The organism is Skermanella aerolata KACC 11604 (assembly GCF_000936425.1).
In the GTDB taxonomy this organism is placed as follows: Bacteria; Pseudomonadota; Alphaproteobacteria; order Azospirillales; family Azospirillaceae; genus Skermanella; species Skermanella aerolata.
This window is the reverse complement of the sequence record NZ_AVFK01000024.1, coordinates 55,525-112,198: the sequence shown is the minus strand read 5'-3', so window position 1 is coordinate 112,198 and position 56,674 is coordinate 55,525. Positions and strand designations below refer to the sequence as shown.

Sequence of the window (56,674 nt, the reverse complement as noted above, 5' to 3'; positions counted from 1 at the left end):
CCGGCCTTGTTGAGGAACAGGGCGACGGCCGCCTGATCGTTCGCGTTCAGCGTGACTTCGAAGCTGGTGCCGCTGGTGATCTCGACATTGGCCGAGGTCAGCGTGCGGGTCGCGGCGCCTTCGCCCTTCAGCGTGAGCTTGGTGACGTCGATGTCGTTGGTGGCGCCCGACAGCTTCAGGAACCCGGTGCCGGTCACCGTCAGGACGCCGGTCGAGACGTCGTAGGCGGAGCCGGTGATGGTGGGCACCGGCACGTTGCTGACGGTCACCGGGTTGGTGGCGTCGGCGATGCTGGTGTCGGCGATCACCGTGTTCCAGTCGTCCGCCGCCGCGAGGTTGAACGTCGTGCCGCCGGTCGAGGTGGTGCCGGCCTTGTTCAGGATCTGGTTGACCGCCGCCTTGTCGGTCGAATCCAGCGTGATCGAGAAGGACGTGGCGTCCGTGACCTCGACATTCCCCGTCGTGGTCAGGGTATGGGTCGCCCCGCCCTCGCCGGTCAACGTCAGGGTGTTGGCCGTGATGTCGTTGGTCACTCCCGACGCCGCCACCAGCCCGGTGCCGGTCACCGCCAGCACGCCCGACGTGGCGTCATAGGTGGCTGACGTGATGGTCGGGGCCGACACGTTGCTGACGGTCACGCCGTTGCCGGTGGCGTCGACGTCGGTGACGCCCGCGGCGGCGCCCGCCGCCCAGTTCTCCGCCGCCGCGAGGTTGTAGGCGGCGCCGCTGACGGGCGACGTGCCGGTCTTGTTCAGCAGCCCGTTGACGGCCAGCTTGTCCGCCGCGCTCAGCGTGACCGAGAACGAGGTGCCGCTGCCGAGCTCGACGCTCGATGTGGTCAGCGTATAGGTGCCGCCGCCCTGTCCGCTCAGCGTGAGCTTGGAAATGTCGATGTCGTTGGTGGCGCCGGACAGCTTGAGGAACCCGGTGCCGGTCACCGCCAGCACGCCGCTGGAGGCGTCGTAGGTGGCCGACGTGATTTCCGGTACCGGGACGTTGGTGACGTCCACGGCGTTGCCGGTCGTGTCGGCGTTGCCCGAGCCGTACCAATCCGCCAAACCGGCGATGTTATAGGTGGTGGCGCTGGTCGAACTGGTTCCGGCCTTGTTCAGGATCTGGTTGACCGCCGCCTTGTCGGTGGCGTTGAGCGTGACGCTGAAGCCGGTGGTGCCGCTGGCGGTGATCGTGTTGACCGAGCCCGGATCGGTCAGGGTATAGGTGCCGCCACCTTCGCCGGTCAGCGTCAGCCTGGTCTCGTCTACGGCATTGCCATTGGTCAGGCCGGTGCCCGTCACCGCCAGCACGCCTGATGTGGCGTTGTACGTCGCGCTGGTGATCGTCGGGCCGGCGGCATCGTCGTTGGTGATCGTGCCGGTGGCGGTGGACGTGCCCAGCGTGGCGCCGTTGGGACCGGACAAGGTCACGGTGAAGGTCTCATCCGATTCGACCGTCGCGTCGCCCGCGATGGTGACGTCGAAGGTCTTGGACGTCTGGCCGGGGGTGAAGGTCAGGAAGCTGCTGACGGTGGTATAATCGACGCCGGCTGTGGCCGTGCCGTTCGTCGTCGCGTAGTCCACCATCACATTCTTGCCCGATGCGGCGCTCAGCGTGACCGTGAAGGTCATGTTGCTGGTGCCGCTGTTGCCTTCGGTCAGGCTGGCATTGGCGATCGAGACGGTCGGGGCCGCGTCGTCGTCGGTGATCGTCACCGTGGACTGCTGGGTGCCGCTTTCGGTGGCGCCGCCGCCGCCGGTGACGTTGGTGATGTCGAGGATTACGGTTTCGTTGTTTTCATTCAGGGTGTCCTGTACCGCCGTGACCGTGGCGGTGCCGGTGAGCTGCCCGGCGGTGATGGTGATGGTGGTCGAGGACAGGGTATAGTCGGTGCCGCTGCCGGTCGCCGTACCGGTCGGGGTGAGGGTGACCACGGTATCGACCGAGGCCGCCGCACTCAGCGTCGCGGTGATGGTGGAGGTGCCGGCGGCCTCGGCGATGGTGGTCGGGCTGGCCGACAGCGTCACGGTCGCGGCCGATGTGGTGACGTCCACCTTGGTCGCCGTGGCCATCGTGTTGCCGGCGGTGTCCTTGCCGACCATGTAGAGGTCGTAGGCGGTGCCGGACTTCAGGCCCGTGATGGCGGAACTGCTGTCGAAGGCACCGGAGCCGGCCGATCCGCTGCCGCTCGCCAAAGCGCCGCCCCCACCCGACGCGGTCCCGGCCACCACTTCCGCCGCCGACGGCGCGGTGGCGTTGTCAGCGACGACGACGTAGTAGACCGTCCCCGACTCGTTGAGGCTGGACGTGGCGGTGAAGCCGGTGGTGGTGACGCTGGTGGTGGCCGGGGCGACATCGAAGGTGGGGGCGGTGGAGTCGCCGGCGGGAGCCTTGACGTCGGTTACCGACAATGAATCTACGCGATAACTCGGATTGGCGTCACCATTTGCGGTGGTTCCAGGAGTCGGAGTGCCATTGTCAGTAAAATCGCGGGCCGTCAGACGAATACCGTAAATGTCATTGAAGCTAGTATTTGATCCGACACTTATGGTAACATACGCCGTATTGGCACTATTGGTTTTTTGAACTTCAACTACAGTTCCGGTAACATTAAAATTTGAATCTAGCGCATAGACTTGTAAATATCCAACGCCACTTGCCGATAAAACTAGCTGAGAAAAATCGAAAGTGTGTCCGCTGAGATTAGTTCGAAACTCAACCGAGCCACCTCTGCCAGTCATGAGCAGGCTGGTGCTACCTGTCGCTCCTGTCGCGTTGGTAATCAGGCGAAGCTGAGCCGCGGCGCCGTTGTTCGTTGCCGTATTGATGACATCCCATCCGGAACCACCAAGATCCGCCTGGGTTTGGACCAATGGCGCCGTGAATCCTAAAGACGCGGTTTGATACGTCGTCGCGGTACCAGTCCAATCCGTTGCATCCGCAGGCTTGACGGCGGCTACCAGCAATCCGTCCCAAATATCTATTGCTTTTTCAGTAAGTATAGAGCCATCGTCCTGAACATTAACTTTAGATTCCAAGATCCAGTTGCCCTTGAGCGAACTTGAACCCGTCAAATCGGTTGACGCAGCAACATCTGCTTCCGTAAGTCTGGCAATTTCCCCGATGAAGACTTCACCCGTACCCGACGCCACAGAGCATCCGTAGAAAAGCAAATCGCCTTCGGCGGTCAGAGCGGCGCCGATCGCCGCGAGATCGGTGGTCCGGGCGCCGGTGGTCGCGGTATCGAGCGTGAGCGTTCCGAGTCGTACTTGCCCCTCTGTACCATGGCTAAGGATGTGGATGGCATCGTAGCCGCTCTTGCCTTCGGCCCAAGCCGCCATCTGGGCGAGCCCGTCGCTGGAGCCATCCAGCAGAACCACTTCCATCCCGGACTTCACACCGTCCGCCAGTGTTTGCCAGTCCTCGATCGACGTGTCGATGAACACGACCTCGCTTCGGCCATCGTTGAGGCTGCCATCCGCCGCGCGGATCACTTGGTACGTCGGCGTGTCAAGAGTTACAGCGGAAGCGTCAGAAGCAATCTCTACCCGTTCTGTTGCAGGAAGTTCTGCAACCTCCCCGGTATGGACAGCAATGGCGGCCTGTGCCGCCGCTGCCAGAAGCGCTTGGTCCACCGAATGGTCGGCGGTATCGAAGAGAGCATCGGCGGCTGGGTCATGCACGACCGCATCGACCGCCGTCGCAACGCCGGCCGCGTCGAACATGAAGCGTTGTTCCAGCGCTATGGCGGATGTGGACATGTGCAGATGATCGCGCATACCCGTCAGGCCATTGCGCTTGTCCCGCCGACCACGTCCCATCACACCCATGATATCCCCCACATACACAAACGAATCCGACCCATGTTTCCGACAAAATGGGTAATCCTTTGGGATGATACCCGAGTTGGAAATTTGTGTATAGGGACGCAATTGTTAGTATCGGTTACAAAGTGAAAATTGAGCTACCGTGCGCATATCAGGATTTTCGGTTTCTGCAACTTTGAAGCTTAATTATTTTTAGTTCTCAATCTCTAGGAGATTTGATCTTTTGGTCAGGGGCACGGAGATTCGGCCGACTGGCGGGGGTGTTGGGCTGCGGTCCAACCTGTGAATTCGCTTCAACACGTTTAGATTGTAGATGAGGATGGGTTCGAAACCGCGATGGGATGGGTGACTGCTGAAATTCGCGGGTATGTCAAAAAAAGAGGTATGAATTAGGGTGAACTGAGTTATTACTGAAGGCGTATGACGCACCCTCGGCAAGCAGGATGCTTTGCTCAAACGGTATCCTGGGCGGCGGAAGGGACATCATATAAGGAAGACGTGATTGGGAAATTACCGTATCCGGCCCAGTCGCCATTCCGGTGGGCCTGTCGCACAGAGTATCGGGTGACAGGTTTGCTCCCGTTGAAAGCACGTGTAGCATTCGGGCGACGCCGCAGAAACCATTTCAGGATTCTGCGGCGTCGTTCGTTTTGGGTGGGCGGCGATGCCGGGATGCGAAAGCAGGGTGGCGTAGGTCGGGCCTCTTCAGCCCGACATCTGACGTTCCGGGCCGGATGAGACGGGCGGTGTCGATGCATCGAAGGTGTCGGGCTGAAGAGGCCCGACCTACAAACGGATGAGATTCAAGGCGTGCGGTGGTATGACGCCCTTGCTTGGGGAACGGCAGCATGCATGATCGCGGGGGTATGCAACTCTTGAAAGCTTGCGTTATGTATTACCGTCGTGATTTTACACCCGGCGGTACATATTTCTTCACTGTCGTCACCTCCGAACGGCGTCCGCTGCTTGCGGGGCCGGGTGCCGTGGAAATCCTGCGTGGATCGTTCCGGACGGTCATGGCGGATTATCCTTTCCGGATCGACGCAATCGTGGTGCTGCCCGATCATCTCCATACGATTTGGACGTTGCCGGAAGGGGATGCCGATTATCCGTTCCGGTGGAACCGGATCAAGGGTCGGTTCACGGAGGTGCTTTCCGCCCGCATTCGGCCAATTTGGCAAAATCGGTATTGGGAGCATCGTATTCGTGACGATGCCGATTTCAACCATCATGTGTCGTACATTCATTGGAACCCGGTGAAGCACGGGCTCGCCCAAACTCCTGAGGAGTGGGCGTATTCCAGTTACCGCTTTCGTTAGCAGGCGGCGATGCCGGGATGCGACAGCACGGTCGCATTGGTGTGGGCGGCGTCGATGCATGGCGGATTTCCCGATTCGCGGGTTGATTTTCGTGGGGCTCCTTCGTTGGTGCCGCTGCGGGGGCGGCCTGCATACCACTGTGCCCGGAATTGTCGGCCAAACCGCTTATGAGTCCTGCTGCGCGCATAAAGCGATATCGAATCTCCTTATCGTGCATTTTATCAATTCAATCCCAACGGGTTTTCGAGTACGCATGGTTTTGGTACTAAGCCTTTCGTATGAGGTGACTTGTTCAGGTCATATGAAATGGCGCTGGGCCAGCGGAGCAAGCGCACGCGATGAGTCTGCCAGGCATCAATCGCATGTGCCCGTTCCGGCGCCGGGTGCCATGGCCGAAGCGGGGACGAACGGTGGATACCCCGCTCCAGTCGGTTTCCGAAAAGATCCTCCAACGCACCAGGAAGAAAGATTAAGAAATGTCCGATCCGTATATGGGTACAGTGATGCCGGTCGCCTTCCAGTTCGCTCCGCAGGATTGGCAGACCTGCCAGGGACAGAACCTTCCGGTCAATCAGAACAGCGCGCTGTATTCGCTGCTTGGGACCACCTTCGGCGGCTCCAACGGCCAGAATTTCAATCTGCCCGACCTTCAGGGTCGCACCATCGTCGGCCAGGGCATCCTGAACCTCAATGGCACGGTATCCCAGTACGTTGCCGGCGCAAAGGGCGGCGCCACTTCCGCGACGCTGTCCACCGCCAACGTTCCGCTGGCTGCGCACGTCCACCCGCTGAGCGGGGCGGGCACCGCCACTGTGAACATCCAGGGGACGACCGGTGCGGCGGACTCGACTGCACCGACCGGTTCGAATGTCCTGGCCTCGGCGGTTGCTGTACCCGACGGCGCCGACGCCGTGACCGTCAAGATCTACGGCCCCCCCGCCCCGGCCAACAGCGGCGTTGCCAAGACGATCGGCAGCGCCTCGGTCGCGCTGACCGGCCTGACCGTCGGCGCCAACACCCCGACCGGCGCGACCCCGTTCAGCATCCGCGAGCCGTACCTCACCATGTATTACATCATCGCGACCAACGGCATCTACCCGACCCGTCCGTGATCCGCGCCGGCGGCGCCGCCGTCCCCTTCCGGGGGCGGCGGTGCTGTCTTCGCGTCAGTTGATGCAGATGTGGTAGCCCATGCCGTTCTCTTCCCGGTCCGGCGTCTGCGTCGGGACGATATGCAGTCTTACCGGCCCGAAACCCTCGGTCTGGATGTCGTAAGCGCCTTCCAGCAGCAGCGGCTCGGCCGGGCCACGAAACAGCAGGGTCAGGGGCTTGCGGAATTTCGGGTGCGATGCGCCCTTGCTGGGGTCGTAGGTGGAGGTCAGCCGCAACGTGAATTCGGCAGGTACCTCCGGGTGGATGATCGAGAATTGCTGGCCGATCAGCGGCGTGAAATTTTCCGTGACGAGTAAATCTGGCGATGCGTCTGTCATGGCCGTAATCCTTCCGGAAGGTCAATGTTCGGGTTGATTATACCAAAAAAGGTTTATGACTTCAGTACATCTTATATCTATTCCGCAAGGTTTTTCGATGATTCGCGACGGTGATCGAATTCTGACGACGAAACCCGGTCTTACACTGCGCCTGGAGCGGCCGGATGACGAGGCGCTGATCTTCCGCATCTTCGTCGCGTCGAAGGCGCTGGAATTCGACGGCATGCCGCTGCCGCAGTTCCAAAAGGATTTCCTGCTGAAGCAGCAGCACGTCTCCCAGCTCTACAACTGGCGGCACACATATCCCAGCCTGGAGCAGTGGATCATCGAGAGCGGCGGAGAACCGGTCGGCCGCCTGATCTTCTCCAACCTGCCGGACCAGATCATCGCCCACGACTTGGCCATGCTGCCCGGACGCCTGGGTGTGGGCGGCGGGAAGACCGTCATCAAGGACGTGATCTTCGCGGAAGCCATCCGCTGCGGCAAGATCGCCCGCGCCTCGGTCACGCCGTACAACCCGGCGCGCCGGCTCTATGCCCGTTTGGGCGTTTCCGAAGTGTTGCTGGAGAATTCACCGATGGTCGGGCTGGAATGGCTTCCGCCGGCGCTGCGGTAGGCCGGGCGCAAGGCAAGCGTGGCCGTCGGACCTGGGCCACGACCGAGCCTGCGATTCTCACGCAATCCCGGTGTATTCAAAAAACGATTGTCGCGCAGGTCTTATTACATTAGTATTATGCTTGCTCGGCCTACCCCTATCGCGCGGTGCTGAATTCAAACCCCGGCTTTGTGTGTTGGACGGTAGGTCAAACACGGAGGGGTAGGCGTGGGAAATTACCGTGTCCTGCCCAAGCCTCTGCGGATCGTGCCGCCGGTGTATCGGCGGTCCGGTTCGCTTCTACAGAGTGTCGTGTAACATTCGGGCGCCCGCCGCGCCATTCCTTAGGGATTGGTGCGGCGGCGTTCGCGCGTGCCGCTCACGGATCGGGCTAGTAGCCCGGCATCCAATACCGACGGCGTTCAGCATTGGCTGGTTTGGAGCGTTAGATGTCGGGCTGAAGAGGCCCGACCTACGTCAGCGTGCTCTTGCCCATGTTACGCCGGCACGCTCTTGCCCGCATTGCGCCAGCGTGCTCTTGCCGAGGCTTGATTTTGTAGGTCGGGCCTCTTCAGCCCGACACCTTTGCCGGAACTTACCGGTCAAGCTTCAATGCCGTTGGTATTATTCACGGGGCTCGCACATCTCCGGAAATCAAATTTTCCAGTCCGGCATTTTACCAGTTCCGCTTTGAAAAAATTCGAGTATATATGTCTCTGGTACTAAGCCTTTCGTGTTGCCGGATCTTTTCAGGTCGTGCGAAAAAATGCTGGGCCAGCGGAACGGGCGTGTGTGATGAGCCTGCCCGGCGTCATATGCATACGTCCGTTCCGTCATCAAGCCTGACGACCGAGCCAGCGGCGAACACGGATAGCTGCACCGGTCGTGGAGCGCCAGCCATAACTTCAATCTGCCCGACCTTCAGGGCCGGACCGCCGCCTTGACCGAGGGCGGGCGGCCCGGAAGCGCCGCCCGCCATATGCCGCCGCTACTTCTTGCCGGCCGCCGAACCCGCTGCCTTCGCGTCCTTCTGCTCCGTCGACACCACGTCGGCGATGGACCACAGGAAGTCGGTCTGGACCGTGCCGTCGAACATCGGATCGTCGAGGGAAACGTAGAAGGTGGCCCCGTAGCCGGTGCCGGCGCCGGTCCCGAACTTGACCGAGGCCATGGAATGGCAGGTCATGCAGTTGGTCTCGACCCCGACCTGTCCGGTCCAGGCGACGCCGGTGTTGGGGTCGGTCACCGCCCGCGAAACGCTGAAGGTGCTGGCGGAGAAGTCCGACTCCAGATACGGGTTGTAGGCGATCATGGGCTTGCCGGTATTGCTGCCTCCCGTTACCGGCTGGTTCGGGCTGATCATCTGGTAGGCGATCGACATGGCGTAATGCGCCGCCGGCTTGCCCAGCTGCTTGGGCTGTGCGCCGGCGATCGCGACGCTGCTGGGCGTCGGCGGGTTCATCGGGGCGGGCGTCCAGAAGAAGGTCTGCCACGTCCATTCCCGGATCTCGCGGCTGGTGACGTGCATCGCCATCAGCAGCAGGTAATCGCCGACCGCGACCTTGTAGCCGTTGGTGGAATCGATGGCGTTGAAAGCCGCGACATTGGCGGCCGTCACGGGATAGGAGATGAAGTCGCCCAGGCCGTAGGTCGACGCCGCCGTCTGCCCGCCGCATGCCCCGTCGATCCCGGTGGCGGTCGAAGCACCCTTGTTGGTCACGTCGACATAGACGCAGCCCGGCCATACCGTTTCCGGGAAACCATCGGCCACGATCGTGTCGTTGGTGACCGGAGTTCCCGGCCAGGCCGGCATGGCGTAGTACTTGCCGTCGATCAGGTCGGCGGCGGAGATGATCTTGTAGACCGGCTTGATAGCGACGGAGGGAGCCGGGAAGTCGGGAACCGCCTTTTTCCCGGATTTGTACAGGCCAGCGATCGTGGTCAGGTCGAACAGCTTGTTCTCGTTGATGAACTTCGCGGCCTCCGGGTCGTAGGCGACGACCTCGAAGATGTTGGTGTCCGGCGATACCCCGGTGGCCGAGGCCGTCGCGGTCCGCGCGGTCCGGGGCTGCGTCTTCGATGCGGTGCTGTCGATGCCGAACTTCTCGAGCTGGGTTACCGGCTTGAGGCTCATCGAGCGGCTGCGGGCCGGAGCCGTGGCGGCGCCCGAGACCTTGGCGCCGGCATCGGCGGACGGCGACTTGCTGAGGGCGACCAGTTCCTGCTTGGTCAGCCAGGTGAGATAGACCGGCGCGTTGGGGATGGCGAAGGCGGTTTCTTGGCTGGGCGTGGTCAGGGAGGTCCAGAGACCCCAGCCATGGAGGGAAATCCCGCTGGCATCGGCCGTATCGACCGCCGCGATGATGATCGGCTCCGGCGTGGGGAACATGTACCCCGGAATCTTCGGGTCCGGCAGTTCGACGCCGTAATCGACGGTATCCGCCGCCGCCGGCGGAGCGGAGAGCACCGAGGCGGAGAGGACGGCGGTGGATGCCAGCAGACAAGCACTCAGATTGTTTAGAAAACGCATGATGACAAATCCCATTGTTAAAGATTTGAAATAAACAGGGGTCAGGTGTTTACAGTTTAAGTGTTCAATCAGTACATAAATAGTAAAAGTGATTTATTTGATTTATGCAAGCCGAGCATACGCGTGTACTCGCATTTATTGCGACATTGAAATGTAACGTCAGTGGCATTGAAGATTGACCGGTGAGGTCCGACAGAGAAGTTCAATATTTTGCCGCTTTCCCATAGCGCCGATGCCGGGAGATACCAGGGTCAAGCCCTGGCAGGACGGACTTTTCAAGCAGGCGCAGGCCAAGCGGGCACAGGTCGGTCCAAGACCGAGAGCCGAAGAAGTGTTGGGCCACGGCCCAACCTACGAAGCAGGAGCCTGTAGGTTGGGCCATTGCCCAACAAACCACTTCGGCCCGACACCCGACTTTCCCAGTACGGCTCCGCCTCAGCTCAGGGCGGCCGCTATCGCGTCGTCCACCCGTTCCAGCCAGACGAAGTTCAGCGCTTCGCGGGCCGCTTCAGGGATGTCCTCGTAGTCGCGGCGGTTGCGGGCGGGGAGCATGACGGTGGTGATGCCGGCGCGCTGGGCCGCCAGCACCTTTTCCTTGATGCCGCCGACCGGCAGCACCAGCCCGCGCAGGCTGATCTCGCCCGTCATCGCCAGATCGCTGCGGATCGTCCGTCCGGTCAGCAGCGACACCAGCGCCATGAACATGGCGACGCCGGCGCTCGGGCCGTCCTTCGGAATCGCTCCGGCGGGGACGTGGACGTGGATGTCGAACTTGTCGAACTCCACCGGGTCGGTCCCCAGCACTTCCGGCCGCGACTTCACCAAACTCAGCGCCGCCTGCGCGCTCTCCTTCATGACATCGCCCAACTGGCCGGTCAGGATCAGCCGGCCGTTGCCTGGCGTGCGCGTCGCCTCGATGAACAGGATGTCGCCGCCGACCGGGGTCCAGGCCAGCCCGGTCGCGACACCGGGGACGCTGGTCCGCATCGCCGTCTCGCTCTCGAACCGGCGGCCTCCCAGGATCTCGGTAACCTCCTCGGGGCCGATCGCCAGATGCTCGATCGTGCCTTCCGCGATCCGCATCGCGACGTTGCGGAAGACGCCGCCGATCAGGCGCTCCAGGTTCCGGTTGCCGGCTTCCCGCGTGTAGTAGCGGATGATTTCCCGGATCGCGTCGTCGGTGATGGCGGCCTGTTCGGGCTTCAGCCCGTTGGCCGTCAACTGGCGGCGGACCAGGTAGCGCTTGGCGATCTCAACCTTTTCCTCCTCGGTGTAGCCGGGCAGGTCGATCACTTCCATGCGGTCGCGCAAGGGGCCGGGGATGTTCTCCAGCACGTTGGCGGTCGCGATGAACATGACCTTGCTGAGATCGAACGGCACGCCCAGGTAGTTGTCCCGGAAGGTGCCGTTCTGCTCCGGGTCGAGCACTTCCAGCAGCGCCGCCGAAGGATCGCCGTGGAAGCCTTGGCCCAGCTTGTCCATCTCGTCCAGCATCATCACCGGGTTGCCGGTGCCCGCCTTGCGCAGCGACTGGATCACCGTGCCGGGCAGGGCGCCGACATAGGTCCGGCGGTGGCCCCGGATCTCCGCCTCGTCATGCAGGCCACCGAGGCTGACGCGGACGAACTTCCGCTCGGTCGCCCGCGCGATGCTCTGGCCGAGCGAGGTCTTGCCGACGCCGGGCGGACCGACGAAGCACAGGATCGGGCTGCGGCCTTCCGGGTTCAGCTTGCGGACCGCCAGGAACTCCAGGATGCGGCGCTTGATCTTCTCCAGGCCATAATGGTCCTCGTCCAGGATGCGCCGGGCCGCCGCGATGTCGATGCTGGTCTCGCTGAAAGCCGACCACGGCAGTTCGATCAGCCAGTCCAGGTAGGTCCGGATCATCGAGTATTCGCCGGCACCCTCCGGCATCCGCTCCAGCCGGCGAAGCTCCTTCAGCGCCTGGGTCTCGACCTCCGGCGGCATCCTGGCCTTGGCGATCGCTTCGGTCAGCTCCTGGATCTCGACTTGGCGTGAGTCGGTCTCCCCCAGTTCCTTCTGGATCGTGCGGAGCTGTTCGCGCAGCACGTATTCGCGCTGGCGTTCGTCCATGGTCTCCTTGGTCTGCTCGCTGATCCGGCGCGACAGGCGCAGCACTTCCAGCCGGTGGCCCAGCAGGTTGCCGACCTTCTCCAGGCGGCGGGTCAGGTCGAAGGTCTCCAAAACCTCCTGCTTCTCGTCCGGCTTGAGGTCCATGTAGCTGGCGACCATGTCGGCCAGCGCCGATGCGGTCGGGATGTTCTGGACGGCGGCCAGCAACTCCTGCGGGGCCTGGGGCAGAAGCTGGACGGCCTCGACCGCCTGCTGGCGCAGGTTGAAGAAACGGGCCTGGATCTCGGTGTCCATCCCTTCCGGTTCCTGCGCCACCTGGATGCGCGCGACCAGGAAGGGATAGCCGTCGATGTATTCCAGGATCCGGAAACGCTGCTGGCCCTGGGTGACGACATGGTGCGTGCCGTCGGGGGCGGTCAGGTAGCGCAGCACGGTACCGACTGTGCCGACCCGGTGAAGGTCCAGCCCGGTCGGTTCTTCGGTGGTTTCGTCGCGCTGGAGGACGAAGCCCAGCGGCTTTTCCGTCCGGATCGCGTTCTGCGCCGCCGCGATCGACTGCTGGCGGCCGACGGTGACGGGGGCGACGACGCCCGGAAACAGGACCATGTTGCGCACTGGCACGATGGCGATGGCGTCGTCCGGCAGGGGCAGGTTGTATTCGGACTGGGTGGGGGAGGCGGTAGTCGTGACCATGTCAGCTCCTTAGCCTACCTTGCGCAGGGCCAGCACAAGGCATCCGTCGGCAAGCTCGCGCCGGCCGAGTTCGAGCGGGCCGGGCGGCAGCTGGATCTGCCGTTCGAACCGGCCGTGGGGGATTTCCATCCGGTGGATCAGGCCCGTCTTGTCGCCGACGGGCAGGGCACGCTCGCCGACCACGATCAGCACGCCGCCGTCGATGACGACCTGCACCTGATCGGGCCGGACGCCGGGCAGCGCCACGACGACCAGATACTCGTCGGCCGTTTCGATCAAATCGACCGGCGGCTGCCACGTCGGACGCCTGCCCTGGGCCGGCGTCGCGGCGGGCTGGAAGAACTGGCGGTGCATGCGCTCCGCCTTGTCCATCATGTCGAGTGCTTCGGCCCACATCCAGATGCGGGGATCACGCGAGGGCATTTTGCCTCTCCCTGCTAAACGTCGGTTCGTCTCTCAAGTGGTCTGTTCTCAAGTGGTCTGCTCAACAGATAAATTCGAGAGTGGGCACGCGGCGTCTCGGATCAAAGCAGACAGCGTGGTATACCCGCCATACGGGGATCAGCTCCCGCAGTGACTTGAAGATTTAAGAACACGCGCCAACGCGCCTGGAGGAACCTGAGTGAAAAGCCTGCTAACGCCTGAAAACACCTTGCCCGAGGATGGCTGCGCCGGAACCCTGGTCGGGCGCGTCCAACTGCCGGAAGGCCCCGCCGTCGTCGCGATCCGGGGAGACGGCGTCTACGACGTGACGGCCGAAGCTCCGACCATGAGCACCCTGCTGGATGCCGCCGATCCGGTGGCCGTGGTCCGCACTGGGCTCGCGACGGCGAACCGGATCGGCGACCTTGCCGACATCCTCGCCAACAGCGCGCACGACGCCAACGACCCGTCGAAGCCGTGGTTCTTGTGTCCCGTCGATTTGCAGGCGGTCAAGGCGAGCGGCGTCACCTTCGTCGCCAGCCTGCTCGAGCGCGTGATCGAGGAACAGGCGCGCGGCGACGCCGGCAAGGCCGAAGCCGTCCGCCAGACCATGATCGACGCGATCGGCACCGACCTGTCGGAGATCGAGCCCGGCTCGGAAAGCTCGGCCCGGCTGAAGGACCTGCTGATCGAGAAAGGCGTCTGGTCGCAGTACCTGGAAGTCGGCATCGGCCCCGACGCCGAGATCTTCACCAAGGGCCAGCCGATGTCGTCGCTGGGAACGGGGGCCGAGATCGGCATCCTGGCGGCATCGACCTGGAACAACCCGGAGCCGGAAATCGTGCTGGCCGTCTCGTCCGAAGGCAAGACCGTCGGCGCCACGCTGGGCAACGACGTCAACCTGCGCGACATGGAAGGCCGCAGCGCCCTGCTTCTGGGCAAGGCCAAGGACAACAACGCGTCCTGCTCGATCGGCCCGTTCATCCGCCTGTTCGACGATACCTTCGGCATCGAGGACGTGCGGAAGGCCGAACTGGCGATGAGCGTCGAAGGCGCCGACGGCTACCGCCTGACCGGCAGCAGCTCCATGTCGAAGATCAGCCGCGACCCGCTGGATCTGGTATCCCAGGCGATCGGCAAGAACCACCAGTATCCCGACGGGCTGGTGCTGTTCCTCGGCACGATGTTCGCACCCGTCGAGGACCGCGAGGAACCCGGCGCCGGCTTCACCCACAAGGTCGGCGACGTGGTGCGGATCGAGACGCCGAAGCTGGGAGCCCTGGTCAACCGGGTGACCACCAGCGACAAGGCGCCGCCCTGGACCTTCGGCACCCGCGCCCTGATCCGCAATCTGGCCGAGCGCGGGCTGGTCAGCAAGATCTGAGGCCGGGGGCCGAAGGGATCGGCCCATGGGGACGGTATTCGTCGGGCCACGGCCCCAACCTACAGGCTCCTGCTTCGTAGGTTGGGGCCGTGGCCCAACGGCGGCCGGCGGGGAGGTATCAGCTTGCGTCGCTGGCCGCAAGACCGTCTAATTTATCGGCTTCGATGCCGATATCTTCACATGGCTATCGAAAACTTCGCGGAGGGTCGGCAGCTTTTCCCTGGCCACGTGCTTTTCGGGGTTCCAGATGTCGCCCAGCACGATGGCGCGCGGACAGTGGACGAAGACTTCCCGCACGGCGATCACGATGACCGAGCGCGGAAGCTTGCCGTCGTCCGCGGCGAAGCGCCGGAGCAGGTCCGGGTGGACGGACAGCCCAGCGTCGCCGTTGACGCGCAGGATGTCGCCGAGGCCCGGGAACAGGAAGATCAGGCCGACCGCCGGGTTGGCCAGGATGTTGCGCAGGCTATCCAGCCGGTTGTTGCCCGGCCAGTCCGGCAGCAGCAGCGTCTTTTCGTCGGCCACCTGGACGAAGCCCGGCGGTCCGCCGCGCGGCGAGCAGTCCGTACCATTGGGGCCGGTGGTCCCCATCACCAGGAAGGGCGACGCCTCGACCAGGGTGCGCGCGTGGGCGTCGAGCAGGTCGATCTGCTTCCTGATGACCAGTTCGTGGGGTGTGGGATAGCGGGCGGTCAGGTCTTCGACGCTGCGGATACCGTGGGTGTCGTCGAACCAGTCCATCGGTTCAGCCATCAATTCGGTCTTTCCTTGTGCTTGCGCTCCAGCAGGGGACAGTAGGAGCAGAGTTTCCGGCCCGGAACGCGGTAGAGCAGGCAGCAGACCTTGCGCCGGGCCTGCCTGGCGTCCGGGCAGTCGGTATAGCGCATCGGCTCGTCCAGCGCGTTCTTCCAGCCGCCGGGCCAGGATGGGCTGTGGATCAGCGCGTCCGCCTCCGTTCCGGCCGGCGTGTCGAGCTGTTCGACCACCCAGTGCAGGTAGCCGGCGGCATTGCCCCACAGCACGCGGGGCGACAGCCGCGCCTGGGCGGCCAGCCCGTCGATCAGCGGTTCCAGGTGGTCGCGGGCGAGGGGGATCAGGCGGTCCGGCACGGGAGTTCCGGGATCGACGGCGCCTTCATGGGGCAGGGCGACGGCGGCGGGCACGCCGTCGCCGTTCAGCACGACGGCGGTTTCGGAAAGCCGGAGCGGCAGGACGCGGGCCTCGTCCAGTCCGCTCAGCACGACCGACGGGATCAGCGAATAGAAGTAGTGGCGCGACCAGAGCGAGAGCAGGGCGCGCCGTTCCGCGTCCGGGTGCCGCCGGATCAGTTCCGCAAGGGCGGTTTCCAGCCCGCCGGCCTCGATCAGGCTGCCGCAGGGGATCGCGCCGGGCGCATCGCCGCGCGGGACGAGCCGGGCGCCGAAGCGGCCGCTGGGACCGTCGAGGAAGGGGAATGCCCGCGGAACCGTCATCGGCCTTGCCGCCCGCCGGGCGGACGCGCCAGCAGCCACATCAGATAGGGACCGCCGATCAGCGTGGCGAACAGCCCGACCGGCAGCTGGTAGGGGAACGCGATGCTGCGCGACAGCCAGTCCGACAGCCCCATCAGCAAGGCGCCGATCAGGACGGCGCCGGCCAGTTGGGGCAGCGGCCGGTGCAGCCCGATCAGCCGCGCCAGATGGGGCGCCATCAGGCCCGCGAAGCTCAAGGGGCCGACGATCAGCGTCGCCGCCGCACTCAGCACGGCGGCCAGCAGGATCAGGCACAGCCGCACCGGCGCTATCGCGATGCCAAGGCCGCGCGCCGCCGTTTCGCCCAGGGGCAGGATCTCCAGCCAGCGGGCCGCCAGCGGCGCCACCAGCAGCAGCGGTATGACCGCGAACCCCGCCGCCAGCAGGGCGTCGGGCGCTTCGACCGAATAGGTCGAGCCGGTCAGCCAGCCCAGCAGCTGGAAGGCGCGCGGGTTGCCGCTGGACATGATGACGGTCAGCGCCGCACCGCAGGTCGCCGCCAGCGCGACGCCGGCCAGCAGCATCCGTTCCGGGGCGAAGCCGCCGCGCCGGGCCAGCAGCAGCATGACGGCCAGCGCCAGCGCCGCACCCAAGGTCGTGGCGCCGAGCTGTTCCAGCCGTCCGGGCGCCGCTACGCTTAGGACCAGCACCGCCAACCCCAGGCCGGCGCCGGAGCTGATGCCCAGCACCTCCGGGCTTGCCATCGGGTTGCCGGTCAGGCGCTGGAGCACCGTTCCCGATGCTCCAAGCATGGCGCCGGCGGCCAGGGCCGCGACCAGACGCGGCCACCGCCACGGCAGCAGTTCCCGGAAATCGTCGCCCGCGCCGGCGGCCAGCACAACCCAGCACAGCAGCGGCAGCACCGCGGCCAGGGCCGCAATCAGCAGCCAGGGACGCGCCGAACGCCTGCCGCCGGCTCCCGAGCCCGTCCCCCGGTCCGCCGGTCCCGACAGCGCGTGCAGGCGCGGCAGCATCCACAGCAGCATCGGGCCGCCGAGCAGGGCCGTCATGGCGCCGGTGGGAACAAGGTCGTCGCCCAGGATCGGCACCGTTCCGGTCAGCGTGTCGGCCAGGAGCAGCAGCGCCGCCCCCATGACCGGCGACCACAGCGGCGAGCGGGCGCCGGCCAGACGGACGAAGGCGGGGGCCGCGAGCCCGACGAAGCCGATGATCCCCACGAGCGACACGACGGACGCCGCCAGCCAGACCGACAGCAGCAGGATGCCCAGCCGCGTCGCGTGCAGCGCCACGCCGAGGCTCCGCGCGGCGGTGTCGTCCAGCCCCAGCACCGTCAGCGGCCGAAGCAGGAGGGCCGCCGCCAGGATGCCCAGGGCCAGACGCGGCGCCAGGGCCAGCACGCTGCCCCAGCCCTGCTGGCTCAGCGATCCGCCGCCCCAAATGAACAGCGAGATCAGGTACTCGCCGTTCAACTGGATCAGCGTGGCGCTCAACGCGCCGCAGGTCAGCCCGACCACCAGCCCCGCCAGCACGACGGAGACGGGGCGAAGCCCCTGCCGCCACGACAGCGCCAGCACCAGCAGCATGGCCGCCAGCCCGCCCGCCAGCGCGACACCCTCACGCGACAGGTCGAGCAGGCCGGGCGCGTAGATCGTCGTGGCCCCCAGAGCCAGCTGCGCGCCGGCGGAAATCCCGAGCGTCGAGGGTTCCGCGATCGGGTTGCGCAGGACCCGCTGGAGCAGCGCGCCGGACAGTCCCAAGGCCGCCCCGCACAGGCACGCCATCGCGATGCGCGGCAGGGTGCTGTAGTAGAACAGCACCTGACTCATGGAATCGGCTTCAGGCACGGGCCAGCAACTCCGCGAAGCGGCGCGCCGCCGGCAAGCCGCCGAACGGGTTGACGGCGTCCAGCCGGACCACCCTGCCGTCGCGCACGCTGGGCAGGGCCTGCCAGATCGCGCTGTCCGCCAATGCCGGCCAGACACCGGGAGGGACGGGATCGAGCACGACAAGAGTCGCGTCGGGCATCTCGGCCAGACGTTCCAGCCCGACGGTGGCCGTGGCGCGGAACCGTGTCGCCGTCCGCCAAGCGTTGACCAGCCCCAGCCGCTCCAGCACCGAGCCGAACAGGCTGTCGCCGCCGAAGGTCCGCACATGGCGCGCGTCGCCCAGGCTGACCAGCAGCACGGACCGGGGACCGAACCGCCCGGCCAGCGCGTCCATCGCGTCCTCGGTCCGCCCGATCAGCTCGCGCGCCGTGTCGGGGGTTCCCAGCCGCTCGCCCAGTTCGGCGGTTTCCTCGAGCGCCCGGCGGTAGGGGTTGCCGCCCGGCATGTTGATGGTCGAATCGACCACCGGCGCTATCCGCGCCAGCCGGTGCCGGATGCCGGCGTAGAAATGCGAACTCAGGATCAGGCCGGGGGCCGACCTTACCAGGACTTCCAGGTTGGGAGCGCCGCGCAGACCCAGGTCGGCGACGCCGTCCGGCATCTCCGGCGTGACGACCCAGCGCCGGTAATGCACAAGCTCCGTCGCGGCGACCGGCACGATCCCCAGCGCCAGCGCGGTTTCCAGCATGGCCCAGTCGACCGCCGCGATCCGGAGCGGAGAGGCCGAAGCGGAAGCGGAAGCCGAAGCCGCGAGCGGCATCGCCGCCAGCGCCGAGGCTCCGGCCAGGAATGCGCGTCGCGAGATCGCGGTCACTGGACGTATCCGATCGGCTCGCCGGTCGTTGGATGGGCGATCACGCCCATCTCGACGCCGTAGATCGCTTCCAGCATCTCCGGCCGCATGATCTGCGCCGGGGTGCCGCGCGCGACCAGCCGCCCGCCGCCCAGTGCCAGCAGCTCGTCGCAGTACCGTGCCGCCATGTTGACGTCGTGCAGCACGACGACGACGCCGAGGTCGCGTTCCCGGCTGAGCTGGCGGACCAGCGCCAGCACCTCGACCTGATGCGCGACATCCAGCGCCGAGGTCGGCTCGTCCAGCAGCAGGCATTCCGTGCCCTGGGCCAGCATCATGGCGAGCCACGCCCGCTGCCGCTCGCCGCCGGACAGGCTGTCGACCAGCCGGCCCGCCATCGGCTCCATGCCGGTGCGGGTAATCGCCTCGTCCACCATCGCGCGGTCGGTGGCGGTCACCCGGCCCAGCGTGCCGTGCCAGGGGAAGCGGCCCAATGCCACCAGTTCCCGCACGGTCATGCCGTCGGCGGCCGGGGTGAACTGCGGCAGATAGGCGACCTTGCGGGCGAAGGCCCGGCTGCCCCAGCCGCCGACCGGTTTCCCCCCGAACCGGACCGTTCCGGTCGACGCCGCCTGCTGGCCGGCCAGCATCTTGATCAGCGTGCTCTTGCCCGACCCGTTGGGGCCGATCAGGCCATGGATGCGGCGCCCGGTCAAGCTCAGGCTCAGCGGATGAAGCAGGTCCCGTCCCGGGACCCTGAACCCCACTTCCTCCAGCTCGAACAGTGCCGGCTCCAACAAAAGGCTACCCTCCAAGACGTCCTACCAGCGGTATGTCAGCGTCGAGATCACGGCCAGCCGGTTGCCGTAGTAGCAGCCGCCGACGCTGCCGCACGAGGTCACGTATTTCTTGTCGAACAGGTTGTTGGCGTTCAGCCCGATCCGGAACTGGTCGATGTCGTAATGGACCGCCGCGTCGAACAGAGTGACGCTGGGCACCTTGATGTCGTTGGCATCGTTGCCGAACCGCGACCCGATATGCCGCACGCCGGCGCCGAAGCCGAAGCCTTCCAGCATGCTGCCTTCCGGGAACGAGTAATCGCCCCACAGGCTCGCCAGATGCTCCGGCACGGTCGCCAGCCGGTTCCCCTCGGTCCCGGAGTTGCTCTCGGTGATCTCCGAGTCCAGGTAGGTGTAGGAGGCGATCAGGTTGAGGCCCTGCATCAGGCTTGCGGTCGCCTCAAGCTCGACGCCGCGCACCCGCGCCTCGCCGGTCTGGAGCTGGAAGGTCGGGAAGTCCGGGTCGGTCGTCGTGACGTTGGTCCGCCTCAGGTCGAACAGCGCCGCCGTGATGAAGCTGTTTGACCCCGGCGGCTGGTACTTGACGCCGACCTCGTACTGCTCGCCCTCGGTCGGATCGAACGTCCCGCCGCCGCGCTGCGGCGCCTGCGACCCGACGACGGGATCGAACGACGTGGTGTAGCTTACATACGGGGCGAACCCGGCGTCGAACAGGTACATCAGCGCCGCCCGGCCGGTGAACGCGCTGTCGTCCTGGCTGGTCTCCGCCCCGGTGACGCGGTTGCGCTGCTCCGTCTCGACCCAGTCGTGCCGCCCGCCGAGCGTCAGCAGCCACTTGTCCAGCTTCACCTGGTCCTGGACATAGACGCCGATCTGGCTGAGGTCGTCGTCGCGGTCGGTCCCGATCGCCGGCAGGGCGATCTGCTGCCCGTAGGAGGGGTTGAACAGGTCGAGCGACGGCGCCGTACCGAACCCCGTCCGGGTATCTCCCCAGAAGCGCCGGTAGTCGATGCCGAACAAGGCGGTATGGCTGAGCGGTCCGGTGCCGAACTTGGCCTGCGCCGTGGTGTCGACGTTGACGGTGTCGGAGCTTTCCCGCTGGACCAGCGAGCCGCGCTGAAGCGTTCGCTGGTCGGCCGCCAGCCCTGACGTGAAGAGGCTGTCGTAGTCGAAGCTCAAGTGCAGGTAGCGGGCGTTCTGCCGGATCGTGAAGGTGTCGTTGAAGCGGTGCTCGAAGTCGTAGCCGATGCTCGACAGCTCCAGTTCCGAGTCCCGGAAGGTCGGCTCGCCCGGATAGAAGCTGGTGGAGATCTCGCCCAGCGGATTGCCGTAGAGGGTGCCGATGGCGGGCAGCCCCGGCGGCGACTGCGCCTCGTCGTGCTGGAAGCGGCCCAGCAGCGTCAGCCGCGTGTCGGAATTGGGTTTCCAGGTCAGGGCGGGCGCAACGAAGATGCGGTCGTCCTCGACATAGTCCATCTGCGTGTCGCTCTTCCGCCCCAGGGCGGTCAGGCGGTAGGTGAACTGCTTCTCCGCGTCGAGCGCGCCGCCCAGATCGAACGAGCCCTGGTAGCGGTCGTGGCTGCCGGCCTGAAGGTTCACCTCGCCGAAGCTCTGGTCGGTCGGGCGCTTGCTGACCAGGTTGACCAGCCCGCCCGGCACCGACTGGCCGTACAGCACGGAAGACGGCCCGCGCAGCACCTCCACCCGCTCGAGGCCGTATTGCTCGATGGCCGGCGCCCCGAATGTCCGCAGGATGCGCAGCCCGTCCAGGTACTGGTTCGGCCCGGCGCTGAAGCCCCGGATGTTGGGATCGTCGAAGCGCGGATCGGCGATGGTGCCGGAGAAGGTGCCGGCGGTGTATCCCAGCGCGTCGGTGATGCTCTGCACCGCGCGGTCATTGAGCTGGTCGCGGGTGATGACGCTGATGGACTGCGGCGTCTCGATCAGCGGAGTATCGGTCTTGGTCGCCGTGCCGGTAACGGGAGCCACGTATCCCTGGACCGAGCTGGTCGCCGTCGGCGCCGCCCCCTCCACCGAGATCGGCGGCAGCACGACGGAGCCGTCTTCGGCAGGCTGCGCATAGGCCGTCGTGCTCATCAGCAGGACGAGGAGGGAGGTCAACCGGGCTTGGGAATGCATGACTGGGAGATTTCCTGGATGGGCAGGCGGTGCGCGTTCGTGTCGGCGCAAGCTACTGATAATGCGAGTCACTTGCAAAATATTTAGTTGGGCTAACCAATCAGTGTGAGTATGCCGGTCGATACCGGGTGCCGGCCCCCGCGTATCCCGCCGCCAACTTCCGTTTCCAGGTGTTACCCCAGGGTCAACGAACCTTCAGAAGAGGGCGCACCATGAGCGATCATATCTACAAGATCATCCAACTCGTCGGCTCATCCCCCACCAGCGTCGAGGACGCCGTCCAGAACGCGGTCGAGCGGGCCTCCAAGAAGCTGAAGCATCTGCGCTGGTTCGAAGTCATAGAAACGCGCGGCCATATCGAGAACGGCAAGGTCTCGCACTATCAGGTTACCCTCAAGGTCGGCTTCACGCTGGACGACACGATCGACGCGTCCGATTGAGGCCGCCACCGGAGGGCGGCCGGGGCATTCCGGCCTTCCCTCCGGCCTGGAAATCATGGGACCCTGATGGCCTGAACATTGCACTCAGCACAGCCTCGACGGCAACCGAGGCGCGCGACGCAAAGCAGAGGCATCAGAAACCATGGCGACAACCATCCATCCCGTAGACGAGCGTCTCCCGCTACCAAGACTGCTTCCCCTGGCCCTGCAACACGTACTGGTGATGTATGCCGGCGCGGTGGCTGTCCCGTTGATCATCGGCCGCGCCCTTGGCTTGCCGCCGGAAGACGTCGCTTTCCTGATCAGCGCCGACCTGTTCGCCTGCGGTCTGGCGACGCTGGTGCAGTGCTTCGGCTTCCCCGGCGTCGGCATCCGGCTTCCGGTCATGATGGGAGTCACCTTCGCCTCGGTCGGTCCGATGCTCTCGATGGCCGCCTCGCCCGAAGTGGGGCTGCTCGGAATCTACGGTTCGGTCATTGCCGCCGGCATTTTCGGCGTAATCGTTGCACCTTTCGTCAGCAGGCTGTTGCCTCTTTTTCCGCCTGTCGTCACCGGGACGATCATCCTCGTGATCGGCATCTCGCTGATGCGGGTCGGCATCAACTGGGCCGGCGGCGGGTTGCCGACGCTGACCAAGATGGTCGACGGCGTTCCGGCGGCCTTCCCCAACCCCAATTACGGTCAGGTCACCGGCCTCGGCATCGCCCTGTTCGTGCTGCTTTTCATCCTGGCGCTGATCAAGTGGGGCAAGGGCTTCCTCGCCAACATCGCGGTGCTGCTCGGCATCGTCGCCGGTTCGGTCCTGGCGGCGGCGCTGGGCCTGATGAGCTTCCACAAGGTCGGGACGGCTCCCTGGGTCGATGTCATCCTGCCGTTCCACTTCGGCATGCCTCAGTTCCATCTGGTCCCGATCGTGACGATGTGCATCGTGATGATGGTCGTCATGATCGAATCGCTGGGCATGTTCCTGGCGCTGGGCGACATCACCGGCAAGCGGGTCGATCAGGATGCCCTGACGCGGGGCCTCCGCGCCGACGGCGTCGGCACGCTGCTGGGCGGCATCTTCAACACCTTCCCCTACACCTCGTTCTCGCAGAATGTCGGGCTGGTCGGCGTCACCGGCGTCCGGTCGCGCTGGGTCACGGTGGCGGGCGGCGTCATCATGCTGGCGCTGGGCCTGATCCCCAAGATGGCGGCGCTGGTCGAGGCCGTTCCCCAGGTGGTCCTAGGGGGAGCCGGCCTTGTGATGTTCGGCATGGTCGCTGCCACGGGTGCCCGCATCCTGACAGCGGTGGACTTCCGCAACAACGCCAACAACCTGTTCATCGTGGCGATCTCGATCGGCTTCGGCATGATCCCGCTGGTCTCGCCGAACTTCTTCAAGAACCTGCCGCACGCGCTTCACCCGCTGCTGGAATCCGGCATCCTGCTCGCCGCCATCGTCTCGGTGGCGCTCAACGCCTTCTTCAACGGCATGAAGAGCGCCGAGCACGCCCGCACCGAAGCCTCGGCCTCGGCCGCCGCTTCCGAGCATGTCTGAGACTGGTACGGCGGTTCAGGGGCTTTGCCGCAAGGGCCGCCGCGCGTCGGTGAAGGCCGCTTTCAAACCGACGGCGGTGACGGTCAGGAGATCGTCGTCGGACCAGCCGAAATGCCGTTTCGCCACGCCGTACTCGTGCCCGATGGAGGTTCCGAAATAGGGCGGATCGTCGCTGTTGAGGGTGACGGCGCAGCCGGCGGCGCGCAGCCGGTCGAGCGGGTGGGCGGCGTAGTCGGGATAGACCGCCGTGCGGATATTGCTGGTCGGGCAGACCTCCAGCACGATGCCTTCCTCGGCGATGCGGCTGACGAGGCCGGCGTCCTCGATGGCGCGGACGCCATGGCCGATCCGGCGGACCGGCAGGTTGTCGAGCGCGTCGCGGATGCTTTCCGGTCCGGCGGTTTCTCCGGCGTGGACGGTGCAAGCCAAACCCGCCTCCTGGTGAGCGATGGCGAAGACTCCGGCGAAGTCAGCGGCGCGCAGGTGGTTTTCGTCGCCGCCCATGCCGAAGCCGGTCAGGACAGGATGACGGTGGCGGGTGCAGGCCCTGGCGACTTCCAGCCCGCGCTCGACGCCGAAATGACGGACGCAGGTGACGATCAGGCGGGCCTGGATGCCGAAATCGGCCTCGGCGTCCTCAATTCCCTGGACGATCCCGTCGAGATGTCCCTGGAAGGACAAGCCGCCCTGTGCCGCGTGGTCGGGAGACGACATGACCTCGACGTAGACGGCGCCCTCGGCGGCGCAGCGGCGGAGATAGTCGTAGGTGACGTCGCGGTAGTCCCGGTCGGTCCGGATGACGGCGGCGGCATCGTCGTAGACCTTCAGGAAATGCAGGAAATCGCTCCAGGCGAACTCGCCCTGCCGGTCGAACAGATCGGGCGGCAGCGACATCCCGTGCCGGGCCGCCAGCGAGCGCACCAGTTCCGGCGTGGCGGTGCCTTCCAGGTGGACGTGCAGTTCGACCTTCGGGATACCAGCGGGAATCTCGGCTGGAGCAGCGGCGGTCAGGGTCATGGCATCGTGGCCTTTGCGGTCGCATCCGTGACGGGCCGAGGCGGCCGGCGCGTCTCCCGGTGGAGAATATAGAGGCCGCTGGCCGACACTATCAGGGCGCCGGTGACGATCGGCGCGGTGGGCAAGTCGGCAAAGACCAGATAGCCGAACAGGACGGCCCAGATCATGGCCGTATACTCGAACGGCGCCAGGGTCGCGGCGGGCGCCGAGCGGAAGGCCTGCGTCATCAGGATCTGGGCGCAGCCGCCCAGCAGGCCGACGGAGACCAGCAGGGCGAGACCCGCCAGGTCGGGCGTCTTCCAGTCCGGCAGCATGCCGATGAAGCCTACTCCCAGTCCGGTCAGGGTGAAGTAGAAGACGATTGCGGCGTTCGTCTCCGTCCGGCTCAGCTTGCGCACGAAGATCATGGCGAAGGCGTAGAACACGGCGCCGACCAGCGGGATCAGCGCTATCGGGGAGAACACCCCCGCACCCGGCTGGATCATGACGACGACGCCGATAAATCCGACGCCGACGGCGCTCCAGCGCCGCCAGCCGACCGGTTCGCCCAGCATCGGGCCGGACAGGGCCGTCAGGAATAGCGGACCGGCGAAGTGGATCGCATAGACGTCGGCCAGCGGCATGTACTTGTAGGAATAGAAGAAGCACAGCAGCGCCGCCGTTCCGATCAGGGAGCGCAGGACATGGCCGCCGGGGCGGGCGGTCCGGATCGCCATGAGTCCGCCGGAGCGCATGACCAGAACGCCGATCGGCAGCAAGGCCAGGGCCGAGCGGAAGAAGACGATCTGGAAGGTCCCGTAGTCGGCGGACAGCAGCTTTATCAACACGTCCATGACCGAGAATAGGACCAGGGCGGACACCAGGAAACCGATGCCGCGAAGACTTTCCGATTGAGGAGGCACTATGACAACTGGAACTCAGTGAGCGAGGCGACGAGCCACGGGGGAGGTGGGGACCGGCGCGGGAGCGCCGATGGTGAAGGCGGCACGGACCGCGTCGGCGGCGGCTTCCGCCTCGTCCTCGCTGCGGGCGTGGACGATGGCCAGGGGTCCGGACTGCGGACTGCCCTGGGGGCCGGCGGCGGCGCCCAGGCCGGCGACGGCGGACAGGCCTACCGCCGGGTCGATCGGGTCCTGGACGCGGGAGCGCCCGCCGCCCAGCGCCACCACGGCGACGCCGAGCGCGCGGGTGTCGATGGCGGCGATGGAGCCGGACGCGTCAGCGTGGACTTCGCGCACGACCGGAGCGGATGCTAGGTAGCGATCAGGGTTCTCCATCAGGTCGGCCGGACCGCCAAGCGCCGACACCATGCGGCCGAAACGTTCGGCTGCGGCTCCGCTGGAGATAACGTCGTCGAAGCGGGTTCGGGCGGCTGCCGTGTCGGGGCAGAGTCCACCGAGGACCAGCAGTTCGGCACTAAGGGCGGCGGTGACCTCATAAAGGCGCGGATCGTGGCCGGCGCCGGTCAGCAGGTCGATCGATTCGCGGACTTCCAGCGCGTTGCCGGCGGTGCGGCCCAGCACCTCGTTCATATCGGTCAGCAGGGCCACGGTCGGCATGCCGGCTCCGGTAGCGACGGTGACGATGCTCTCTGCCAGGGCCACCGCGTCATCGAACTCGGCCATGAACGCGCCTGAGCCGAACTTGACGTCCATGACCAAGGCGTCCAGGCCGGCGGCCAGCTTCTTGGACAGGATCGAGGCCGTAATCAGGTCGAGCGACTCGACCGTGGCGGTGATGTCGCGGACGGCGTAGACGCGCTTGTCGGCGGGAGCGAAGGCGTCGGTGGCGCCGATGATGGCGCAGCCGGCGTCGCGGATCACCCGTTCCAGGGTGGTGCGGTCGGGGAGGGAGACGTAGCCGGGAATGCTGTCGAGCTTGTCCAGCGTACCGCCGGTATGGCCGAGCCCCCGCCCCGAGATCATCGGCACGAAGCCGCCGCAGGCGGCGATGGCGGGGGCCAGGATCAGGCTGACCTTGTCGCCGACGCCCCCGGTCGAGTGCTTGTCGAGAATCGGGCCGGGGAGGTTGAGCGGCTTCCAGTCCAGAACGGTGCCGGAACGGGTCATGGCGAGTGTCAGGGCAACCCGCTCGTCCAGGTCCATGCCGCGAAAGAGCACCGCCATGCAGAAGGCGGCGATCTGGCCTTCGGTCACGGCGCCCGATGTGACGCCCTGGATGAAGCGCTGAATCTGCGCCTCGTTCAAACGGCCGCCGTCGCGTTTGACGCGGATGATTTCCTGGGGGAGCATGGTTCTGGTCGCTCTTCTTGATTGGTTGGCAGGTCTTGATTGGTTAGCGGTCGGTCGGTCCAATACCAGCGGCATTCGCTCGATCGGAAACGTTAGATGTCGGGCTGAAGAGGCCCGACCTACGTCAGCGTGCTTTTGCCAGCATATTTTTTGTAGGTCGGGCCTCTTCAGCCCGACATCTCTGCTAATACCCGCCGGACGGCTTACGGCCTGTCGTAGTCTGGCCCAGATCGGCGAGCAGCGCATCCAGCAAACCGCTGGCGCCGAAGCGGAAAGTTGACGGCGTCGCCCAGCCGGGGCCGAGGAGGACGTTGGAGAGGTAGAGGTACCCGGCGGCTCCCGCCGTGTCGCGGATGCCTCCGGCCGCCTTGAAGCCTACTGGGCGGCCGCAGTCGCGGATCACCGCCATCATGATCGCGGCGGCTTCCAGGGTCGCCGCCGGGTTGAGCTTGCCGGTGGAGGTCTTGATGAAGTCGGCCCCGGCGGAGATGGCGTCGCGGCTCGCCTGCTCGATCAGGCCGGCATCGTCCAGGCCGCCGGTCTCCAGGATCACCTTCATCAGGACGCCGTCGCCGCAAGCGTCGCGGCAGGCGCGGAGGACGTCGTGCGGGATCGTGCGCTCGCCCGACTGGAAGGTGCGCCAGGGCAGGACGACGTCGATCTCGTCGGCGCCGGCCCTGACGGCGGCTTTGGTGTCGGCGGAAACGGCGGCGGCATCGGTACCGCCGGCGGGGAAGTTGATCACCGTAGCGATGGCGACGCCCTTGTTGGAAAGGCGCTGCTTCGCCAGCGGAACGAAGCGGGGGTAGATGCAGACGGCGGCGACGCCGCCCGCTTCCGTGACCGCGCGGTCGCACAGGGCCGCGATCCGCTCGTCCGTGTCGTCGTCGTTGAGGCTTGTCAGGTCGAGCAGGGGCAGGGCGCGGGCGGCGATTTCCGCACTGGCCGGCGCGGTGCGGGCCTCCTCGACGAGGCGGTTCAGGGTCGCGTCCAGTTTGGTCAACGGTCCAGTCCTTCCAGGAATCCTACGATCAGCCTTTCCAGGTCGGCTGCCGCCGCGTTGGCGGCGCGGAGCGTCTGGTCATGGCTGACCTCGCCGTCGCCAAGGCCGACGCCGAGATTGGTGATGACGGCGCAGCCGACGACGTCCAGGCCGCAGTGGCGGGCGACGATGCATTCCGGCACCGTGGACATGCCGACGGCATCGGCGCCCAGAAGCTTCAACATGCGGACTTCGGCGGGAGTTTCAAATGTCGGGCCGAGCCATGCTGCGTAGACGCCGGTCGCAAGGGCGATTCCTAATCCTTCGGCGGTCCAGGCCAGATGCCCGGTCAGGTCGGGATGCCAGGCGTCGGTCAGGCTGGGGAAGCGCGGGCCGAAGGCGTCGTCGTTGGGGCCGACCAGCGGGTTGGTGCCCTGCATGTTGATGTGGTCGGTGATCGCCATCAGGCGGCCGGGACCGACCTCCGTCCGGAGCGAACCGGCGGCGCAGGTCAGGAACAGCGTCTCGCAGCCGACCAGCTTGAGGGTGCGGATGGGGAGCTTGATGGCGGCAGGCCCCGTCCCCTCGTACAGGTGGACGCGGCCCTGCATGCAGGCGACGGGTTCGCCGCCGAGCTTGCCGAGCACCAGCTGTCCGGCGTGACCGTGGACTCCCGGACGCGGGAAGCCGGGCAGGTCGGCGTAGGAAATCGTGACGGCGTCCTCGATCCGGTCCGCCAGCCCGCCGAGGCCGGACCCCAGTACGATGCCGACGCGGGGCTTGAAGCCGGGCGCGCGCTCGGCGATGACTTTGGCGGCGTCTGCCGGGGTGGCGGCTGGGCTGGACATGCGGGTTGGCTCCTCAGAAGCTCAGGTTTTCGGGGCCGAAGGAGAACGGCAGCAGCTCGTCCAGCGTCACGGTCTTGCGCACCCCTTCGGGACCGCAGACGTGGACCTGGACATCGGGCGCGCAGAACTCGCGCAGGCGCTGACGGCAGCCGCCGCAAGGCGTGCAGAGCATGCCGTCGCCCGGCTTGCCGCCCATCACGACGACCTCGACGATCCGGCGGTCTCCCCCTGCGATCATCATGCCGATGGCGCTGGCCTCGGCGCACTGGCCCTGGGGATAGGCCGCGTTCTCCACGTTGGCGGCGGCGTAGAGCGCGCCGCTGTCGGTCCGGAGGCAGGCGCCGACGGGGAAGTTGGAATAGGGCGCGTAGGCGTTCTTCATCGCCGCCGCCGCGTGGCGGATCATGGTGTCGAGTTCGCTGCTCATCGCTCTTTCACATAAGGGATGCCGATGGCCCTGGGGGGTACCGCCCGGCCGACGAAGCCCGCCAGCAGGAACACGGTCAGCACGTAGGGCAGCATCTGGATGAACTGGACGGGAATGATCCCGATACCGGGGATGTCGACGCCCTGGAGCCGGATCTGCACCGCGTCGGCGAAGGCGAACAGCAGGCAGGCCGCCAGCGTCGGGCCGGGCCGCCATTTGCCGAAGATCAGGGCCGCCAGCGCCAGATAGCCCATGCCGGCGGTCATGTCGCGGACGAATCCCGCTCCCTGTGCGGTCGAGAGGTAGGCGCCCGCGGCACCGGTCAGGGCGCCGCAGATCGTCAGCGCCTGATAGCGGAGCTTGGCGACGGAGATGCCGGCGGTGTCGACGGCGCTCGGGTTCTCGCCGACCGCCCGCAGGCGCAGGCCTAAGCGGGAGCGGAAGACGATCCAGCCGGTCAGCGGGACCGCCAGGGCTGCCGCATAGACCAGGATGTTATGGCCGCTGATCACCTCGCGGTAGAGCGGGCCGAGGATCGGCACGGCGTCGCCGATGGCACTCGCGAAGGGCAGGGTGATCGGATCGAAGCGCTCGCCCTGCTGGAGCAGGGGCGTCTGTCCGCCTTGCTGGAACCACGCGAAGGCAAGCGTCGGCGTCAGGCCGGAAACCAGGATGTTGATCGCCATGCCGCTGACCACCTGGTTGCCGTGATGAGTGACCGAGGCATAGGCATGGACCATCGACAGCGCGAAGCCGGCTGCGATGCCGGCGGCAAGGCCGAGCCAGGGGCTCCCGGTGACCGATGCGACGGCAGCGGCGGCGAAGGCACCCGCCAGCATCTTGCCTTCCAGGCCAATGTCGACCACGCCGGAGCGCTCGGCGAACAGGCCGGCCAATGCTGCCAGGACCAGGGGTGCCGCGGTGCGCAGCGTGCCGTCGAGGACCGAGAGGAGGGTCAGGTAATCCATGGGTCGTCTGGCTCCGGAGGTCAGGCGGCCGGGGCCGGTTGGGAGGCGGTGCGGCGGAACAGCGCTTCGATCCGGGGGCGGAACAGGTTTTCCAGGGCGCCGGCGAACAGGATCACGAGGCCCTGGATCACCACGACCATCTCCCGGTTGATCGACGGGAAGTCGAACGCCAGTTCGGAGCCGCCCTGGTAGAGGGCACCGAAGAGCAATGCCGCCAGGACGATGCCGATGGGATGGTTGCGGCCCATCAGGGCGACCGCGATGCCGACGAAGCCGACACCGCCGGTGAAGCCCAGGATCAGGCGGTGATGCACGCCCAGCACCTCGTTCAGCCCGACGAAGGCGGCGAGCGCCCCGGACAGCGCCATGGCGAGGACGATGTTGCCGGCCGGCGAGATGCCGGCATAGACGGCGGCGCGCTCGTTCTGGCCGACGGTGCGGATCTCGTAGCCCCAGCGGGTGTGCCAGACGAAGACCCAGAACAGGACGCAGCAGACCAGCGCCCAGACGAAGGACAGGTTGAGCGGGGAAGCCGGAATCCGGAGCCCTACCCAGCCCAGCGCCTGATGCATGAAGGGCAGCCAGGCCGTTTCGGCGAACTGGCGGCTTTCCGGCGATTGCTGACCCGGTGCTATCAGCACGTCCACCAGCAGCCAGGTCATGATCGAGGCCGCGATGAAGTTGAACATGATCGTCGTGATGACGATGTGGCTGCCCCGGCTCGCCTGGAGGTATGCCGGGATGAAGGCCCAGGCGGCCCCGCCGGCGGCGCCCGCGACGATGCCGAGCAGCGCCACGACCGGCCAGGGCAGCCAGCCTAGATAAAGGGCGACCAGCCCGATGGCGAGGCCGCCGATATAGGCCTGTCCTTCGCCGCCGATGTTGAACAGCCCGCAGTGGAACGCCACGGCGACCGCCAGACCGGTGAAGATGAAGTTGGTCGCATAGTAGAGCGTGAAACCGATGGCCTCGGGATAGCCGAACGAGCCGTAGAGCAGGACCTGCATCGCGGCGATCGGGTTTTCGCCGATGACGAGGATGACGAGGCTGGACACCAGCAGCGCCGCTACGAGGTTGAGCAGCGGCAGCAGGGCGTAGTTCACCCATCCCGGCACCTCCCCCGGCTGCCCGAACCCTTTAACCTTGCCTGCGGCTGTCGTTCCGGATGTCATGCCGAGCGCCTGTCCCCGATCGTGATCTCTTCAGCGAACTTGTCCGGTTGGAACTTGCCCGGTTGCCGGTGCGGAGGCAAGGCGGATGGGCCGGGCCTCGTGAGTGATTTCTAAACTACTCCTTATGGTATAGAAGTTCCTCGCGGTTGCACGGGGACAAGGAGAGGGCCGATGCCGTCCGATACGGGTTTTGTTCCCAAGGGGCTCGCCGGCCCCGGCGCCGCCACCTTGTTGGAGACCGACATGTTCCGGCCGGTCTACCGGCCGATGCAGGGCGAGCGGTGGCGGCTCGACGTCGTGCCGATGTGCATGGCGCCGGGATACTGGAGCGGACCACGGCTGGTCACCGACATGGCGGCGCTGCTGCGGGTCGAGGACGAGGGCCGAAGCGTTCGGACTTGGATGTCGATGACTCCCATGGAGATCGAGAGCCAGGAACTGGGCTGCCGCGCCGCCGCCGGCCACACCGTGGTGATGGGGCTGGGAATGGGCTGGGCCGCCGCCAACGCGGCTTTACAGCCCGAGGTCACTGCCGTGACTGTGGTCGAGTTCGACCCCGAAGTCATCTCGATGATCGGCGAGATCGGCGTCTTCGGGCAACTGCCGGAGGACGCCCGGTCGAAGATAACCATCGTGCGGGGCGACGCGCTGGCCTATGTGCCGGATACTTCGGCAGATACCCTGCTGGCCGATATCTGGCTGTCGATCAACGGCCCTGGGCGGGCGGGGCAGGTGCAGTCGATGCGCGCGAATACGAGAGCTGCCAGGGTCTATTTCTGGGGCCAGGAGATGGTCATCGCCGGAAGGGCGCGGGCACTTGGGCTGCCGCTGGAACCCGACGATGCGGGACGGGCCAGCGTGGAGCGGATCATCGCGGAACTGGGCTTGCCGCTGATCGGGCCGGAACTGCCGGACTATCCGGAACGGGTGGTGCTGGCCGCCGCCCAGTGGCTGCGTGAAGCCTGAGAGCGCGTTGCGGCGATATCTATGAAGAAATCAGGAGCGTTAAATGTCGGGCTGAAGAGGCCCGACCTACAGGGGCGTGCTTGTGTACGATGGCAGGAGCGCAGGTCAAAAGAATCGTGTGCTTTGTAGGTTGAGCCTCTTCAGCCCGACATCCCGGCCGGAACTCACCGATCAAGCTTCAGCGCCGTTGGTGGAATTCCAAAACGGCCTTAACCGCCGTTTAACGGCATCATGATATCCATATGACCTTGCCAGAGTAATAATCTTCCCGAGGGTGGCGGGCCGACATCAGGACGACGTGTGGGAGATGAGTGAAGAATCGGCGCCGGGAAAGCCCTGGAAGAAAAAGCTCCTTGCGTGGTGGGAAGGCTACGACCTGCCGGAGAACAAGGACGACAAGCATGAGCAGGAACCGCCGGTCGCGGCGGCCCCTGCGGGCACCAAGCCGGTCCTGACCGGTGTCACGTCCCGGTTCGGAAAGCCGCTGTGGTCGGCGACCCGCATCGAGGTGGTCGAGAAGCTTTGGGGCGAGGGTTTCACCACGCCCGGCGGTGACGACTACATCCCCCAGTTGGTCAAGCCGCTTGGGCTGAACCCCGCGATGAGCGTGCTGGATCTGGCGGCGGGTCTTGGGGGCGCCGGGCGCAAGATGGCGGCCCAGTACGGCTGCTGGGTTACCGGGATGGAGGCGTCGCCCGTTCTCGCCAAGGAGGGCATGGAGCGGTCGGTCAAGTCGGGCATGGCCAAGCAGGCGACGATCGTCCATTACGATCCGGAGAACTTCAAGCATCCCAAGCGCTTCGACTGCATCTTCGCCAAGGAATTCTTCTGCTTCGTCAAGAACCGTGAAGGGCTGCATGACGGCATCGAGCTGAGCCTGAAGCCGCGCGGGCAGCTGCTGTTCACCGATTACGTCTTCGACAAGGAGGAGCCGCGCTCGGCGGCGGTCAAGGACTGGATCGCGAAGGAACCGGTCGAGCCGTTCCCGCTGACCATGCAGCAGACTGTCAGTTCGCTCCAGCAGCGCAACCTGGATATCCGGATCAACGAGGACATCACCGACGCCCATCGCACGCTTATACTGGCGGCCATCCAGTCGCTGACCGAGTTCCTGGCGAGCAGGAGCCTGGACCACGATACCAAGCTGGCCGTTGTCGAGGAGGTCGAGCAGTGGGCAAGGCGGGTCGCCGCACTCCAGAGCGGGTTGCGGGCCTACCGGTTCTTCGCGTTGAAGCTGGCCGATGGTTCGGAGGGCTGAGTCCGGAATTCGCTTCGCTCTACACGCCGAAATACAGGCGCTTATTGACATTAGGTGTCCGTATCCATATTTTCCGCCGCTCTTGTGACTTAGCCTCCGACCTAGCCTCTTTAGGACTTGAAACGATGAAGATCGTCAACTCGCTGAAATCCATGAAGACCCGGCACAAAGCCTGCCGCGTGATCCGCCGCAAGGGCCGCGTCTACGTCATCAACAAGCAGAACCCCCGCTTCAAGGCACGCCAGGGCTGAGCGTGCGAAACGGGAGAGCCCGTATCTCCGGGAGGTGACCGCGCCGATGCTTTCGGCGCGGTTTTGCTTTTTGCGGCCGGGGTTTTTCGAGGCAGTTTTTCGACCCGCTTTTTCGAATCGGGGAGCTGCCGGCTTCTCTCCTCCGACAGTGCACTTGTTCCTTAAAGTGGTGATACCACTTTACTTGACGGCCATAATTTTCCACATTGGCTATCGCTTAAGAACAAGAGACGTGACGGCGTCGATTCCGGTTATCGGAATCATGAGCTGTCCGCTGGAGGAGGAACCACGGCATGAAGATGCCCACGCCAGACGCTTCGGTGCTCGCCCGCCGGGTCGAGATCGCAAACGCGCTCAGGGCCATCGTGCCGGGTGAAGGCGTCATCGTCGAACAGGACGAGATGCGCGTCTACGAAACCGACGCCCTGACCGCCTACCGGCAATTGCCGATGATCGTCGTTCTGCCGAAGACGACCGAGCAGGTTTCCCAAGTCCTCAAATATTGCAACGAGATCGGGATCAAGGTCGTCCCGCGCGGAGCCGGCACGTCGCTGTCCGGTGGAGCGCTGCCGCTGGCTGACGGCATCATCCTGGGACTCGGCAAGTTCAACAAGATCATGGACATCGACTACGGCAACCGGACCGTCACGGTCCAGCCGGGCGTCACCAACCTGGGCATCACCAACGCGGTGGCGCATGAGGGCTTCTATTACGCGCCGGACCCCAGCAGCCAGATCGCCTGCACGATCGGCGGCAACATCGCCGAGAACTCCGGCGGGGTCCACTGCCTCAAATACGGGTTGACCACCAACAACGTCCTCGGCATCGAGATGGTGCTGATGAACGGCGACGTCGTGCGGCTGGGCGGCAAGCACCTGGACAGCGACGGCTACGACCTGCTCGGCATCATGACGGGATCGGAAGGGTTGCTGGGCGTCGTCACCGAGGTGACGGTGCGCATCCTGAAGAAGCCAGAGACGCTTCGGGCCGTGCTTATCGGCTTTCCCAGCAGCGAGACCGGCGGGGACTGCGTCGCCGCCATCATCGCGGCCGGCATCATCCCCGGCGGCATGGAGATGATGGACAAGCCGGCGATCCACGCGGCGGAGGAGTTCGTCCACGCCGGCTATCCGCTGGACGTCGAAGCGATCCTGATCGTCGAGTTGGACGGGCCGGAGGCGGAGGTCGACCACTTGATCGGCGAGGTCGAGACGATCGCCCGCAAATGCGGGGCGGTGTCGATCCGCGTCAGTTCGTCAGAGGACGAACGGATGGTGTTCTGGGCCGGGCGCAAGGCGGCTTTCCCCGCCGTCGGGCGGATCAGTCCGGACTACCTGTGCATGGACGGCACGATCCCGCGCAAGGAACTGCCGCTGGTGCTGAACCGGATGGCGGAGATGTCGGAGCGCCACGGATTGCGGGTCGCCAACGTCTTCCACGCGGGCGACGGCAACCTGCACCCGCTGATCCTCTACGATGCCAACAAGCCGGGCGAGTTGCAGGCTGCGGAGGACTTCGGCGCGGATATCCTGAAGCTGTGCGTCGAGGTCGGCGGCGTGCTGACCGGTGAGCACGGAGTCGGTGTCGAGAAACGCGACCTGATGATCCATCAGTTCACTGAAACCGACATGAACCAGCAGCAGCGGGTCAAGTGCGCCTTCGACCCCGACGGCCTGCTGAACCCCGGCAAGGTGTTCCCGCAGCTTCACCGGTGCGCCGAACTGGGCCGCATGCATATCCACCGCGGCCAGTTGCCGTTCCCCGATCTTCCGCGCTTTTAAGGGCTGGCATGACGACTCATTTGAAGCCGGCGGACGCGGCGCAGGCGCTGGAAGCCGTCCGCTGGGCCATTTCCGAGGAAACCCCGCTGGAACTGGTCGGCCATGGCACCAAGCGGACGCTGGGCCGGCCGTTCCAGGCGACCCACACGCTGGACGTATCGGACCTGTCGGGCCTGAAGTTCTATGAACCGGCGGAACTGGTGCTGTCGGCACAGGCCGCGACGCCTTTGGCCGAACTGGAGGCGCTGCTGGACGAGAACCGCCAGCAATTCGCCTTCGAGCCGCCCGACTTCGGGCCACTGCTCGGTGGCGAGGCCGGCAAGCAGACGATCGGCGGCGTGGTGTCGTGCAATCTGGCCGGTCCCCGGCGGGTCAAGGCCGGGGCGGCGCGCGACCACTTCCTAGGGTGCAAGGCGGTCAGCGGTCGCGGCGAGGCCTTCAAGGCCGGTGGTCGCGTCGTGAAGAACGTCACCGGCTATGACCTGCCGAAGCTGCTCGCCGGGTCATACGGCACGCTAGCGCTGCTGACGGAAGTCACGCTGAAGGTGCTGCCGGCGCCGGAGAATACCAGGACGGTCCTGATCCGGGGGCTGGACGATGCGACGGCGATCCGGGTCATGGCGCTGGCGCTTCAGAGTCCCTATGAGGTGGCGGCGGCGGCCCACATTCCGGCAGCCCTGGCGGGCGGCGTCGGGGTCGAGGAGCTTGGCAGCGGTGTTGCGGCGACGGCGATCCGGCTGGAAGGCTTCGGACCGTCGATCGAGTACCGGGCCGGCAAGTTCCGCGACCTGTTCCGGGGCTTCGGCAGCGTCGAGTTCCTGGAGCTAGAACCGTCGCTGGCGTTCTGGGCGGCGGTCAGGGACGTAAAGCCGTTCGTCGCCAACCCGGAACGTCTGGTCTGGCGCCTGTCGGTGCCGCCGGCGGATGGCGCGCGAGTGGCGGCCGACATCGCCTCCAGGCTTCCGGCGGAGGCTTATTTCGACTGGGGCGGCGGGCTGATCTGGCTGGCGGTCGATCCTACGGTCGAGCGCGCGGGTCAGGACGTGATCCGTGAAGCCGTTGGTCTCGGCGGCGGCCACGCGACGCTGATCCGGGCGCCCGATACGGTGCGGGCCTCGGCGGACGTCTTCCATCCCCAGGCAGCGACGCTGGCGGCCTTGTCGGCACGCGTCAAGGAATCCCAGGACCCCAAGCGCATCTTCAATCCCGGCCGTATGTACGCCGGAGTCTGACGCGGAGAACCGCCTTGCAGACCAATTTCTCTCTGGCCCAGCTTGCCGACGCCGATACGCGCGAATCCGAAAAGATCCTGCGCGCCTGCGTCCACTGCGGCTTCTGTACCGCGACTTGTCCGACCTATGCCCTGCTGGGCGACGAGCTGGACAGCCCGCGTGGCCGCATCTACCTGATCAAGGACATGCTGGAGAACGACAAGCCGGCGACCGATCAGGTGGTCAAGCATATCGACCGCTGCCTGTCGTGCCTGTCCTGTATGACCACGTGTCCGTCCGGCGTGCATTACATGCACTTGGTCGACCATGGCCGTGCGCATATCGAGAAGACCTACCGCCGTCCCGCCTCGGAGCGGCTGATGCGCAAGATGCTGGCGACGGTGCTGCCGCGACCGGCTCTGTTCCGGATGGCCCTGATGGCGGCCAAGGCCGGGCGGCCCGTGGCAGGCGTATTGCCGTCCAAGCTCAAGGGCATGCTGGCGCTGGCGCCGAAGAAGATCCCCGGTCCCAGTCCGGTGGACAAGCCGCAGGTGATCCCGGCGGAGGGGACGCGGCGGAAGCGGGTTGCGATCCTGAACGGCTGCGCCCAGCAGGTGCTGAACACGGCGATCAACGAGTCGACGGTGCGGCTGCTGACCCGCCACGGGGTCGAAGTGGTGGTCGCCAAAGGCGCCGGGTGCTGTGGCGCGCTGACCCATCACATGGGACTGACCGACAACGCCCACGGCTATGCCCGCGCCAATATCCTGGCGTGGACCAAGGAGATCGAGAAGGGCGGGCTGGACGCCGTCGTCGTCAACACGTCCGGCTGCGGAACGACCGTCAAGGACTATGGCTTCATGTTCCGCGAGGACAAGGATCTGGCGGACAAGGCGGCCCGCATCTCGGCGTTGGCCAAGGACGTGACCGAGTTCATGGCGGAACTTGGCTTGGGCGAGCCGGTGGTCGAGACGGGGCAGGTGGTGGCCTACCACTCCGCCTGTTCGATGCAGCACGGCCAGAAGATCAAGACGCCGCCGCGCGCGCTGCTGGGCAAGGCCGGCTTCCAGATCCGCGAGGTTCCGGAAGGGCATCTGTGCTGCGGTTCGGCCGGTATCTACAACCTGGTCCAGCCGGAGATCGCGGGGGAGCTGCGCGAGCGCAAGGTCCGCAACATCGAGAGCACCAAGCCGCAGGTGATCGCTGCGGGCAATATCGGCTGCATGACCCAGATCGGCTCGGGCACGTCGATCCCGATCGTCCACACGGTCGAGCTGCTGGACTGGGCGACAGGCGGTCCGCTGCCGGAGGCGTTGAGGGGAAACCCCGACTTCGCCGCCCGCCCGAAGACGGATGCGGCGGAGGTGCAGGCGGCGGAGTAGGATAGGGCTGGTGATCGACTGCTGGAGGGATCAAATCGCCGGTACGCGGAGCAGTCGTTCATCGAAAACGAATGTGCTTGTGCCAATTACTTCAATCTTGTGAGCGTCAGGATGGTCTGGATTGATCAGCACGTTGGTTTCGACCGGTACGATGATCGATGGCACCAGAAGGAGTGCCGAACGTCGTTCCTTGAGCCAGCGCGTGTCGAACTCGCGCGATGAATGTTCATCCGTCAGGATGAGGTCCCTTGCCCGGACCTTTTCAGCCGACAAGGCTATTTCATCAGGGATAGCGATTTCGATCAGTTTGAAGCTGTCGGGAATATCGGCCTGATCGATATCGAGGTGGACCAGGATTTCCAGCAGTGCCGTGGACGCGCTGGCAGCGGCATAGACGATGGAATGCCCTTTACTGTGCCAGCGACCTGCCACATGCAAGCCGCCGATCCCTTGAAGATCGGTGAAGCGACTGAGGCGCCAGACGATCAATTTCAGGCGGCCATGCCATGCTCGATGCGGGTCAGCATGTTTTCGACCTCCCTGCCGCCGTATTCGGTGATGAGCATTTCGACGCAGGTCTTGCCATTGAATGCCTTCTTCGGCTTTCTCAGCCAGCGCCAAGCTTTTTCAGGGTTGCCGAAAACTTCCTTGGCACGGACAGCGGTACGGATCAGCCGAATCGCACGATCGCTTTCATCAAGGCTTAGATTACGGGATGAGGGAAATCCGCAGAGAAAGATAAGATCGAACGTTTCCTCGGTCGTGTAGCCGGTTTCCTTGACTTGGTTAAGCGTACCTATCGGTAAGCCGATGGCTGCGGCGTCAGCCAGATCCAGGCCATCCATCTTGACGATACATGGCGCAGCGCGGTCAGAAACTTCATGGATGGAGGAGCTTTCAATTTGCTCCTGGGTGTCTTGAACGGCCTCGCAGTCCCTGATTTTTGCCTCGACGATAGCTTGAATGAAGGCTGATTGTCTCAGCATTAAACAGACGAAGTCCTTAAAACCTTTATCTAAGGTTCCATTGAGTTTTTCAACAGAAAATTTTTTGGAATTGTTTGATGCTTTTCTGCAATATCTTTTCTTCTAACTCTCTTTCTACGAGAGTGTGTTCGGCGAATATTTCTGTGTCCGTCGTTATTTGACGGGACGCACGTCCCATCACGCCGTAGCGCTTACGCTCGGCGGCTTGTCATGAGCGAAGTTGAGCCATGGGTTATCAAGTCCAGCCGAGCAAGGTGCTTGGGTATCAAATGGCTCGCCTATGACTTTTGAGCAATGAACTTTAACCTATGAAAGTCTCGCTCAAAAATTGAGAAACTTCTAAGGTTAATAAAACTCAGCCAGGGTGGCGGTCACCATGCACAAATACAGATTGCTTTTGGCCGGCTTTACCATGGTTTCGATGGTGACCCTCGACGGGCGGGAACTGAAAGCGGAGGAACCGGTAGGTCAAATTAAGACTATTGCCGGAGTGGGAGCGGTTATTCGGGGCGCACAGTCCGTCCCTGCCGAGGTCGGGCAGGAAATCTACCGGAACGACCGTATACAGACCGGCGCGAACGACAGTCTGGGTATTACGTTCAGGGACGGCACCCAAGTCTCCCTCGGGGCCGGCAGCGATTTTCTGGTTCGAGACTTCGTATTCGAGCCTCAGAAGGGAAAGCTTTCCTTCGTCGTCTCGATCCTGAAAGGCTCGCTGGTTTACATCTCCGGAAGGATCGCCGCCCTGATGCCTCAAGCCGTCGAGATCAAGACGGTCAACGGGACGATAGGGGTGCGGGGTACGCGCTTCGCCGCGCGGGTTCCCCCGGCCGATCGCGGCGACCATGGGGCGATACCATGAGCCGCGCCGCTCGCCGTTCGATTTCCGGTTTGCTTCTGGCCGCCTTGCTGGCGGGGTGTCAGGCCTTGCCGCCCGCCGGACAGGCCGAGGAGGGCGACCGCGAGTTCCTGTCGGCCCTGGCGACCCGCTACGAGGCGCTCGGCGCCAGCGAAGCGGAGCAGTACGACTGGCCGGACAGCTGGTGGTATGCGCGCCGTGCCGTGCGGGCCTCCGCCGGATATCCGGTCGAGCCGGTCGATCCGGCGACGCGAGCCCTGTCCGGCCCGGCACGCGAGAACCTGGGATCGGCGCGCGCCGACCTGCTGGGCGTTCTGGACGGCGGGGGGCGCATCCTTGCCCCGGAGCCTTCGGCCAGGGCTCAGGCGGCCTTCGATTGCTGGGTGGAGCAGCAGGAAGAGGGTTGGCAGACCGCCGATATCGAGCAGTGCCGGAGCGAGTTCGTGCAGGCGCTGGGCGAGGCGAGGCTTGCCGCCCGGAGCGAACTGGTCGTCCTGCTGCCGGGGGAAAACGGCGCGGGAGCGGTCGCCGTCCAGACCCGGGGCGGACGGCAGGCACTCGACCGGCCCTATGCCGCAAGCGCTTCGAGCAGCCCCGACGCCGTTCCGGCCGACCGGGGCGATCTGTCGCCGGCAGCGGTTTCCGGCCTGTTCGGCGATGCGCTGAATGCCGTGCCCCAGGCTCCGGTGAGCTTCATCCTCCAGTTCGAGGCGGGCGGGCAGGATCTCACCGACGCGTCGAAGCAGGTCCTGCTGGACCTGACCGCGGATATCCGGAGGCGCCGGGTTCCCGACCTGACCGTGATCGGCCACACCGACCGCGCCGGGGCCGCACCGTCCAACGAACGTCTGGCGCGGTCGCGGGCCGAAACCGTTGCCCGGCTGATCGAGGCGGAAGGCGTCCCCGCCGGCGCCATCGACGTCAAGTCGTTCGGAGAGACCGATCCGCTGGTCAGGACGGCCGATGGGGTGGCGGAGCCGCGCAATCGCCGCGTCGAGGTGATGGTCCGGTGAGCGGGATGCCGCTCCCCAGGATCGGCGTTCCGGCGGGCATGACCGATCTGTACGACCCGGTGGCGGCCGCCGTCGAAGGGTTCGGCAAAGGACCGGCCGACGGTCGCCGCTCCCGCATGGCGTGGATCGTGGCGCTGGTGCTGGGCCTGCTGGTCCTGCGATGGGCCGATCCGCTGCCGCTGGAACTCATGCGCCTGAAGGCATTCGATCTTGCCGCCACGTTCTGTCCGGCATCCGGGGAGAGCGGGCAGACCGTGGCGGTCGATATCGACGATGCAAGCCTTCAGGCGGTCGGGCAATGGCCCTGGCCGCGCGGGATCATGGCACGTCTGGTCGAACGGCTCGGCGGCATGGGCGTGAGGACTGTGGTCTTCGCCGTCGTCTTCGCGGAGCCCGACCGGTTGTCGCCGCCCCGGTTGGGCTCCTTGCCCGGATTGCCCGCCGGTGTGTCCGGAATCCTGGGATACCTGCCGGATACCGACCAGACCTTCGCCAATTCCCTGCGCCGTGTTCCCGTCGTCCTGGCGCAGATGCTCTCCGAGATGCCGGCGCGAGGCGCGCCCTGGCGGAACGGGCCGGATGGGTCCGCCGGGCCTGACGGCTCCGCCGGTTCGGTCGCCCGGCCGGTCCAGGTCCAGGGGCGGTTCGGCATGGTCGGGCCGGACAAGTCTTTCAAAATGCCCGCACATACGGGATTGGTGGACAATATCCTGGTCCTGCGCGACGCGGCCGCCGGTGCCGGGGTGGCGGCGCTGGTCCAGGACGCCGACGGGATCGTGCGTCGCGTCGTCGCGGTCGCCCAGGCGGATGGCAGGCTGGTGGCCGGTCTGGGACCCGAGGCGGTCAGGGTCGCGGAGAAACGGTCGGGATTTCTGATCGAGGCCAACGGGCTTGGGGTGGAGGCGCTGCGCATCGGGGAACACCGGGTACCGCTGGATGCGAGCGGCTTCTTCCGCCCCAGGCTGTGCGGTCTGGACACTCTGCCGGTCGTCCGGGCGGTGGATGTGCTCGACCGCGGCGGCAACGCCGATCTGCTGCGGAACCGGATCGCCGTCGTCGGAGTTTCGGCACGGGGGGTCGGTACTCTCTGGCGCACCGCGTCCGTGAAATATCCGGTTCCCTCCGCCATCCTCGAAGCCGGTGTGATAAACGACGTTTTGCGGGGTCAATGGCTGCAGCGGCCGGTCTTCGCCGGTTTGCTGGAAATCCTGGCGATGATCGGCGGCGTGACGGCCGTCGGAAGGCTGGGAGGACAAAGGGCACGCTGCATCGCATCGCTCGGCCTGATCCTGGGCTCGGCGGTTCTGGTGCTGCTGACGATGTGGGGCGGCGGCTTGCTGTTCGATTGGACGCTGCCGGTGCTCGGCCTGCTGCTGGCACCATTGGTGGCGGGGCTTGCGGAGCGGCGGCACGAGCGCGGCGCGCAGCGCCGGCGCGACCGGTTCATGAGGCATGTCGTCGATGCCAGTCCCGACCCCATCCTGACGGTATCGGGCGAAGGGGACATCCTTTCCTGCAACAGGCCGGCAGCGGCGCTCGGCATGTGCCCGCAGTCGGGTCTTTACGGAACGGCGGCGCCCCTGTTCGGCCTTGCGCCCGCCGATCTGCGAATCCTGATCCAGAGTTGTCTTGCCGGAGTTCCGGTCCAGCCGGTCGAGGTCACGATGAGAGGGGCTGGAAGCGAGCCGGTGTGGCTCGAATTGGCAGTCGGCGTCCTGGATGTCGATTCGGTCATCCTGATCGGCCGCGACATAACCCGCAGGAAGGAGGCGCAGGCCCGGCTGGCGCATGCGCTGGCGGACAACGAAGCGCTGTTGCGGGAAGTCCATCACCGGGTCAGGAACAACCTGCAAGGCATCTGGGGTGTCATCGCGCTGGAAAAATCCGCCCTGACCGATCATCCGGAGGCGCTGGAGCGATTGTCGGCCATCCAGGATCGCCTGCTGGTGCTGGGACGAATCCATGGGCAACTTGCCCGGACCGGCGATCTGGCGCGGATCGACGTGACGGCCCAGGTCGAACAGTTGTGCCGTTCGTTCACCGACCCGCGCATCGGGGACGGCACGATCGTCATCGAGGTCGGCGCGGCGCCGCTGGGCTGCCACATCGAAACCGCCATGCCGCTTGGGCTGATCATCAACGAACTGGTGAGCGAGCGTCTGAAGGACGCGTTTCCCGACGGGCGTCATGGCAAGATCGCCGTCCGGCTGGGGCGGTCCGGGGAAACGGTCGTGCTGGAGGTCGCGGACGATGGTCCGGTGCCCTGGCCGCAAGGGGCGGAAAGCGTCGGCAACGTTCTGCTGGCGGCGCTGGCGGGGCAGCTGGAGGCTGTCCTGGAAAGCGGCGGGGCGGAGGATCACAGGGTCCGGGTGATCATGCCGGGCCGCTTGTTCGACTGACCGGGCGGTGGGCAACATGGGCCAATCCGACGCGACCGGTTGCGCCGGCCGGTGGCCAACCGTACACAGGAAGCGTAGATATAGGGGATCGCAATTTCGTGAATGCGGCAAGATCCGCCTGGAGACGCTTTGGACGGAGATCATGGACACGAGGTGACGGGCGCTATGGCCGGCGGCCGTACCAAGGCCGACGCGGCGAACCCGGTACAGGCGCTGAGCCGGGCGCTCGACCTGCTGGAATGTATCGCGGCGGCGGAAGCAGGGCTGGGACTCGGCGAACTGGGACAGGCGACCGGTCTGCCGCCCAGCACGGTCCACCGGCTGCTGAAGAGCCTGGAGCAGCGGCATTACGTCGTCCATGACGAGGACCGCGGGCGCTGGTTCATCGGGGTGCAGGCGTTCAGCGTCGGCGGCGCTTTCCTGCGCGGGCGGAACTACGCGGCGCTGGCCCGGCCGATCATGCGGCGGCTGATGGAAGAGGCGGGTGAAACCGTCAATCTGGCGGCGGAGGACCGGGGCGAAGCGGTGTTCCTGGCCCAGGTCGAGTGCCGCCAGATGATGCGGGCGCTGTCGCAGCCCGGCATCCGGGTGCCGCTGCACTGCTCCGGCGTGGGTAAGGCGCTGCTGTCCGCCCTTCCGGCCGAGGAGGCCGGCGAGACGCTGGCGGGAGGGATGGCGGTCGGCCTGACGGACAAGACGATCACCGACCCGGAAAGCCTGCTGCGGGAACTGGCCGTCAGCCGCGAGCGCGGCTACGCGATCGACGACGAGGAACACGCGATCGGGCTGCGCTGCGTCGCGGCCCCCATCCACGACGAGCACGGCCGCCCCCTGGCGGCACTGTCGGTATCGGGTCCGACGGCCCGCATCCCCGACGACCGCATAGCGGCGCTGGGTGCCATGGTCGCGCGGGCGGCCGCCGAGGTGACGGCGACGGTGGGCGGCAGGCCGCCCGGCGGCTGAGTCGTTGGGAATATCGAGTCGTTGGGAATATCGAGTCGTTAGGAATAACGAGTCGTCAGGGAGCCGGGTCGGCAGGCGGCGTCAGGGCCTCGGTTCCGTCTTTCGAGGCGAGGGTGGCTTCGCGGCGTCGGCGAGCGGAGTGGTAGTGCTCCAGCACCCAGTTCAGGTGGGCGGTCATCGCGGCTGCCGCCGCATCGGGTTCGCGGCGGTCGATGGCGCGGTGGATCGCCCTGTGCTGGGCCAGGACGATCCTGTCCTCGCTACGGTCGAACAGCTCATGCCGGTGGAATTCCAGCATCTGGGTCAGGGTGTCGCGGATCACCGATAGGATGTGCATGTAGATCGGGCTGCCGGCGGCCTTGCCGATGGCGATGTGGAAGTCCACGTCGTCGGTGGCCCGCAGCTTGCCGCGCGACGGTTGAGCCATGGCCACGACCGTCCGGCCGATCTCGGCGACCTGCTCGGCGGTCGCGTTGATGGCGGCGCGGCGAGCCGCCCATGATTCCAGGATGACCCGGATTTCCGCCAGATCGTAGAGGTTGTCGAACTTGATCCGGATCATCTCCGTCAAGGCGGGGTCCATGTCGCCGGCGGTGGAGAGCACGCGTGTCCCTCCTCCCTGGACCGCGGTCAGGAACCCTTGCGTCTTCAACTGCTGGAGGGCGGCGCGCACCGATACGCGGCTGACGCCCATCTGTTCGGCAAGCTGGCGCTCACCCGGCAGGCGCTGGCCGGGAGTCAGTTCGCCGTGGGCGATCATGTCGAGGAGTTTAGCCGCGACCCTGTCGGAAACCCGGTCTCCGCCGTACTTGGCTACAGGTTCGGTCGCCTCGGTCGCGTCGGTCAATTACGCCTTCCTCCAGGTCGTTTCTTCTCGATACGGTCGGACATGGTAGTACCAGACGAGTATCCGCGCCAGAGCGTTGCGGAACCCGCTTCGGCATTTTGAATCAATTTGGTGGGAAAGCAACATGGTGCTGGTGCAGCATTCGGCAAAAGAAAGTTTATGTCCGATGCCGGATTCGGCATCGATGCGGGCAATATAATCTATAAGTCTTCTAATTATTCTGTTGCCGAGTATTTCACCGGCTGCCCCGGCGGGCCAGGAAGATGCCGGCGAGGACGATGACGGCACCGGCCGCCTGGAGAAAGCTCAGGGGTTCCGACAGCAGTATCCAGGCGAAGACGGCTGCGGCGGCGGGCTGGAGGAGCAGGCTGACGGAGGAGAAGGCCGGCGGCAGGTGGGCGAGCGCGTAGGCGATCAGGCTTTGGCCTCCGGCATGGCTGATGACTCCGAGGGCGGCCAGGACGGCCCAGCCGTAGAGGGTGGGCGGGGCCAGGCTTTCGCCGGAGAGCAGGGCCAGCGGGAGCAGGGTCAGGCCGCTGACCAGACCGGTCCAGGTCATGATCGTGGCGGTCGAGAACTCGGCCCGCAGGCGTCCGACCGACAGGATGTAGCCGGCGTAGAACATGGCGGTGACGATGCCGAGCGCGTCGCCGAACAGATGGCTGGCGCTGAGGTTCATGCTCTCGCCCATCAGCACGACGGCGCCGCCGATCGCCAGGGCGAGGCCGCCGATGAAGGTGCGGGAGAAGCGCTGCTTGAAGACCGCCCAGGCGACCAGAGTCACGAAGATGGGGGCGAAGTTGGCGAGCAGGGTGGAGTTGGCGACCGAGGTGAACTGGATAGACCAGTGCCACACCGCCAGATCGCCCGCGAAGAACAGCCCGGCCCAGATCAGGCGGAGGTAGTCGCGTCTGGTGGAAGGGCGGCGGGGCGGGTTGGCGCTCCGGCTTTCCAGCACCATCCAGGCGAAGACCACCGGCATCGCGAAGCCGATGCGCCAGAAGGCGGTGGCGACCGGACCGATCTCGCTCAGGCGGACGAAGATCGGCGACAGGGCGATGCCGAGCGCACCGATCAGCAGACCGATCAGGGCGAGGCGGGCCTTGGCCTCGGAGGCGGCGGTGTCGTGATCAGTCGGATCGGCGTTGGCGGCGGGCGGAGTGGTGGGCATCGCTGGTGCTTCTGAGTGAGCTGGTGCTGGCGGTTCAATCCCTCATGGACACCGGATCGGCTGGTTTGGCAAGTGCCTGCGGCATCGGCCGGGGAGGATCGGACCGATTGTGTCTTACGGGGCATTTCGTCGCGGCTCGTTTCAGGTATAGTGCGCGCCATGTCTTCTGCTTCCACGGCTCCCAAGCCGGCGGCGCTGCCGCCTCTGCTCGGTCCCGGCGACCCGCCGCCGGTGACGGTGCTCAACCGCGAGGGCCGCGCGCCGGTCCTGCTGCTGTGCGACCATGCCTCCAACGCCGTGCCGGCGTCGCTTGGTACCCTTGGGCTGGATGACGAGGAGATGTCCCGGCATATCGCCTGGGACATCGGCGCCGCCGACGTCACCAGGGCGCTGATCGGACGGTACGATGCGGCGGCGGTGCTGTCGGGGTATTCGAGGCTGATCGTCGACATCAACCGCGACCTGGAAGACCCGACCTCCATCCCCGTCATCAGCGACGGGACGATCGTCCCGGCCAACCGGACGCTCAGCCCGGCCGAGGCGGCGGTGCGGATCGACGAGCTGTTCTGGCCCTATCAGACGACGGTGAGCGCCGAGATCGACCGGATGATGGAGCGCGGGCAGGTTCCGGCCATCGTGTCGATCCACAGCTTCACCCCCGTCATGCGCGACATCGACCGGCCCTGGCATATCGGCATCCTGTGGGATCAGGACGACAGGATGGCGGCGCCGGTGATCGAGAACCTGAAGCGTGATCCGCACCTCTGCGTCGGCGACAACGAGCCGTATACGGGCCGGAACTGCGAGGGATCGACCCTGGACCGGCACGCGACACAGCGTGGGCTGCCTAACCTTCTGGTCGAGATCCGGCAGGACCTGATCACGACACCGGAGGCCGCCATCGAGTGGGCGGACATCCTGGGGCGCGCCATGGACGAGGTCCTGGCCGATCCCGCTCTTTTCCGTATCCAGCACTTCTGAGGATCATGGCTGCCAAGGCTCCCAGCTTCACGCTCGGCATCGAAGAGGAATACCTGCTGGTCGACCGGCAGACCCGCGATATCGTGCCCGAACCCCCCGATGACATGCTGGCGGCGTGCGAGGCCGTGGCGCCCGATCAGGTCCATCCGGAGTTCCTGCGCTGCCAGATCGAGATCGGCACCCGCGTCTGTTCCGACCTGTCGGAGGCGAAGGGCGAGTTGTCGCGGCTGCGCCTGTCGGTGGCGGACGTCGTCAGCCGCTACGGGATGGCGCCTATCGCGGCCTCTACCCATCCCTTCGCGGTCTGGCTGCCGCAGAAGCACACCAATCGCGATCGCTACAACATGCTGGCCCGGGATATCGGCGCTCCGGCGCGGCGTCTGATGATCTGCGGCATGCATGTCCATGTCGGGATCGAGGACGAGAACCTGCGCATCGACCTGATGAACCAGGTGCGCTATTTCCTGCCGCATTTGCTGGCGCTGTCCACGTCGTCGCCGTTCTGGCAGGGCCAGGACAGCGGGCTGAAGAGCTACCGGCTGGCGGTCTGGAACGAACTGCCCCGGACCGGCATGCCTGAGGAGTATCATAGCTTCGGCGAGTTCCAGCAGCAGGTCGGGGCGCTGATCGAGGCCGGCGTGATCGAGGACGCGACCAAGCTGTGGTGGGACATCCGGCCGTCGAGCCGGTTTCCCACGCTTGAAGTGCGGATCAGCGATATCTGCACCCGGCTGGACGATACGCTGACGGTGGCGGCCTTCTACGTCTGCCTGCTGCGCATGCTGTGGCGGCTGCGGCGGGACAATGTCCAGTGGCGGCGCTACCGGAACCTGCTGATCGAGGAGAACCGCTGGCGGGCTCAGCGCTATGGCTTCGACGGCGGACTGATCGATTTCGGCCGGGGCGAGATCGTGCCCTATGATGAGTTGCTGGACGAGCTGATCGACCTGCTGCGCGAGGATGCGGAAGCGCTGGGCTGCGTCGACGCCATCGCCAATGCCCGCGACATCGTCAGCCGGGGCACCAGCGCACATCGTCAGGTCGCCGTCTACAACGAAGCGGTAGCGGCCGGCGCGGAGCCTCAGGAAGCGCTGAGGCAGGTGGTGGACTGGCTGATCGGCGAGACCCTGTTCGGCTTGGAGCCGGCGCCGTAGCGGACCAATTCGGCGAAACCCGCCGCCCGCTTAGCCACCTGTTCGGCGCGGTCGCGCATGTCGTAAGGAAGATGGGGTATCAGATCGATGACCATGCTCAACATCCCAAGGTTGGGAAACCGGGCCTAAACCAGCACCCTGAAGTTAGCTAAAATTAGCGTCTTTGGGAAACGAAATATGGAGGCGTTGCGCTATCCCTTACCAAATGCCATGTCAGGCAAGGGGTAACCGCGCCGATGGTCATAACGCGAAAATTCGAGGAGTCGAGACGATGACGACGGAACTGGACGAGCGGACGCGCACCGAACTGGAAGCCGCAGCCTTCCGGCAGTTGGTCGAACATCTGCGCAACCGTACCGATGTGCAGAACATCGACCTGATGAACCTTGCCGGTTTCTGCCGCAACTGCCTGTCCAAGTGGTATCGGGCCGCTGCCGAGGACAAGGGCCTGGAGATGAGCTACGACGACGCCCGCGAGATCGTCTACGGCATGCCGTACGAGGAGTGGAAGTCGAAGCATCAGGCGGAAGCGACGGTCGAGCAGCAGCAGTCCTTCGCGGCCGCCCAGGCGCGCGCCGACCACTGACCGGCGGCTACCGGCCTGGGCTTGATTTCGTGCAGGCCAGGGCACGCAGGGCAGGGGCGCACCGAAAAGTTTGCCGGAACGTTCGCCGACAGGTGCCCTTGGCGCTCGGATTGGCTATGGTGCGCCCAACAGGTCGTTTCAGGTGACGAGGAATTCATGACGGACAGTTCAGTTGCGGCTCCGACGAATGACGTCGGGGGCATTGCCGCCGATCGCCTTCGCTCTTTTGTCGAGCGCTTGGAGCGCCTTGAGGAAGAGAAGAAGGGCATTTCCGATGACATCAAGGATGTCTATCTCGAAGCCAAGGGCACCGGGTTCGATGTGAAGATCATCCGTACCATCATTCGGCTGCGGAAGAAGGCCAAGGAAGAGCGTCAGGAAGAGGAAGAGTTGATCGAACTCTACAAAATGGCGCTTGGGATGGAGTGAGAACGAAGTATTCGTCCCTTTTCGTCATGTCTAGACGTGGAGCACACAGGCGCTGACTTACACCAAAGGCGGAAGGTGTTTGACTGGTCAGGAACGTTAAAGTCGGGCTGAAGAGGCCCGACCTACGCCAGCGTGCTCGTGTACAATGGCCGAATCCTCGGTCGAAAGGATTGCGTGCTCCTGTAGGTCGGGCCTCTTCAGCCCGACAAGGCGGCAGGAGCGCCGGTCAAGGTCTTCGGCTCCTGGTATAAGTCAGCGCCTGCGCCCTCCACGTTCGGGTATGATGGAGGAGAGGACGAGGTTTGCGTGTTTCTATGCAAAAATCTGAAAGCGTTTCCGCCAGAACTCCGCGCCGGCGCGGTGAAGCGCTAGATCGGCGACCAAGCGCGTAAGCCAGGGGTCTGACTGGGGAGAACTGGCGCAGGCGGCGCGGCGGCGGGCGATGCCCAGACGCTGATCGGCGGCGAGGCGGGAGGCCAGCGTCCAACCCGCCCGGATGCGCCCCATCGTGTGCGACGAATTCCCATCGAGCAGGGCGGCTTTCAGGGCTGGACGGGGCGGTGGACCGTCATGGGTCCGGTACAGGTCGGTCAGCGAATCGGGCATCATGGTTCATGTGACCACAAACCCAACCCGCTGTAAAGGAATTTATTCCAGAGGACTACCAGCCCAGGGAATCACTGGCTGGCCCAGACGATCCTTGCCATCCAGGCGATTTCACCCGGCGTCAGGGTCCGCAACGGATGGGCCGGGTTGATCGACTGAAGCTCGATCCGGTTGGCGGTCGAGCGCAGGAGCTGTTTCGCCATCACTTCGCCGCCGGTGGTCTTCACCACGACGCGGTCGCCGCGCCGGAGGCTGGTCGAGGGCGAGACGACGACGATGTCGCCGTCGCGGTAGACCGGCTCCATGCTGTCGCCGCTGATTTCCAGGGCATAGGCGTGCGGATCCCCGACATGGGGGAACTGAAGCTCGTCCCATCCGCTGCCCGCCGGATAGCCGGCATCGTCGAAGAAGCCCTGTGCTCCCGCCTGTGCATAGCCGATCACCGGAATGCGCTGCATCGAGCCCTTCGCCTGATCGCTGTCGATCAGGGAGACGAACTCGCTGAACGAACTGGCGGTCGCTTCCAGCACCTTTGAGATGCTTTCGGTCGAGGGCCAGCGCAGCTTGCCTTCGCTGGTGGTCCGCTTGCTCTTGTTGAACGTCGTCGGGTCCAGCCCGGCCCGCCGCGCGAGGCCGGATGCCGACAGCTCGTTCTGGGCTGCGAGGCGATCAATCGCCTGCCAAATATCCGAATGTTTAAGCATGGGAACATCTTCACATATTCCCATCTGCTTGTCCCTAGGAAGGTTTTCATAAAAAGCTTGACGTAGGAATTAAAACGGAACATAAGGGGAACATCAAGGGCGCAGCTCCCGTCACGGGACGCTCTTTTCCCAAAACATATCTCCGCAGGAGGTGCCGCTTGTTCGGTAACCCGTCCCCCAGCCACACCCGGACCCGTCCGGATGGCCAGCCCGTCCACGGCAAAAATCGGCACGAACCCTTGGGTTCCGAGGACGATTCCGTCCCGTTCGTGAGCACCGAGGAAGCTTGGTTCTGGTTCGTCCAGGCCCAGGAGGCCCGCTCGTCCGGCGCCAGGATCGTAGCCGGCCGCGGCACGGTGCCGCGCCCCTGCGAACCGCTCGACATGATGCGGGAGATCGACCGGCTGTACCGGCAGCGGAAGCTGATCCGCGATCACCTTCACGTGCTGGTCCACTACGGCAAACGCCTGATGGCGCCCGACCCGGAACGCCGGCTGGAGTGCAGGGCGTCCAGCCTGTGGCGTGAGGCGCTGGCCTTCCTGGACCCTGTCCTGCGCGAAAAGGGGATCGTGCGATGAGCGGCGCCCTGTTGCCCGTGGCGCCGCCCGGCGCGCCGCCGGGGACGGAGCCGAAGGCCTGGGTAGCCTTCTGCGGCGAGGCGGAAATGTGGTGGCTGCGCCTGCTGCGTCCGGGCTTCCGCCACTGCTTCGTCGTGCTGAACGACGGCGCCAGCTGGATCACCGTCGATCCGCTGTCGCCGCACATGGAAGTCGTGGTCCAGCCGGTAGCCCCCGATTTCGACCTGATAGGCTGGCTGAGGGAGCGCGGCCATGCCGTGGTCACTGCCCCGGTTCGGCGCGATCATCTCCGCCCGGCGCCGCTGATGCCGTTCACCTGCGTCGAGGCGGCCAAGCGCGTCCTGGGGCTGCACGACCGCCGGGTGGTGACGCCCTGGCAGCTTTACCGCCGGCTGTCGGACCCGGACGGACTGGGACATCGGCGGACCACGGCTCGCTCCGGCACTGTTGCCTAATTCGATTTGACCTTTGCCTGAAGGAATTGAGCCGCCATGGCCAAGATGTTTACCCCGCCCAAGGCTCCGGCCGCGATCACCACCACGGCGCCGGTCGTGACCGCTACGCCGGTTACGCCGACACCGGCTACGACGACCGTCACGGCGCCGAAGCCGGCGCCGGTTGCTCCTGTCGTGGAGACCAAGCCTGTCGTGGCCGATCCGGTGCCGGCGACGCCCGATCCGACCCCGGTCCCGCCTCCCGTGACGACGCCGAAGGTGGTCGATACCCCGACCACGACCCCGACGACGACGGTGGTGAAGCCCGAAACCGACCCCGTCGTCGCGGCCGAGCAGGCCTTGGCGAAACGCGACCGCAGCGTCAGCGGAACGGTGCTGACGTCGTGGCGCGGCGTGCTTCAGCCGACGGCCACGGGATCCTCCGCCCCGGCGCGGAAGCGCTTGCTGGGGGAATAGGCGATGGACGTATCGTCGCTGCTTCAACGTTTCGCCAGCGCCAAGGCGAAACGCGGCATCTGGGAGTCCCACTGGCAGGAATGCTACGACTATGCCCTGCCGCATGGCGGCGGCTTTGGCCGGGGCGGCAATCCGGGGGAGAGGAAGACCGACCGGCTGTTCGACGGCACGGCGGCCGATGCGGTCGAACAGCTTGCGGCAAGCCTGCTGGCCCAGCTTACGCCGCCGTGGTCCCGCTGGTTCGGGCTGATGCCCGGCCCCGACCTGTCGGAGGCGGAGCGCGACACCGTGGCGCCCCTGCTGGAGAAGGCCGCGGCCACGCTTCAGTCCCATTTCGACCGGTCCAACTTCGCGGTCGAGATGCACCAGTGCTACCTGGATCTGGTGACGGCGGGCACCGCCTGCCTGCTGTTCGAGGAAGCGCCTCCCGGCGATTACTCCAGCTTCCGGTTCACGGCGGTTCCGCTGGCCGAAGCTGTGCTGGAGGAGGGCGCGGACGGACGGCTGGACGGGACGTTCCGGCGGAGCGAACTGACCTTGGCGCAGCTTCGCCTGCGCTTTCCGGACGCACTGATCGGGCCGTCGATGGAGCGAGAAGCAGCACAGGACCCACAGGCGCGGTTCGGCGTGGTCGAGGCCGTCCTGAAGGACGGGCCGGTCTATCGCTACACCGTGATCCTGGACAGCGGAAACGCCGAGGACGAGGTGCTGGCGGAGGGACGTTTCGCCCGCTCGCCCTTCATCAACTTCCGCTGGCTGAAGGCTCCGGGCGAGACCTATGGCCGGTCGCCGGTCATGAAGACGCTGCCCGACATCAAGACCGCCAACAAGGTGGTCGAGCTGGTGCTGAAGAACGCGTCGATCGCGGTGACCGGCATCTGGCAGGCCGACGACGACGGCGTGCTGAACCCCGGCACGATCCGGCTGGTGCCCGGCACCATCATCCCCAAGGCTGTGGGGTCGGCGGGCTTGACGCCGCTGGCGACGCCCGGCCGGTTCGACGTGTCGCAGCTAGTGTTGGACGACCTGCGGCGGCGCATCCGGCACGCGCTGCTGGTGGACAGGCTGGGGCAGGTGACGGACGGCCGGATGACCGCGACCGAGGTGATGGAGCGGTCCGCCGAGATGTCCCGCCTGCTGGGGGCCACTTACGGGCGCCTTCAGTCGGAGTTGCTGACTCCGCTGATGATGCGCGCGGTCGCCATCCTGCGCCGGCGCGGCGAGATTCCCGACATCGCCGTGGACGGCAGGACGGTCGAGCTTCAGTACCGCTCCCCCCTGGCCCAGGCCCAGGCGCAGCGGGACGTCCAGGCGACGCTCCGCTGGCTGGAGGTGGCCGGGGGCCTTGGCAAGGAAGGCGGGGCGGTGGTCGATCACGCCGCCGCCGCCCGCTGGCTCGCCCGGTCGTTCGGCGTGCCGGGCGAACTGATCCGTACGGCCGTGGCGGAGACGGCGGCGCCTGAAGCCGCCGGCTGAATCTTTCTTTCATCGAACCTTCGAGGAGTATGAAGCATGAGTGAGTCCCTGTTGACCCAGGCCGCCGAGCCAGTTCCCGAGCCTGTTTCCGCCCCGGCTGCGTCCGGCGCCGATGCTGGCGCGCTGGACCGCGCCACCCTGCTGAGCCTGCTGGGCGTGCCCGACGCTCCGGACGGCTACTGCATCGACTGCGGCCATGGCCTGTTCGACGCCGATCCGGTGCTGAACCACAAGCTCCACGCCGCCGGCTTCACGCCCGATCAGGCGCAGCTCGTCTACGATCTGGCGGCCGAGCGGCTGGTGCCGATGATCCAGCAGATCGCCTTCGAGTTCGAGGCCGAACGGGAAGTCGCCCGCCTGATCAACCACTTCGGCGGCGAGGACACTTGGCGGGAAACCTCCCGGCAACTGCTGGCCTGGGGCCGGAAGAACCTTCCCCCGGCGGCGCTTGACGGGTTGACCACCAGCTATGACGGCGTCGTGGCGCTGCACCGGATGATGACCGCGTCGGAACCGTCGGCCCTGCGCGCCGCCGCGTCGTCCGGACCGGTGCCGGGGAACGAGGAGGATCTTCACAAGATGATGCGCGATCCCCGCTACTGGCGCGACCGCGACCCGGCCCTGCTCGCCAAGGTGACGGAAGGCTTCCGCCAGCTTTATCCCGACCGGGGCTGAGGCTGGGGGAAGGGCAGGATTCTGAAACATCACCCTGTGTTTCAGGAACCTGCCCGGCACCGGAGCTTGATACCACTTCCGATGGGGTATACTTTGTGTGGGACCGGCAGGGTGTTTCCTGTCGCCGAGGCACCAGGGAAGCGCCAAGCATGGGTACGATCCTGCCTGTTCCGAGCACCGTACGCATCTTCCATCGGCGCGCCGGGCTCGTGCATATCTTCACTTCCCCGGAGCTTCGCGGCCTCCATGTCGGCCACAGCGATCTCGAACAGGCTTTTGCCTTGATTCCCGATGCCGTGAGCGGACTGGTCGAACTGGAAACCGGCATAGAGGCCATCTATGAGCCTGAAGCGCCTTTCGAGCAGTTCATGTTGAAGGTTTCGGATGACGGAGAACTGGACCTTGCCAGCCCGGTGCTTCTGATGAAAGTCGGAGCTGCGCCGTCGCCGCGTTCCGGATATGCCGCAGCCTGATTCCACCACTGACTTGTTGAGGACCGTGGTGGAAAAACGCGTGGGGTTCACCGTTACCCGGACAAGACTTCTCGACGCGCTTCGGAAGCTTGGTTGCGAAAGCCTGGAATTGCGCAGAAGCAAATGCGACTTCTGGAAAGCGCCGTCAGGGATCTCCTTCCCCATGATGGAGAACTCGTCTCTTCCGAGGGCGAGATCCTTTACGACCTGGACTATGCGAGAGACTTGATCACGCATGTTCTTGCATTGAGTTCGAGTGCCCCGCCGGAGGCCGTACTCGCTCTTAAAGCGCCGTCCTTCAATTTGAACCGCAGGAAAACCGGGTCGCCCGAAGAGCCGAAGTGAACGCTGCTCCCGGCATTTAACGCCTCACAAAACCAGCCAAATCAGGTGCGGTCGAAAAAATCGCGCCAAAGCAAAAAAGCTCTTGACGAACTAGGAATTTAAACCTAATTTTCTCTCGTCAACACCACTACTCCGTCTTCACCGACGGATCGAAGCCGAAACCAAGGGCCGGACCCCGGCGGCGCCTCTCTCCATGAGGCGTCGTCGGGGCCGGCCTCTTTCGTGTCCGAATTTCCTCCCCAATCTCCCGATAGATGCCGGAAAGGGCTCTTCATTCATGTCCACGACCATCGACAAGGCCTTCGTCAAGCAGTTCGAACGCGAAGTTCACGAGAGCTTCCAGCGGATGGGCTCCAAGCTGCGCAACACCGTCCGCAGCAAGGGCGACGTGCGCGGCGCTTCGACCATCTTCCAGAAGGTCGGCAAGGGCGTCGCCTCGACCAAGGCGCGGCACGGCAAGATCCCGACGATGAACGTCGATCACACGCCGGTCGAATGCATCCTGACCGACTATTACGCCGGCGACTGGGTCGACAAGCTTGACGAGCTGAAGACCAACATCGACGAGCGCACCGTCATCACCAATGCCGGCGCCTATGCGCTGGGCCGCAAGACCGACGACCTGATCATCGGCCAGCTCGACACCTCGACCAACTACGCCGGCGCCGCGACCGACGGGCTGACCAAGGCCAAGGTGCTGCTGGCCTTCGAGAAGCTGGGGCAGGCGGACGTGCCGGACGACGGCCAGCGCTACGCCGTGGTCGGCTGGAAGCAGTGGAGCCAGCTGCTCGGCATCGACGAGTTCGCCAAGTCCGACTATGTCGGCCCGGACGAGCTGCCGTGGCGCGGCACCCAGGCCAAGCGCTGGCTCGGCACGCTGTGGGTCCCGCATTCCGGCCTCAGCGCCAGCTCCAACGTCCGGCTGTGCCACTGGTACCACAAGACCGCCGTCGGCCATGCCGCCGGCGCCGACGTCACGACCGACGTGACGTGGCACGGCGACCGCGCCTCGCACTTCGTCAACAACATGATGAGCCAGGGCGCCGCCCTGATCGACGCCAGCGGCGTCGTCACGATGCGCTGCCTGGAAAGCTGACCGCCGCTCAGGCGCGACCGCATCCGTTTCCCGATCTTTCCCGGAGTTTTTCAGTCATGGCCTTCAAGTCCAAGGACCTCAGCGTCCTCGCCTATGCCAACGGGTTCACCCTCTGGCACTACACCACCGCCGATCTCGCGACCGACGTGGATACCGCCGGCTACTTCAGCACGGTCTCCGACATGCTGCGGGTCGGCGACATGATCATGTCGAACATCGACACCGACGGCACTCCCCAGGCCGGCATCCTGCTGGTGGCGAGCAACAGCGGCGGGACGGTTGATGTCGCCAACCTCACCCAGGTCGGCGCTTCCAACAGCGACTGACCGTCCGGGCGCTCCGGGTCCCCGTCATGTGGATGATGGGGACCCGGAGCGCCGCCCACTCCGCGAGGGAGACCGGCGCCATGGCGCTCACACCGATCGGCTTGTGCAGCCGCGCCCTGATCAAGATCGGGGCCGGCTCCATCACCAGCTTCAATGACGGCA

At 65.6% G+C, this 56,674-nt stretch carries 55 protein-coding genes and 1 pseudogene (2 of these 56 running past the window's edge); 30 read left to right on the top strand and 26 right to left on the bottom strand.

All coding sequences use genetic code 11. The annotated features are described in order from the left end of the window. Together N826_RS45415 and N826_RS45995 are read right to left on the bottom strand one after the other, a co-directional pair. The coding region annotated (locus N826_RS45415) for an autotransporter-associated beta strand repeat-containing protein (protein WP_044433085.1) crosses the window boundary (this coding region is incomplete at its 3' end): on the bottom strand, window positions 1-2,405 show 2,405 of its 19,729 nt. 17,324 nt of the annotated region lie to the left of the window's left edge. Window positions 2,406-3,014: 609 nt separating this feature from the next. Next, a pseudogene (locus N826_RS45995) lies at window positions 3,015-3,392 on the bottom strand (DUF4347 domain-containing protein); the annotation flags it as partial. Here N826_RS45995 and N826_RS45410 point away from each other — a divergent pair. The 3 genes from N826_RS45410 to N826_RS24815 all read left to right on the top strand — a co-directional run bounded on the left by N826_RS45410 (window position 3,279) and on the right by N826_RS24815 (window position 6,252). After that, complete coding sequence (locus tag N826_RS45410) at window positions 3,279-3,950, top strand: hypothetical protein (protein WP_044433084.1); 672 nt, start codon at window positions 3,279-3,281, stop codon at window positions 3,948-3,950. The pseudogene N826_RS45995 and the gene N826_RS45410 overlap by 114 nt on opposite strands. A 719-nt stretch (window positions 3,951-4,669) precedes the next feature. Beyond that, window positions 4,670-5,140 (top strand): REP-associated tyrosine transposase, encoded by a 471-nt coding sequence (locus tag N826_RS24820; protein WP_052831995.1) that lies wholly within the window; start codon window positions 4,670-4,672, stop codon window positions 5,138-5,140. Between the two features lie 476 nt (window positions 5,141-5,616). After that, a complete protein-coding gene (locus tag N826_RS24815; RefSeq protein WP_044433083.1) occupies window positions 5,617-6,252 on the top strand; it encodes a phage tail protein in 636 nt (211 codons plus the stop codon). A 54-nt stretch (window positions 6,253-6,306) separates the two neighbouring features. Here N826_RS24815 and N826_RS24810 read toward each other — a convergent pair whose 3' ends face one another. After that, a complete protein-coding gene (locus N826_RS24810; RefSeq protein ID WP_044433082.1) occupies window positions 6,307-6,630 on the bottom strand; it encodes a DUF6916 family protein in 324 nt (107 codons plus the stop codon). Window positions 6,631-6,727: 97 nt separating this feature from the next. Here N826_RS24810 and N826_RS40480 point away from each other — a divergent pair, with 97 nt between their 5' ends. Next, entirely contained in the window at window positions 6,728-7,246 is a 519-nt protein-coding gene (locus N826_RS40480) for a GNAT family N-acetyltransferase (RefSeq protein WP_052831993.1), read from the top strand. 967 nt (window positions 7,247-8,213) lie between these two features. On the opposite strand, the gene N826_RS24800 is transcribed toward N826_RS40480, so the two are convergent. The 3 genes from N826_RS24800 to N826_RS24790 form a co-directional block, all read right to left on the bottom strand. Then, complete coding sequence (locus N826_RS24800; protein ID WP_147040193.1) at window positions 8,214-9,755, bottom strand: hypothetical protein; 1,542 nt, start codon at window positions 9,753-9,755, stop codon at window positions 8,214-8,216. A 435-nt stretch (window positions 9,756-10,190) separates the two neighbouring features. Continuing rightward, complete coding sequence (gene lon, locus N826_RS24795; protein WP_044433080.1) at window positions 10,191-12,542, bottom strand: endopeptidase La; 2,352 nt, start codon at window positions 12,540-12,542, stop codon at window positions 10,191-10,193. Window positions 12,543-12,551: 9 nt separating this feature from the next. Continuing rightward, entirely contained in the window at window positions 12,552-12,965 is a 414-nt protein-coding gene (locus N826_RS24790; protein WP_044433079.1) for an Hsp20/alpha crystallin family protein, read from the bottom strand. Window positions 12,966-13,164: 199 nt separating this feature from the next. On the opposite strand from N826_RS24790, the gene N826_RS24785 reads away from it, so the two are divergent. Next, window positions 13,165-14,349 (top strand): fumarylacetoacetate hydrolase family protein, encoded by a 1,185-nt coding sequence (locus N826_RS24785; RefSeq protein WP_044433078.1) that lies wholly within the window; start codon window positions 13,165-13,167, stop codon window positions 14,347-14,349. 147 nt (window positions 14,350-14,496) lie between these two features. On the opposite strand, the gene N826_RS24780 is transcribed toward N826_RS24785, so the two are convergent. Genes N826_RS24780 through N826_RS24755 form a run of 6 tightly spaced genes read right to left on the bottom strand, consistent with a single transcriptional unit; the run spans window position 14,497 to window position 21,439 of the window. Further along, window positions 14,497-15,102 carry an MSMEG_1061 family FMN-dependent PPOX-type flavoprotein gene (locus tag N826_RS24780; protein WP_084721161.1) on the bottom strand — a complete coding sequence of 202 codons (606 nt, stop codon included), beginning with the start codon at window positions 15,100-15,102 and terminating at the stop codon, window positions 14,497-14,499. Beyond that, window positions 15,102-15,821, bottom strand: a complete 720-nt coding sequence (fhuF, locus tag N826_RS24775) for a siderophore-iron reductase FhuF (protein ID WP_052831991.1) — start codon at window positions 15,819-15,821, stop codon at window positions 15,102-15,104. Before fhuF ends, N826_RS24780 begins: the two co-directional genes overlap by 1 nt. Further along, a complete protein-coding gene (gene fhuB / locus N826_RS24770) occupies window positions 15,818-17,665 on the bottom strand; it encodes a Fe(3+)-hydroxamate ABC transporter permease FhuB (RefSeq protein ID WP_147040195.1) in 1,848 nt (615 codons plus the stop codon). The genes fhuF and fhuB overlap by 4 nt, the downstream gene beginning before the upstream one ends. Next, entirely contained in the window at window positions 17,658-18,521 is an 864-nt protein-coding gene (locus N826_RS43310) for an ABC transporter substrate-binding protein (RefSeq protein WP_244619446.1), read from the bottom strand. The genes fhuB and N826_RS43310 overlap by 8 nt, the downstream gene beginning before the upstream one ends. Beyond that, the gene (locus N826_RS24760) at window positions 18,518-19,300 is read right to left on the bottom strand and encodes an ATP-binding cassette domain-containing protein (RefSeq protein WP_308518131.1); all 783 of its coding nucleotides are present in this window, start codon (window positions 19,298-19,300) and stop codon (window positions 18,518-18,520) included. Before N826_RS24760 ends, N826_RS43310 begins: the two co-directional genes overlap by 4 nt. 21 nt (window positions 19,301-19,321) lie before the next feature. Beyond that, complete coding sequence (locus N826_RS24755) at window positions 19,322-21,439, bottom strand: TonB-dependent siderophore receptor (RefSeq protein WP_052831987.1); 2,118 nt, start codon at window positions 21,437-21,439, stop codon at window positions 19,322-19,324. Between the two features lie 212 nt (window positions 21,440-21,651). Between N826_RS24755 and N826_RS24750 the strand changes: the two genes are divergently transcribed. Together N826_RS24750 and N826_RS24745 are read left to right on the top strand one after the other, a co-directional pair. Then, on the top strand, window positions 21,652-21,879 hold the full coding sequence (locus N826_RS24750; protein ID WP_044433076.1) for a dodecin: 228 nt from the start codon (window positions 21,652-21,654) through the stop codon (window positions 21,877-21,879). A 142-nt stretch (window positions 21,880-22,021) separates the two neighbouring features. After that, the gene (locus tag N826_RS24745) at window positions 22,022-23,419 is read left to right on the top strand and encodes a nucleobase:cation symporter-2 family protein (RefSeq protein ID WP_044433075.1); all 1,398 of its coding nucleotides are present in this window, start codon (window positions 22,022-22,024) and stop codon (window positions 23,417-23,419) included. 15 nt (window positions 23,420-23,434) lie between these two features. Here N826_RS24745 and add read toward each other — a convergent pair whose 3' ends face one another. The 8 genes from add to N826_RS24705 all read right to left on the bottom strand — a co-directional run bounded on the left by add (window position 23,435) and on the right by N826_RS24705 (window position 31,085). Beyond that, a complete protein-coding gene (gene add, locus N826_RS24740; RefSeq protein ID WP_044433074.1) occupies window positions 23,435-24,436 on the bottom strand; it encodes an adenosine deaminase in 1,002 nt (333 codons plus the stop codon). After that, window positions 24,433-25,338 (bottom strand): DMT family transporter, encoded by a 906-nt coding sequence (locus N826_RS24735; RefSeq protein WP_280178428.1) that lies wholly within the window; start codon window positions 25,336-25,338, stop codon window positions 24,433-24,435. The genes add and N826_RS24735 overlap by 4 nt, the downstream gene beginning before the upstream one ends. A 15-nt stretch (window positions 25,339-25,353) precedes the next feature. Then, the gene (gene deoA, locus N826_RS24730) at window positions 25,354-26,688 is read right to left on the bottom strand and encodes a thymidine phosphorylase (RefSeq protein WP_044433072.1); all 1,335 of its coding nucleotides are present in this window, start codon (window positions 26,686-26,688) and stop codon (window positions 25,354-25,356) included. A gap of 184 nt (window positions 26,689-26,872) precedes the next feature. After that, window positions 26,873-27,691, bottom strand: coding sequence for a deoxyribose-phosphate aldolase (gene deoC / locus N826_RS24725; RefSeq protein WP_244619448.1), 819 nt, complete (start codon window positions 27,689-27,691; stop codon window positions 26,873-26,875). Continuing rightward, entirely contained in the window at window positions 27,688-28,518 is an 831-nt protein-coding gene (locus N826_RS24720) for a purine-nucleoside phosphorylase (RefSeq protein WP_044433071.1), read from the bottom strand. Before N826_RS24720 ends, deoC begins: the two co-directional genes overlap by 4 nt. Window positions 28,519-28,531: 13 nt before the next feature. Continuing rightward, on the bottom strand, window positions 28,532-28,945 hold the full coding sequence (gene cdd, locus N826_RS24715) for a cytidine deaminase (RefSeq protein WP_044433070.1): 414 nt from the start codon (window positions 28,943-28,945) through the stop codon (window positions 28,532-28,534). Then, window positions 28,942-29,913, bottom strand: a complete 972-nt coding sequence (locus N826_RS24710; RefSeq protein WP_044433069.1) for an ABC transporter permease — start codon at window positions 29,911-29,913, stop codon at window positions 28,942-28,944. The genes cdd and N826_RS24710 overlap by 4 nt, the downstream gene beginning before the upstream one ends. 20 nt (window positions 29,914-29,933) lie before the next feature. Continuing rightward, window positions 29,934-31,085, bottom strand: a complete 1,152-nt coding sequence (locus tag N826_RS24705; protein ID WP_044433068.1) for an ABC transporter permease — start codon at window positions 31,083-31,085, stop codon at window positions 29,934-29,936. Between the two features lie 171 nt (window positions 31,086-31,256). On the opposite strand from N826_RS24705, the gene N826_RS24700 reads away from it, so the two are divergent. The 6 genes from N826_RS24700 (at window position 31,257) to glcF (ending at window position 37,934) form a co-directional block, all read left to right on the top strand. Continuing rightward, a complete protein-coding gene (locus N826_RS24700; protein WP_052831986.1) occupies window positions 31,257-32,051 on the top strand; it encodes a hypothetical protein in 795 nt (264 codons plus the stop codon). A gap of 307 nt (window positions 32,052-32,358) precedes the next feature. Next, window positions 32,359-33,309, top strand: coding sequence for a methyltransferase domain-containing protein (locus N826_RS24695; RefSeq protein ID WP_044433067.1), 951 nt, complete (start codon window positions 32,359-32,361; stop codon window positions 33,307-33,309). Between the two features lie 125 nt (window positions 33,310-33,434). After that, window positions 33,435-33,560: a type B 50S ribosomal protein L36 gene (gene ykgO / locus N826_RS24690; protein ID WP_012973122.1), complete on the top strand. Its 126-nt coding sequence runs from the start codon at window positions 33,435-33,437 to the stop codon at window positions 33,558-33,560. Window positions 33,561-33,853: 293 nt separating this feature from the next. Further along, window positions 33,854-35,341 (top strand): FAD-linked oxidase C-terminal domain-containing protein, encoded by a 1,488-nt coding sequence (locus N826_RS24685; protein ID WP_044433066.1) that lies wholly within the window; start codon window positions 33,854-33,856, stop codon window positions 35,339-35,341. Between the two features lie 8 nt (window positions 35,342-35,349). Beyond that, a complete protein-coding gene (gene glcE, locus N826_RS24680) occupies window positions 35,350-36,573 on the top strand; it encodes a glycolate oxidase subunit GlcE (RefSeq protein ID WP_044433065.1) in 1,224 nt (407 codons plus the stop codon). 14 nt (window positions 36,574-36,587) lie between these two features. Then, window positions 36,588-37,934, top strand: a complete 1,347-nt coding sequence (gene glcF, locus N826_RS24675) for a glycolate oxidase subunit GlcF (RefSeq protein WP_044433064.1) — start codon at window positions 36,588-36,590, stop codon at window positions 37,932-37,934. A gap of 30 nt (window positions 37,935-37,964) precedes the next feature. Here the strand turns inward: glcF and N826_RS24670 are convergent, their stop codons facing one another. Together N826_RS24670 and N826_RS24665 are read right to left on the bottom strand one after the other, a co-directional pair. Further along, window positions 37,965-38,423, bottom strand: coding sequence for an RES family NAD+ phosphorylase (locus N826_RS24670; protein ID WP_044433063.1), 459 nt, complete (start codon window positions 38,421-38,423; stop codon window positions 37,965-37,967). 2 nt (window positions 38,424-38,425) lie between these two features. Then, the gene (locus N826_RS24665) at window positions 38,426-38,920 is read right to left on the bottom strand and encodes an antitoxin Xre/MbcA/ParS toxin-binding domain-containing protein (RefSeq protein WP_084721155.1); all 495 of its coding nucleotides are present in this window, start codon (window positions 38,918-38,920) and stop codon (window positions 38,426-38,428) included. A gap of 364 nt (window positions 38,921-39,284) precedes the next feature. Between N826_RS24665 and N826_RS24660 the strand changes: the two genes are divergently transcribed. From N826_RS24660 to N826_RS24645, 4 genes are all read left to right on the top strand, one after another. Next, complete coding sequence (locus N826_RS24660) at window positions 39,285-39,782, top strand: FecR family protein (protein WP_052831982.1); 498 nt, start codon at window positions 39,285-39,287, stop codon at window positions 39,780-39,782. Beyond that, entirely contained in the window at window positions 39,779-40,792 is a 1,014-nt protein-coding gene (locus tag N826_RS40475; RefSeq protein WP_052831980.1) for an OmpA family protein, read from the top strand. The genes N826_RS24660 and N826_RS40475 overlap by 4 nt, the downstream gene beginning before the upstream one ends. Before the next feature lie 5 nt (window positions 40,793-40,797). Beyond that, window positions 40,798-43,191 (top strand): CHASE2 domain-containing protein, encoded by a 2,394-nt coding sequence (locus N826_RS24650; RefSeq protein WP_044433062.1) that lies wholly within the window; start codon window positions 40,798-40,800, stop codon window positions 43,189-43,191. 129 nt (window positions 43,192-43,320) lie between these two features. Further along, window positions 43,321-44,154, top strand: coding sequence for an IclR family transcriptional regulator (locus N826_RS24645; protein ID WP_244619449.1), 834 nt, complete (start codon window positions 43,321-43,323; stop codon window positions 44,152-44,154). 55 nt (window positions 44,155-44,209) lie between these two features. Here the strand turns inward: N826_RS24645 and N826_RS45790 are convergent, their stop codons facing one another. Together N826_RS45790 and N826_RS24635 are read right to left on the bottom strand one after the other, a co-directional pair. Then, window positions 44,210-45,001 (bottom strand): FadR/GntR family transcriptional regulator, encoded by a 792-nt coding sequence (locus N826_RS45790; RefSeq protein ID WP_044433060.1) that lies wholly within the window; start codon window positions 44,999-45,001, stop codon window positions 44,210-44,212. A 235-nt stretch (window positions 45,002-45,236) separates the two neighbouring features. Next, window positions 45,237-46,172: a DMT family transporter gene (locus tag N826_RS24635; RefSeq protein ID WP_084721153.1), complete on the bottom strand. Its 936-nt coding sequence runs from the start codon at window positions 46,170-46,172 to the stop codon at window positions 45,237-45,239. Window positions 46,173-46,331: 159 nt separating this feature from the next. Between N826_RS24635 and N826_RS24630 the strand changes: the two genes are divergently transcribed. The 4 genes from N826_RS24630 (at window position 46,332) to N826_RS24615 (ending at window position 49,322) form a co-directional block, all read left to right on the top strand. Then, window positions 46,332-47,153 carry an N-formylglutamate amidohydrolase gene (locus N826_RS24630; RefSeq protein ID WP_044433059.1) on the top strand — a complete coding sequence of 274 codons (822 nt, stop codon included), beginning with the start codon at window positions 46,332-46,334 and terminating at the stop codon, window positions 47,151-47,153. Between the two features lie 5 nt (window positions 47,154-47,158). Beyond that, window positions 47,159-48,307, top strand: a complete 1,149-nt coding sequence (locus tag N826_RS24625) for a carboxylate-amine ligase (RefSeq protein WP_044433058.1) — start codon at window positions 47,159-47,161, stop codon at window positions 48,305-48,307. Window positions 48,308-48,578: 271 nt separating this feature from the next. Beyond that, window positions 48,579-48,893 (top strand): DUF1244 domain-containing protein, encoded by a 315-nt coding sequence (locus N826_RS24620; protein WP_044433057.1) that lies wholly within the window; start codon window positions 48,579-48,581, stop codon window positions 48,891-48,893. Between the two features lie 156 nt (window positions 48,894-49,049). Continuing rightward, the gene (locus N826_RS24615) at window positions 49,050-49,322 is read left to right on the top strand and encodes a DUF2312 domain-containing protein (RefSeq protein ID WP_044433056.1); all 273 of its coding nucleotides are present in this window, start codon (window positions 49,050-49,052) and stop codon (window positions 49,320-49,322) included. Between the two features lie 312 nt (window positions 49,323-49,634). Here the strand turns inward: N826_RS24615 and N826_RS24610 are convergent, their stop codons facing one another. Both N826_RS24610 and N826_RS24605 read right to left on the bottom strand, forming a co-directional pair. Then, a complete protein-coding gene (locus N826_RS24610; RefSeq protein WP_044433055.1) occupies window positions 49,635-49,931 on the bottom strand; it encodes a hypothetical protein in 297 nt (98 codons plus the stop codon). Between the two features lie 68 nt (window positions 49,932-49,999). Continuing rightward, window positions 50,000-50,632: a S24 family peptidase gene (locus N826_RS24605; protein WP_044433054.1), complete on the bottom strand. Its 633-nt coding sequence runs from the start codon at window positions 50,630-50,632 to the stop codon at window positions 50,000-50,002. A gap of 158 nt (window positions 50,633-50,790) precedes the next feature. Between N826_RS24605 and N826_RS24600 the strand changes: the two genes are divergently transcribed. The 9 genes from N826_RS24600 to N826_RS24555 form a co-directional block, all read left to right on the top strand. Further along, window positions 50,791-51,210 (top strand): hypothetical protein, encoded by a 420-nt coding sequence (locus N826_RS24600; RefSeq protein WP_308518136.1) that lies wholly within the window; start codon window positions 50,791-50,793, stop codon window positions 51,208-51,210. Beyond that, window positions 51,207-51,665 (top strand): hypothetical protein, encoded by a 459-nt coding sequence (locus N826_RS24595; RefSeq protein WP_044433053.1) that lies wholly within the window; start codon window positions 51,207-51,209, stop codon window positions 51,663-51,665. Before N826_RS24600 ends, N826_RS24595 begins: the two co-directional genes overlap by 4 nt. A 36-nt stretch (window positions 51,666-51,701) precedes the next feature. After that, complete coding sequence (locus N826_RS24590; protein WP_044433052.1) at window positions 51,702-52,121, top strand: hypothetical protein; 420 nt, start codon at window positions 51,702-51,704, stop codon at window positions 52,119-52,121. Between the two features lie 3 nt (window positions 52,122-52,124). After that, complete coding sequence (locus tag N826_RS24585; protein ID WP_044433051.1) at window positions 52,125-53,597, top strand: portal protein; 1,473 nt, start codon at window positions 52,125-52,127, stop codon at window positions 53,595-53,597. Window positions 53,598-53,633: 36 nt separating this feature from the next. Beyond that, complete coding sequence (locus N826_RS24580; protein ID WP_052831978.1) at window positions 53,634-54,272, top strand: capsid assembly protein; 639 nt, start codon at window positions 53,634-53,636, stop codon at window positions 54,270-54,272. 149 nt (window positions 54,273-54,421) lie between these two features. Then, on the top strand, window positions 54,422-54,745 hold the full coding sequence (locus tag N826_RS24575; RefSeq protein ID WP_044433050.1) for a hypothetical protein: 324 nt from the start codon (window positions 54,422-54,424) through the stop codon (window positions 54,743-54,745). A 622-nt stretch (window positions 54,746-55,367) separates the two neighbouring features. Next, window positions 55,368-56,186, top strand: a complete 819-nt coding sequence (locus N826_RS24565) for a phage capsid protein (protein ID WP_044433048.1) — start codon at window positions 55,368-55,370, stop codon at window positions 56,184-56,186. 56 nt (window positions 56,187-56,242) lie between these two features. Beyond that, window positions 56,243-56,512: a hypothetical protein gene (locus N826_RS24560; protein WP_044433047.1), complete on the top strand. Its 270-nt coding sequence runs from the start codon at window positions 56,243-56,245 to the stop codon at window positions 56,510-56,512. Between the two features lie 80 nt (window positions 56,513-56,592). After that, window positions 56,593-56,674, top strand: partial view of a phage connector family protein gene (locus N826_RS24555; RefSeq protein WP_044433046.1) — the start only. Its footprint extends 488 nt past the window's final position; the window shows 82 of its 570 coding nt (coding positions 1-82); its start codon is at window positions 56,593-56,595; the stop codon falls past the right edge of the window.

Bases quoted from the DNA above. Each gene is read 5' to 3' on its own strand.
- N826_RS45410 (WP_044433084.1), top strand. From the start codon at position 3,279: ATGGCTAAGGATGTGGATGGCATCGTAGCCGCTCTTGCCTTCGGCCCA.
- N826_RS24820 (WP_052831995.1), top strand. From the start codon at position 4,670: ATGCATGATCGCGGGGGTATGCAACTCTTGAAAGCTTGCGTTATGTAT.
- N826_RS24815 (WP_044433083.1), top strand. From the start codon at position 5,617: ATGTCCGATCCGTATATGGGTACAGTGATGCCGGTCGCCTTCCAGTTC.
- N826_RS24810 (WP_044433082.1), bottom strand. From the start codon at position 6,630: ATGACAGACGCATCGCCAGATTTACTCGTCACGGAAAATTTCACGCCG.
- N826_RS40480 (WP_052831993.1), top strand. From the start codon at position 6,728: ATGATTCGCGACGGTGATCGAATTCTGACGACGAAACCCGGTCTTACA.
- N826_RS24800 (WP_147040193.1), bottom strand. From the start codon at position 9,755: ATGCGTTTTCTAAACAATCTGAGTGCTTGTCTGCTGGCATCCACCGCC.
- lon (WP_044433080.1), bottom strand. From the start codon at position 12,542: ATGGTCACGACTACCGCCTCCCCCACCCAGTCCGAATACAACCTGCCC.
- N826_RS24790 (WP_044433079.1), bottom strand. From the start codon at position 12,965: ATGCCCTCGCGTGATCCCCGCATCTGGATGTGGGCCGAAGCACTCGAC.
- N826_RS24780 (WP_084721161.1), bottom strand. From the start codon at position 15,102: ATGGCTGAACCGATGGACTGGTTCGACGACACCCACGGTATCCGCAGC.
- fhuF (WP_052831991.1), bottom strand. From the start codon at position 15,821: ATGACGGTTCCGCGGGCATTCCCCTTCCTCGACGGTCCCAGCGGCCGC.
- N826_RS24755 (WP_052831987.1), bottom strand. From the start codon at position 21,439: ATGCATTCCCAAGCCCGGTTGACCTCCCTCCTCGTCCTGCTGATGAGC.
- N826_RS24750 (WP_044433076.1), top strand. From the start codon at position 21,652: ATGAGCGATCATATCTACAAGATCATCCAACTCGTCGGCTCATCCCCC.
- N826_RS24745 (WP_044433075.1), top strand. From the start codon at position 22,022: ATGGCGACAACCATCCATCCCGTAGACGAGCGTCTCCCGCTACCAAGA.
- add (WP_044433074.1), bottom strand. From the start codon at position 24,436: ATGACCCTGACCGCCGCTGCTCCAGCCGAGATTCCCGCTGGTATCCCG.
- deoA (WP_044433072.1), bottom strand. From the start codon at position 26,688: ATGCTCCCCCAGGAAATCATCCGCGTCAAACGCGACGGCGGCCGTTTG.
- N826_RS24720 (WP_044433071.1), bottom strand. From the start codon at position 28,518: ATGTCCAGCCCAGCCGCCACCCCGGCAGACGCCGCCAAAGTCATCGCC.
- cdd (WP_044433070.1), bottom strand. From the start codon at position 28,945: ATGAGCAGCGAACTCGACACCATGATCCGCCACGCGGCGGCGGCGATG.
- N826_RS24710 (WP_044433069.1), bottom strand. From the start codon at position 29,913: ATGGATTACCTGACCCTCCTCTCGGTCCTCGACGGCACGCTGCGCACC.
- N826_RS24705 (WP_044433068.1), bottom strand. From the start codon at position 31,085: ATGACATCCGGAACGACAGCCGCAGGCAAGGTTAAAGGGTTCGGGCAG.
- N826_RS24700 (WP_052831986.1), top strand. From the start codon at position 31,257: ATGCCGTCCGATACGGGTTTTGTTCCCAAGGGGCTCGCCGGCCCCGGC.
- N826_RS24695 (WP_044433067.1), top strand. From the start codon at position 32,359: ATGAGTGAAGAATCGGCGCCGGGAAAGCCCTGGAAGAAAAAGCTCCTT.
- ykgO (WP_012973122.1), top strand. From the start codon at position 33,435: ATGAAGATCGTCAACTCGCTGAAATCCATGAAGACCCGGCACAAAGCC.
- N826_RS24685 (WP_044433066.1), top strand. From the start codon at position 33,854: ATGAAGATGCCCACGCCAGACGCTTCGGTGCTCGCCCGCCGGGTCGAG.
- glcE (WP_044433065.1), top strand. From the start codon at position 35,350: ATGACGACTCATTTGAAGCCGGCGGACGCGGCGCAGGCGCTGGAAGCC.
- N826_RS24665 (WP_084721155.1), bottom strand. From the start codon at position 38,920: ATGCTGAGACAATCAGCCTTCATTCAAGCTATCGTCGAGGCAAAAATC.
- N826_RS40475 (WP_052831980.1), top strand. From the start codon at position 39,779: ATGAGCCGCGCCGCTCGCCGTTCGATTTCCGGTTTGCTTCTGGCCGCC.
- N826_RS24650 (WP_044433062.1), top strand. From the start codon at position 40,798: ATGCCGCTCCCCAGGATCGGCGTTCCGGCGGGCATGACCGATCTGTAC.
- N826_RS24635 (WP_084721153.1), bottom strand. From the start codon at position 46,172: ATGCCCACCACTCCGCCCGCCGCCAACGCCGATCCGACTGATCACGAC.
- N826_RS24630 (WP_044433059.1), top strand. From the start codon at position 46,332: ATGTCTTCTGCTTCCACGGCTCCCAAGCCGGCGGCGCTGCCGCCTCTG.
- N826_RS24625 (WP_044433058.1), top strand. From the start codon at position 47,159: ATGGCTGCCAAGGCTCCCAGCTTCACGCTCGGCATCGAAGAGGAATAC.
- N826_RS24620 (WP_044433057.1), top strand. From the start codon at position 48,579: ATGACGACGGAACTGGACGAGCGGACGCGCACCGAACTGGAAGCCGCA.
- N826_RS24615 (WP_044433056.1), top strand. From the start codon at position 49,050: ATGACGGACAGTTCAGTTGCGGCTCCGACGAATGACGTCGGGGGCATT.
- N826_RS24610 (WP_044433055.1), bottom strand. From the start codon at position 49,931: ATGATGCCCGATTCGCTGACCGACCTGTACCGGACCCATGACGGTCCA.
- N826_RS24605 (WP_044433054.1), bottom strand. From the start codon at position 50,632: ATGCTTAAACATTCGGATATTTGGCAGGCGATTGATCGCCTCGCAGCC.
- N826_RS24595 (WP_044433053.1), top strand. From the start codon at position 51,207: ATGAGCGGCGCCCTGTTGCCCGTGGCGCCGCCCGGCGCGCCGCCGGGG.
- N826_RS24590 (WP_044433052.1), top strand. From the start codon at position 51,702: ATGGCCAAGATGTTTACCCCGCCCAAGGCTCCGGCCGCGATCACCACC.
- N826_RS24585 (WP_044433051.1), top strand. From the start codon at position 52,125: ATGGACGTATCGTCGCTGCTTCAACGTTTCGCCAGCGCCAAGGCGAAA.
- N826_RS24580 (WP_052831978.1), top strand. From the start codon at position 53,634: ATGAGTGAGTCCCTGTTGACCCAGGCCGCCGAGCCAGTTCCCGAGCCT.
- N826_RS24575 (WP_044433050.1), top strand. From the start codon at position 54,422: ATGGGTACGATCCTGCCTGTTCCGAGCACCGTACGCATCTTCCATCGG.
- N826_RS24565 (WP_044433048.1), top strand. From the start codon at position 55,368: ATGTCCACGACCATCGACAAGGCCTTCGTCAAGCAGTTCGAACGCGAA.
- N826_RS24560 (WP_044433047.1), top strand. From the start codon at position 56,243: ATGGCCTTCAAGTCCAAGGACCTCAGCGTCCTCGCCTATGCCAACGGG.